This window comes from Streptomyces sp. NPDC029466, assembly GCF_055574515.1.
Genome location: NZ_JBVHZH010000012.1, coordinates 57,672 through 114,432, shown reverse-complemented (window position 1 = coordinate 114,432; position 56,761 = coordinate 57,672). Strand labels below are relative to the sequence as shown.

The 56,761-nt window shown below is 71.7% G+C and carries 51 protein-coding genes and 2 riboswitches (2 of these 53 only partly in view); of the genes, 16 read left to right on the top strand and 35 right to left on the bottom strand.

Features of this window, described 5'->3' with window-relative positions:
- From ACZ4XD_RS12705 to ACZ4XD_RS12695, 3 genes are all read left to right on the top strand, one after another.
- On the top strand, positions 1-408 hold the 3' end of the coding sequence (locus tag ACZ4XD_RS12705) for an argininosuccinate synthase-related protein (RefSeq protein ID WP_468041288.1). The gene continues 801 nt to the left of window position 1, outside the view; only the last 408 of its 1,209 coding nucleotides appear in the window; its start codon lies beyond the left edge, outside the window; it ends in the stop codon at positions 406-408.
- A gap of 35 nt (positions 409-443) precedes the next feature.
- The gene (locus ACZ4XD_RS12700) at positions 444-1,169 is read left to right on the top strand and encodes a 2OG-Fe dioxygenase family protein (protein ID WP_468041283.1); all 726 of its coding nucleotides are present in this window, start codon (positions 444-446) and stop codon (positions 1,167-1,169) included.
- 87 nt (positions 1,170-1,256) lie between these two features.
- Positions 1,257-2,222 carry a DMT family transporter gene (locus ACZ4XD_RS12695; protein ID WP_468041279.1) on the top strand — a complete coding sequence of 322 codons (966 nt, stop codon included), beginning with the start codon at positions 1,257-1,259 and terminating at the stop codon, positions 2,220-2,222.
- A gap of 14 nt (positions 2,223-2,236) precedes the next feature.
- Here ACZ4XD_RS12695 and ACZ4XD_RS12690 read toward each other — a convergent pair whose 3' ends face one another.
- Together ACZ4XD_RS12690 and ACZ4XD_RS12685 are read right to left on the bottom strand one after the other, a co-directional pair.
- Entirely contained in the window at positions 2,237-3,247 is a 1,011-nt protein-coding gene (locus ACZ4XD_RS12690; RefSeq protein ID WP_468041275.1) for a helix-turn-helix transcriptional regulator, read from the bottom strand.
- A gap of 172 nt (positions 3,248-3,419) precedes the next feature.
- The gene (locus ACZ4XD_RS12685; RefSeq protein ID WP_468041272.1) at positions 3,420-3,833 is read right to left on the bottom strand and encodes an ATP-binding protein; all 414 of its coding nucleotides are present in this window, start codon (positions 3,831-3,833) and stop codon (positions 3,420-3,422) included.
- Positions 3,834-3,945: 112 nt separating this feature from the next.
- On the opposite strand from ACZ4XD_RS12685, the gene ACZ4XD_RS12680 reads away from it, so the two are divergent.
- Genes ACZ4XD_RS12680 through ACZ4XD_RS12665 form a run of 4 tightly spaced genes read left to right on the top strand, consistent with a single transcriptional unit; the run spans position 3,946 to position 6,423 of the window.
- On the top strand, positions 3,946-4,770 hold the full coding sequence (locus ACZ4XD_RS12680) for a helix-turn-helix domain-containing protein (RefSeq protein WP_468041269.1): 825 nt from the start codon (positions 3,946-3,948) through the stop codon (positions 4,768-4,770).
- Positions 4,767-5,090, top strand: a complete 324-nt coding sequence (locus ACZ4XD_RS12675) for a DUF397 domain-containing protein (protein WP_468041267.1) — start codon at positions 4,767-4,769, stop codon at positions 5,088-5,090. Before ACZ4XD_RS12680 ends, ACZ4XD_RS12675 begins: the two co-directional genes overlap by 4 nt.
- Before the next feature lie 17 nt (positions 5,091-5,107).
- A complete protein-coding gene (locus ACZ4XD_RS12670) occupies positions 5,108-6,112 on the top strand; it encodes an aldo/keto reductase (RefSeq protein WP_468041376.1) in 1,005 nt (334 codons plus the stop codon).
- A gap of 53 nt (positions 6,113-6,165) precedes the next feature.
- Positions 6,166-6,423, top strand: a complete 258-nt coding sequence (locus ACZ4XD_RS12665) for a hypothetical protein (RefSeq protein ID WP_468041265.1) — start codon at positions 6,166-6,168, stop codon at positions 6,421-6,423.
- Positions 6,424-6,557: 134 nt separating this feature from the next.
- Here the strand turns inward: ACZ4XD_RS12665 and gatB are convergent, their stop codons facing one another.
- The 15 genes from gatB to mnmA form a co-directional block, all read right to left on the bottom strand.
- A complete protein-coding gene (gene gatB / locus ACZ4XD_RS12660) occupies positions 6,558-8,066 on the bottom strand; it encodes an Asp-tRNA(Asn)/Glu-tRNA(Gln) amidotransferase subunit GatB (RefSeq protein WP_468041263.1) in 1,509 nt (502 codons plus the stop codon).
- A 16-nt stretch (positions 8,067-8,082) separates the two neighbouring features.
- A complete protein-coding gene (locus ACZ4XD_RS12655; protein WP_033266953.1) occupies positions 8,083-8,316 on the bottom strand; it encodes a hypothetical protein in 234 nt (77 codons plus the stop codon).
- Positions 8,317-8,321: 5 nt separating this feature from the next.
- Positions 8,322-9,815, bottom strand: a complete 1,494-nt coding sequence (gene gatA, locus ACZ4XD_RS12650) for an Asp-tRNA(Asn)/Glu-tRNA(Gln) amidotransferase subunit GatA (RefSeq protein ID WP_468041261.1) — start codon at positions 9,813-9,815, stop codon at positions 8,322-8,324.
- A gap of 5 nt (positions 9,816-9,820) precedes the next feature.
- On the bottom strand, positions 9,821-10,117 hold the full coding sequence (gene gatC, locus ACZ4XD_RS12645; protein ID WP_006602950.1) for an Asp-tRNA(Asn)/Glu-tRNA(Gln) amidotransferase subunit GatC: 297 nt from the start codon (positions 10,115-10,117) through the stop codon (positions 9,821-9,823).
- 196 nt (positions 10,118-10,313) lie between these two features.
- Complete coding sequence (locus ACZ4XD_RS12640) at positions 10,314-10,517, bottom strand: hypothetical protein (protein ID WP_468041258.1); 204 nt, start codon at positions 10,515-10,517, stop codon at positions 10,314-10,316.
- Positions 10,518-10,561: 44 nt separating this feature from the next.
- Positions 10,562-12,670, bottom strand: a complete 2,109-nt coding sequence (locus tag ACZ4XD_RS12635; RefSeq protein ID WP_468041256.1) for a putative bifunctional diguanylate cyclase/phosphodiesterase — start codon at positions 12,668-12,670, stop codon at positions 10,562-10,564.
- A gap of 156 nt (positions 12,671-12,826) precedes the next feature.
- On the bottom strand, positions 12,827-15,040 hold the full coding sequence (ligA, locus tag ACZ4XD_RS12630) for an NAD-dependent DNA ligase LigA (protein WP_468041253.1): 2,214 nt from the start codon (positions 15,038-15,040) through the stop codon (positions 12,827-12,829).
- A 31-nt stretch (positions 15,041-15,071) separates the two neighbouring features.
- Entirely contained in the window at positions 15,072-16,085 is a 1,014-nt protein-coding gene (locus ACZ4XD_RS12625; protein ID WP_078885566.1) for a methionine synthase, read from the bottom strand.
- Between the two features lie 215 nt (positions 16,086-16,300).
- The gene (locus tag ACZ4XD_RS12620) at positions 16,301-17,791 is read right to left on the bottom strand and encodes an MFS transporter (protein ID WP_468041250.1); all 1,491 of its coding nucleotides are present in this window, start codon (positions 17,789-17,791) and stop codon (positions 16,301-16,303) included.
- Between the two features lie 149 nt (positions 17,792-17,940).
- Positions 17,941-18,318 (bottom strand): MarR family winged helix-turn-helix transcriptional regulator, encoded by a 378-nt coding sequence (locus ACZ4XD_RS12615; protein WP_468041375.1) that lies wholly within the window; start codon positions 18,316-18,318, stop codon positions 17,941-17,943.
- A 147-nt stretch (positions 18,319-18,465) separates the two neighbouring features.
- Positions 18,466-19,155 (bottom strand): SDR family oxidoreductase, encoded by a 690-nt coding sequence (locus ACZ4XD_RS12610; protein ID WP_468041248.1) that lies wholly within the window; start codon positions 19,153-19,155, stop codon positions 18,466-18,468.
- Between the two features lie 47 nt (positions 19,156-19,202).
- Positions 19,203-19,745 carry an LOG family protein gene (locus ACZ4XD_RS12605; RefSeq protein ID WP_468041246.1) on the bottom strand — a complete coding sequence of 181 codons (543 nt, stop codon included), beginning with the start codon at positions 19,743-19,745 and terminating at the stop codon, positions 19,203-19,205.
- 380 nt (positions 19,746-20,125) lie between these two features.
- Positions 20,126-21,502 carry an NADP-specific glutamate dehydrogenase gene (gene gdhA / locus ACZ4XD_RS12600; RefSeq protein ID WP_468041244.1) on the bottom strand — a complete coding sequence of 459 codons (1,377 nt, stop codon included), beginning with the start codon at positions 21,500-21,502 and terminating at the stop codon, positions 20,126-20,128.
- A gap of 430 nt (positions 21,503-21,932) precedes the next feature.
- Positions 21,933-22,619 carry a VC0807 family protein gene (locus ACZ4XD_RS12595; RefSeq protein WP_468041374.1) on the bottom strand — a complete coding sequence of 229 codons (687 nt, stop codon included), beginning with the start codon at positions 22,617-22,619 and terminating at the stop codon, positions 21,933-21,935.
- A gap of 281 nt (positions 22,620-22,900) precedes the next feature.
- A complete protein-coding gene (gene mnmA, locus ACZ4XD_RS12590) occupies positions 22,901-24,031 on the bottom strand; it encodes a tRNA 2-thiouridine(34) synthase MnmA (RefSeq protein WP_468041242.1) in 1,131 nt (376 codons plus the stop codon).
- Between the two features lie 45 nt (positions 24,032-24,076).
- Here mnmA and ACZ4XD_RS12585 point away from each other — a divergent pair, with 45 nt between their 5' ends.
- On the top strand, positions 24,077-24,805 hold the full coding sequence (locus ACZ4XD_RS12585) for an N-acetylmuramoyl-L-alanine amidase (RefSeq protein ID WP_468041240.1): 729 nt from the start codon (positions 24,077-24,079) through the stop codon (positions 24,803-24,805).
- Positions 24,806-24,856: 51 nt separating this feature from the next.
- On the opposite strand, the gene ACZ4XD_RS12580 is transcribed toward ACZ4XD_RS12585, so the two are convergent.
- Positions 24,857-26,026 (bottom strand): cysteine desulfurase family protein, encoded by a 1,170-nt coding sequence (locus ACZ4XD_RS12580; protein ID WP_386684330.1) that lies wholly within the window; start codon positions 26,024-26,026, stop codon positions 24,857-24,859.
- A gap of 173 nt (positions 26,027-26,199) precedes the next feature.
- Here ACZ4XD_RS12580 and ACZ4XD_RS12575 point away from each other — a divergent pair, with 173 nt between their 5' ends.
- Complete coding sequence (locus ACZ4XD_RS12575; protein WP_468041237.1) at positions 26,200-27,054, top strand: alpha/beta fold hydrolase; 855 nt, start codon at positions 26,200-26,202, stop codon at positions 27,052-27,054.
- Positions 27,055-27,085: 31 nt separating this feature from the next.
- On the opposite strand, the gene ACZ4XD_RS12570 is transcribed toward ACZ4XD_RS12575, so the two are convergent.
- Complete coding sequence (locus tag ACZ4XD_RS12570) at positions 27,086-27,493, bottom strand: VOC family protein (RefSeq protein ID WP_468041235.1); 408 nt, start codon at positions 27,491-27,493, stop codon at positions 27,086-27,088.
- A 92-nt stretch (positions 27,494-27,585) separates the two neighbouring features.
- On the opposite strand from ACZ4XD_RS12570, the gene ACZ4XD_RS12565 reads away from it, so the two are divergent.
- Positions 27,586-28,575 carry a helix-turn-helix transcriptional regulator gene (locus ACZ4XD_RS12565; RefSeq protein ID WP_468041232.1) on the top strand — a complete coding sequence of 330 codons (990 nt, stop codon included), beginning with the start codon at positions 27,586-27,588 and terminating at the stop codon, positions 28,573-28,575.
- 89 nt (positions 28,576-28,664) lie between these two features.
- On the opposite strand, the gene ACZ4XD_RS12560 is transcribed toward ACZ4XD_RS12565, so the two are convergent.
- The 5 genes from ACZ4XD_RS12560 to ACZ4XD_RS12540 all read right to left on the bottom strand — a co-directional run bounded on the left by ACZ4XD_RS12560 (position 28,665) and on the right by ACZ4XD_RS12540 (position 38,126).
- Positions 28,665-33,464 carry an SAV_2336 N-terminal domain-related protein gene (locus ACZ4XD_RS12560; protein WP_468041230.1) on the bottom strand — a complete coding sequence of 1,600 codons (4,800 nt, stop codon included), beginning with the start codon at positions 33,462-33,464 and terminating at the stop codon, positions 28,665-28,667.
- On the bottom strand, positions 33,461-34,474 hold the full coding sequence (locus ACZ4XD_RS12555) for an AAA family ATPase (RefSeq protein ID WP_468041226.1): 1,014 nt from the start codon (positions 34,472-34,474) through the stop codon (positions 33,461-33,463). Before ACZ4XD_RS12555 ends, ACZ4XD_RS12560 begins: the two co-directional genes overlap by 4 nt.
- A 42-nt stretch (positions 34,475-34,516) precedes the next feature.
- Positions 34,517-36,694: a VMAP-C domain-containing protein gene (locus ACZ4XD_RS12550; RefSeq protein WP_468041224.1), complete on the bottom strand. Its 2,178-nt coding sequence runs from the start codon at positions 36,692-36,694 to the stop codon at positions 34,517-34,519.
- Entirely contained in the window at positions 36,691-37,155 is a 465-nt protein-coding gene (locus tag ACZ4XD_RS12545; protein ID WP_468041222.1) for a CU044_2847 family protein, read from the bottom strand. Before ACZ4XD_RS12545 ends, ACZ4XD_RS12550 begins: the two co-directional genes overlap by 4 nt.
- 122 nt (positions 37,156-37,277) lie before the next feature.
- Positions 37,278-38,126 carry a thioesterase family protein gene (locus ACZ4XD_RS12540; RefSeq protein ID WP_468041219.1) on the bottom strand — a complete coding sequence of 283 codons (849 nt, stop codon included), beginning with the start codon at positions 38,124-38,126 and terminating at the stop codon, positions 37,278-37,280.
- Between the two features lie 96 nt (positions 38,127-38,222).
- Between ACZ4XD_RS12540 and ACZ4XD_RS12535 the strand changes: the two genes are divergently transcribed.
- Complete coding sequence (locus ACZ4XD_RS12535; RefSeq protein ID WP_468041217.1) at positions 38,223-38,858, top strand: trimeric intracellular cation channel family protein; 636 nt, start codon at positions 38,223-38,225, stop codon at positions 38,856-38,858.
- A gap of 14 nt (positions 38,859-38,872) precedes the next feature.
- Here ACZ4XD_RS12535 and ACZ4XD_RS12530 read toward each other — a convergent pair whose 3' ends face one another.
- From ACZ4XD_RS12530 to ACZ4XD_RS12490, 9 genes are all read right to left on the bottom strand, one after another.
- The gene (locus tag ACZ4XD_RS12530) at positions 38,873-40,279 is read right to left on the bottom strand and encodes a M1 family metallopeptidase (RefSeq protein WP_468041215.1); all 1,407 of its coding nucleotides are present in this window, start codon (positions 40,277-40,279) and stop codon (positions 38,873-38,875) included.
- A 98-nt stretch (positions 40,280-40,377) separates the two neighbouring features.
- On the bottom strand, positions 40,378-41,499 hold the full coding sequence (locus tag ACZ4XD_RS12525; RefSeq protein ID WP_468041213.1) for an ABC transporter ATP-binding protein: 1,122 nt from the start codon (positions 41,497-41,499) through the stop codon (positions 40,378-40,380).
- Entirely contained in the window at positions 41,496-42,650 is a 1,155-nt protein-coding gene (locus ACZ4XD_RS12520) for an ABC transporter ATP-binding protein (RefSeq protein ID WP_468041211.1), read from the bottom strand. Before ACZ4XD_RS12520 ends, ACZ4XD_RS12525 begins: the two co-directional genes overlap by 4 nt.
- The gene (locus ACZ4XD_RS12515) at positions 42,647-43,657 is read right to left on the bottom strand and encodes an ABC transporter permease (RefSeq protein WP_468041209.1); all 1,011 of its coding nucleotides are present in this window, start codon (positions 43,655-43,657) and stop codon (positions 42,647-42,649) included. Before ACZ4XD_RS12515 ends, ACZ4XD_RS12520 begins: the two co-directional genes overlap by 4 nt.
- 78 nt (positions 43,658-43,735) lie before the next feature.
- Positions 43,736-45,487 (bottom strand): ABC transporter substrate-binding protein, encoded by a 1,752-nt coding sequence (locus tag ACZ4XD_RS12510; RefSeq protein WP_468041207.1) that lies wholly within the window; start codon positions 45,485-45,487, stop codon positions 43,736-43,738.
- 126 nt (positions 45,488-45,613) lie between these two features.
- A complete protein-coding gene (locus tag ACZ4XD_RS12505; protein ID WP_468041205.1) occupies positions 45,614-46,612 on the bottom strand; it encodes an ABC transporter permease in 999 nt (332 codons plus the stop codon).
- Positions 46,613-46,996: 384 nt separating this feature from the next.
- Positions 46,997-47,788: an enhanced serine sensitivity protein SseB C-terminal domain-containing protein gene (locus ACZ4XD_RS12500; protein WP_468041203.1), complete on the bottom strand. Its 792-nt coding sequence runs from the start codon at positions 47,786-47,788 to the stop codon at positions 46,997-46,999.
- Between the two features lie 73 nt (positions 47,789-47,861).
- A complete protein-coding gene (locus ACZ4XD_RS12495) occupies positions 47,862-48,668 on the bottom strand; it encodes an enhanced serine sensitivity protein SseB (protein ID WP_468041201.1) in 807 nt (268 codons plus the stop codon).
- 90 nt (positions 48,669-48,758) lie between these two features.
- Positions 48,759-49,445, bottom strand: coding sequence for an AAA family ATPase (locus tag ACZ4XD_RS12490; RefSeq protein WP_468041199.1), 687 nt, complete (start codon positions 49,443-49,445; stop codon positions 48,759-48,761).
- Positions 49,446-49,704: 259 nt separating this feature from the next.
- Positions 49,705-49,800, top strand: a riboswitch (glycine riboswitch).
- A riboswitch (glycine riboswitch) is annotated at positions 49,801-49,919 on the top strand.
- A 33-nt stretch (positions 49,920-49,952) separates the two neighbouring features.
- On the opposite strand from ACZ4XD_RS12490, the gene gcvT reads away from it, so the two are divergent.
- From gcvT to ACZ4XD_RS12470, 4 genes are all read left to right on the top strand, one after another.
- Positions 49,953-51,080 (top strand): glycine cleavage system aminomethyltransferase GcvT, encoded by a 1,128-nt coding sequence (gcvT, locus tag ACZ4XD_RS12485; RefSeq protein WP_468041197.1) that lies wholly within the window; start codon positions 49,953-49,955, stop codon positions 51,078-51,080.
- A gap of 124 nt (positions 51,081-51,204) precedes the next feature.
- On the top strand, positions 51,205-51,582 hold the full coding sequence (gene gcvH, locus ACZ4XD_RS12480; protein WP_042149008.1) for a glycine cleavage system protein GcvH: 378 nt from the start codon (positions 51,205-51,207) through the stop codon (positions 51,580-51,582).
- Positions 51,583-51,708: 126 nt separating this feature from the next.
- Positions 51,709-52,968, top strand: a complete 1,260-nt coding sequence (gene glyA, locus ACZ4XD_RS12475) for a serine hydroxymethyltransferase (RefSeq protein WP_042149005.1) — start codon at positions 51,709-51,711, stop codon at positions 52,966-52,968.
- A 469-nt stretch (positions 52,969-53,437) separates the two neighbouring features.
- The gene (locus ACZ4XD_RS12470) at positions 53,438-54,823 is read left to right on the top strand and encodes an L-serine ammonia-lyase (protein ID WP_468041194.1); all 1,386 of its coding nucleotides are present in this window, start codon (positions 53,438-53,440) and stop codon (positions 54,821-54,823) included.
- A 159-nt stretch (positions 54,824-54,982) separates the two neighbouring features.
- Here ACZ4XD_RS12470 and ACZ4XD_RS12465 read toward each other — a convergent pair whose 3' ends face one another.
- Together ACZ4XD_RS12465 and ACZ4XD_RS12460 are read right to left on the bottom strand one after the other, a co-directional pair.
- Positions 54,983-55,282: a hypothetical protein gene (locus ACZ4XD_RS12465; protein ID WP_468041192.1), complete on the bottom strand. Its 300-nt coding sequence runs from the start codon at positions 55,280-55,282 to the stop codon at positions 54,983-54,985.
- A gap of 219 nt (positions 55,283-55,501) precedes the next feature.
- Positions 55,502-56,221 (bottom strand): phosphatase PAP2 family protein, encoded by a 720-nt coding sequence (locus ACZ4XD_RS12460; protein WP_468041190.1) that lies wholly within the window; start codon positions 56,219-56,221, stop codon positions 55,502-55,504.
- A 299-nt stretch (positions 56,222-56,520) separates the two neighbouring features.
- Here ACZ4XD_RS12460 and ACZ4XD_RS12455 point away from each other — a divergent pair, with 299 nt between their 5' ends.
- Positions 56,521-56,761, top strand: the 5' portion of a protein-coding gene (locus ACZ4XD_RS12455) for a BlaI/MecI/CopY family transcriptional regulator (RefSeq protein WP_468041188.1). It continues 158 nt past the right edge of the window; 241 of the gene's 399 nt are visible here — the first part of the coding sequence; the start codon lies at positions 56,521-56,523; the stop codon falls past the right edge of the window.

The following is a 56,761-nucleotide window of genomic DNA, read 5'->3' as shown; positions in this document are numbered from 1 at the left end:
TATTCCGGTCTTGAGCACCTGGACCACGGGGAAAAGGTGCTCGAAATACGGGAGATGCCGGCCGCGTCGCTGCTCCTGCGGTCCTACCGCCACATCGAGAGCGCCTGCCTCGGCGCGGAGCTGATCCGGGAGAAGCAGCAGCTGGAGCAGATCTGGGTCCGCGAGGCACTGGAAGGGCGCTGGTTCGGTGAACTGCGCCTCGCCGCACAGCACTTCATCGATGCCTGCGCGGCCCCCACGAGCGGCTCGGTGACCTGGGAGCTGCGGCTGGGTGGCGCGGAGACCCGCGCCATCACCGCGGCCCGCCCCCGCTATCTGCGCGACCGCGAGGCGTGGGAGGACCGCGCCATCGCCCTGGAGTCCGCCGCGCACCGTGCGGCGCCGGCCCCCGCCCCCGTTCTCGTCTGACACCCGCCCGAGCACGCCACAGGAGTACCCGCACGGTGAACACCCTCACTTCCGCCGCCCTCGCCCCCGCCGTCCGCGCGCTGACCGGCCCCGGCGGCCACCTCATACCGGCCCCGGAGCTGTCCGCGCTGCTGAACGCCGGCGCGGCCGACTGGGCCCGCTTCGGCGCCCATTGGGACGCCCTCACGCTGGATACGCACATGGCCGACGGCGGTACGTATCGCTTCCGCCGCTACGGCCAGTTCGATGTGGAGACCTCGACGGGCACCCTCACGGCGCTGCCGCACGCGCCGTACCTCCAGGAGAGCACCATCAATCCGCTCAACGGCGGCGTCGAGCGGCACTTCGACCCGCTGACGGAGGAGTTCACCGCGGACCCGCTGCTGCGTTCCCTGCTGCTGACCATGGCCGCGCTGTTCACCGCGGCCGACGGCACCGCCGCCTGGAACATCAAACTGCACCCGTACCGGATCACCGCGGGCCACGAGCAGACCGGGCAGCCCGCGCCCGAGGGGCGGCACCGCGACGGGGTCACGTTCATCACCTCGCTGATGATCCGTAGGCTCAATGTCGAAGGCGGCGAGAGCGCCGTCTTCGCCGACTCCGGCGAGGAACTGCTCACCACCACGCTCACCCACCCCGGCGACCTGCTGCTCGGGGACGACCGCCGCACCCTGCACTCCGTCACCCCGGTGCGCCCGGTGGACGCGACGGCGCCCGCGCACCGCGACGTACTGGTGGTCGCCTTCACCGCCCGCTGACCGGCCGCACCGACGGGCCCCGGCACCCCGCCCCCGCGGCGTGCCGGGGCCGGCCTGACTCCCCCGCGAACCAAGGACCTCACCACCATGACCACCGTGACCACCCGTACCGCGCGCCAGGGCAACCGGCCCCTCTGGCTCATCGATGTTCCCGTCGTCCTGGTGGCCGTGGTCTGGGGTTCCAGCTACCTGGCCGCCAAGGAGCTGGCCACCGGGACCACCGTCATCGCCCTGCTCCTGCTGCGATTCGTGCTGGCCACGCCGGTGATGGCGGTGGTCGCGGGCCGCGGGATCACCCGGCTGAGCGGCCGGGAGTTCGCCGCGGGCGCGGTCCTCGGCATGCTGCTGTCAGGTGTGCTGGTGCTGGAGACCTTCGGAGTGGTGCACACCTCGGCGACCAACGCCGGCCTCCTCATCAGCCTGACCATGATCTTCACCCCGCTCGCGGAGGCCGTGGCCACCCGTACCCGCCCCACCGGGGCATTCATCGGCGCAGCCACGCTGTCCGTGACCGGAGTGGCCCTGCTGACCCAGGGGTCCGGGTTCACCGCCCCGTCGTCCGGCGACCTCCTGATGCTGCTCGCGGCCGTCGCCCGCACCGTGCACGTGATGGCCATGAGCCGGATGAAGGCGGTCCGTTCGACCGACTCAGGGGCGCTGACCGTCGTCCAGTTCGCCGCCGCCGTCGTCGTCTTCGCCCTCGCCGCGCCCTTCGCCGCCGTCTCCCCGGTGGACGCCGCGGCCGCCTACTCCCCCCAGCAGTGGGCCGCGCTCCTCTATCTGGCGCTGATGTGCACGCTCTTCGCCTTCTTCGTCCAGATGTGGGCGGTGCGCCGGACCTCGCCGTCCCGGGTGAGCCTGCTGCTGGGCACCGAGCCGCTGTGGGCCGCCGTCATCGGTGTCGCCATCGGCGGGGACCGGCCCGGCGCGCTCGGCGTGGCCGGGGCGGCTCTGGTGCTCATCGGTACGACCTGGGGCCGGCAGGCCACGGCGCCGCCGGCCACCGCGGAGGAGGACCGGCCGGCGGCACCGCAGCCGGCCGGGGCGGCCTGACCCGGCAACCGCGGCTAAACCCGGGACAGCACTCCCCGTTCGACGGCCATCATGCCCGCCTGGAACCTGCTCTCCGCCCCCAGCTTGGTCAGCAGCGGAGTGATGGTCCGGCGCAGCGTACGGTCGGACACCCCGAGGTTGCGGGCGATGGCCCGGTCCTTCAGTCCGGCGGCGAACATCCGGAGAACCATCTGCTCCCGGTCGGTCAACGCCGCCTCGTGCGAGCCCCGTTGCGCGGCATCGGGACCGGCGTCGGTCAGCCGCTCCGCATACACCCAGCAGTGCTCGAAGACCTGCCGCAGCAAACGGCACATCGCGGCACCGTGGATCTCCAGCGCCGTCACCTCCCCGCCTTCCGCACCCAGGGTGACAAGTGCCCGCTCCTCATCGACCAGGGTGAGCCGGAACGGCAAGGTCATCGCGAGCCGCACCTCGGCACCCGCGCGCCGCAGCCCGCACAGATGCGCATGGCCGGCCGCGTTCTCCGGGGTCGAGTGCAGATGGACGGCGCGCACGGAGACTCCCCGCGCCAGGACCTGGACACCGCGCCGTCCGGCCTCGTCCCAGCACTCCGGCGCGGCCGGGTCGTACGGGCACAGCGCGAGGACCTCCCGGCGCGCCGCAGCCGCCATGGCGTCCATGCTCTCCGCGATCCGCTGCGCTCCCACCCGCACCTCCATCCGGGCCGCGGACCGCCCGGCACCCGGGGGAGGGACCGGCAGGCTGTCGGCCAGCGCGCTGAAGGCGGCGCGCAGCGAACGCAGTCCGACGAGCCGGTCCGCCATCGTCTGCTCGGCGGTGTCCAGCAGCAGGGCGAACGCGGTCTCCGGAGACACCGGAACGGGCAACGCCCCGTCGCGGGACGGCCGCACCAGCCCCATGGCGGCCAGATATCGCAAGGTCTCCTGGAACTTCCGGCTCGTCATGCCGAGCTGCTCCGCCGCCCGTGCGGGCGGGCAATCACCGTGCACCAGAAGTAAGTTGAAGACCTCGTCGGCTCGGTCGGGACCGGAACGCGAACGCATGACACCTCCATGAAGAGTGCGTGTCACGGCGTCATTGGCGTGGGCGCGGACGGAACGGTCCGCCCCGCCGGAGAGCGGACCCAGGACCGAGTTTCAGGATCGTAGGCGGCCGTCATATCCACTGTCCACGCCCGGTCTCTCATCGTGGACGTCCCGGACCGCCGCCCACCGCTCACCACACCGGCCACCACTCACACCACACGATCTTGCCCGGAGCGCGCTCCCCCACCCCCCACTTGTCCGCGAGCGCGGACACCAGCAACAGCCCCCGCCCGCACTCCTCTTCCGCCGCACCGTCCCGCACCGGAACCCGCGGCTCCCCGCCCCCGCTGTCGTGCACCTCGACCCGCAGCAGCCCGTCCTCACCCAGCAACAGCCGCAGCCGGTACTCACGGCCCGGCGGAACACCGTGCCGCAGGGCATTGGTGGCCAGCTCACTGACACACAGCAGCACCTCGTCCGCCCGGCGTTCCAGGTCCCATTCAACGAGCGTGTTACGGGCGAACTCCCTGGCCAGCGGCACGGATCGGCGCTCCCGCCGGTAGCGCACCGTACGGGCACAGAGCGTCTGGATCTCCTTTTGCATGGCACCACTGTCACAGTGCGTAACTATGCTGGACCACAGTGTCAGGTCGTACAGATCCGCTGTACGACTTCTGGCTGTGTCATGCCGTCACAGGGAGGGGAAGGCAGACCGCATGCAATCGGCGAACAAACCGAAGAAAATCACGTCCTGGCATGTCATCGGCGCCCAGCTGAGTCATTTCCGCCGGGCCGCCCGCATCACCCAGCCCGCACTGGCCGAGCGGGTGGGACTCCACGAGGACACCATCGGCTCCATCGAGCAGGGCCGCCGGCCACTGAAACTCGACCTGGCCGAGACCTTGGACGAACTCCTCGACACCAAGGGTGTGTTGGCGGTCGCGGTGTCGAAGGTCCCCGAGCGGGAGAAGCTGCCCGCGTTCGTACAGGACCTGGTGGAGCATGAGGAGGCGGCGCTGACATTTCTGTCGTACGAAAACCAGGTGGTGCCCGGCCTGTTGCAGACCGAGCCGTACGCGCGGGCAGCGTTCGACTCCCTCTACCCACCGCTGGACGAGGAACGAGCCGAGGTGTGGCTCTCGGGACGCATCAGCCGACAGAAGCTGCTGGAGCGCAAGAAGCCGCTACCCATGCTCAACTTCATCCTGGAAGAGGTGGTGCTCCACCGGCCGATCGGCGGCCCGGAGATCCTTCGCGCCCAGCTCCGCCACCTCCGCTCGTGCGCCGAACTCCCCTTCCTGGGGCTCCAGATCATGCCGACGGCCCGGCGCACCCACGCCTCCCTGGATGGCCCTCTGCTCCTGCTGGAGACACCCGACCACGAGCACCTCGCCTACATCGAAGCCCAGCGGATCAGCTTCCTGGTCGATGACCCGGATGAGGTCAGTGCGTACCAACAGAAATATGGGATGCTGCGATCGCAGGCCCTCACCCCCGAGGAGACGAAGAGCCTGCTGGACGACTTGCTAGGAGAGTCATGACCAGCACAGCAGCCCAGCACTTCTCTCACGGACTGAACTGGTTCAAGTCCAGCTACAGCGGCAGCGAAGGCGGCAACTGCCTGGAAGTAGCTTACGAATGGCGGAAGTCGAGCCACAGCGGCAGCGCGGGCGGCAACTGCATCGAGGTCGCCTACGACTGGCACAAGTCCAGCCACAGCAGCGATGAGGGCGGCGACTGCCTCGAAGTCGCCGCCTGCCCCGCCGCCATCCACATCCGCGACTCCAAGAACCCCGGCGGCCCCATACTCACCCTGAGCACCGCCGCCTGGTCCGCGTTCCTCGCCGACGTCACCAACTGACGGGCGCAGATATGACCATGAAGCCCCGGCAGCTCGGAACGAACGGCCCCGCCGTCTCCCCCCTCGGCCTCGGCTGCATGGGGATGTCGACCTCGTACGGCGTCCCGGACGACGCCGAATCGCTCCGTACGCTCGACCGCGCCGTCGAGCTCGGCGTCACCCTGCTCGACACCGCGGACGCCTACGGGCGCGGCGCCAACGAGGAGTTCCTCGGCCGCTGGCTGCACAGCCGTACGGCATCGCTGCGGGACGGACTCGTCCTCGCGACCAAGTTCGGGCTGCGGCACGACGCCGCCACGGGTCGGGTGAACGCGGTCGATTCCTCAGCCGCCTGGGTGCGCGAGGCCTGCCACGCCTCGCTGCGCCGCCTCGGCACGGACCGTATCGACCTCTACTACCTGCACCGCCGCGACCCGGCCGTCCCCATCGAGGAGACGGTCGGCGCGATGGCGGAGCTCGTCGCCGACGGTGCCGTACGCCACCTCGGCCTCAGCGAGATCAGCCCACAGACGCTGCGGCGGGCGCACGCCGTCCACCCCATCAGCGCCGTACAGCTGGAGTACTCCCTCTTCACCCGCGAGGTCGTGGAGGGCGAGATGCTGGCGACCTGCCGGGAGCTGGGCATCGGCATCGTGGCGTACTCGCCGCTCGGGCGCGGCATGCTGACCGGCGCGCTCGCCGCACGGGACGAGCTGACCGCCGAGGACAGCCGGCGCCGGTGGCCGCGGTTCGCCGAGGAGAACATCGACCGCAATCTGCGCCTCGTCCGGGCCGTGCGGGCCGCGGCCGAGTCCTTCGGCTGCACCCCGGCCCAGGCCGTCCTCGCCTGGCTGCTCGGCCAGGGCGAGGACATCGTGCCGATCCCCGGCACCAAGCGCCGTACGTACCTGGAGGAGAACGCGACGGCGGCCGGGACCGAGCTGAGCACGGAGCAGCTGACCCTGCTCCGGGCGGCCGTGCCCGACGACGCCGTGGCGGGGGAACGCTATCCGCTCGCCGCCCTGGAGCGGCTGGGCCACTGAGCGGGTCCGGGGGCGCCGTCCGGTGCGATCTACCCGGGGGAGGGTCTGGAACAGTGTTGATCAGGGACGACTACCCACGCCGCATCGCGCTGGGGACCAGCGGGATTGCGCTGCTGGTCACGGTGGCGAACGTCATCGGCATCGCCAAAGGGGCGGCCCGCGTAGAGCTCATCGGGACGGCCCTGGTGCTGGTCTGTTGCGCCGTGCTCGCGGTGGTGGGGTGGCGCAAGGAGAGGGCATGGATGACGTTGACCGCCGGCGCCTCGCTGCTGGTCGCGGTCTTCGGCGGTGGCTGGCTCTTCGCGGGGTGAACGCCCGGCGGGGCGCCGCAGGGTGACGGCAGACGGCCGTTCTCGCCTGCCGTCAGCAGAAAGCGGCCGCCCTCCCCGAGGAGTACATCCCCGGGAAGGACGGCCGCTCACCGTCGTGCACAAGAAGCGGCGCCTCAGCCCTCGACGCCCAGCTTCTCCAGGATCAGCTCGCGGACGCGGGCCGCGTCCGCCTGGCCCCGGGTGGCCTTCATGACCGCGCCGACCAGGGCGCCGGCCGCGGCCACCTTGCCGCCGCGGATCTTGTCGGCGATGGCGGCGTTGGCGGCGATCGCCTCGTCGACGGCGGTGCCCAGGGCGCCCTCGTCGGAGACGACCTTGAGGCCGCGCTTCTCGACGACGGTGTCCGGGTCGCCCTCGCCGGCCAGCACACCCTCGATGGTCTGTCGGGCCAGCTTGTCGTTGAGGGAACCGTCGGCGACCAGCGCGGTGACCCGGGCGACCTGCTCGGGGGTGATCGGCAGGGCGGCCAGGTCGATGCCGTCCTCATTGGCGCGCCGGGCCAGCTCGCCCATCCACCACTTACGGGCCGAGGCGGAGTCCGCGCCGGCGTCGACGGTGGCGGTGATCAGGTCGACCGCGCCCGCGTTGAGGATCGACTGCATGTCGTGCTCGCTGATCCCCCACTCCTCGCGGAGGCGGTTGCGGCGGACTCGCGGCAGCTCGGGGAGCGCGGCCCGCAGTTCCTCGACCCACTCACGGGAGGGGGCCACCGGCACCAGGTCCGGCTCGGGGAAGTAGCGGTAGTCCTCGGCCTCTTCCTTGATGCGGCCGGGCGTCGTGGAGCCGTCCTCCTCGTGGAAGTGCCGGGTCTCCTGGACGATCGTGCCGCCGGAGGACAGCACCGCGGCGTGCCGCTGGATCTCGAAGCGGGCCGCCCGCTCCACGGAGCGCAGGGAGTTGACGTTCTTGGTCTCCGAACGCGTACCGAACTTCTCGGTGCCGTTGGGGCGCAGCGAGAGGTTCACGTCGCAGCGCATCTGGCCCTGCTCCATCCGGGCCTCGGAGACGCCCAGCGCCTTGATGAGCTCGCGCAGCTCGGCGACGTACGCCTTGGCGACCTCGGGGGCCCGCTCGCCCGCGCCCTCGATGGGCTTGGTGACGATCTCGATGAGCGGGATGCCGGCGCGGTTGTAGTCCAGGAGCGAGTGCCGGGCGCCGTGGATACGGCCGGTGGCACCGCCGATGTGGGTGGACTTGCCGGTGTCCTCCTCCATGTGGGCGCGCTCGATGTGCACCCGGAAGATCTCCCCGTCCTCCAGCTGTACGTCGAGGTAGCCGTCGAAGGCGATCGGCTCGTCGTACTGGGAGGTCTGGAAGTTCTTCGGCATGTCCGGATAGAAGTAGTTCTTCCGGGCGAAGCGGCACCATTCGGCGATGGAGCAGTTCAGCGCCAGGCCGATCTTGATCGCGGACTCGACGCCGGTCGCGTTGACGACCGGCAGCGAGCCGGGCATGCCCAGGCAGGTGGGGCAGGTCTGCGAGTTGGCGTCCGCGCCGAGGGCGGTGGAACAGCCGCAGAACATCTTGGTGTTGGTGCCGAGCTCGACATGGACCTCCAGGCCCATGACGGGGTCGTACGTCGCGAGGGCGTCCTCGTACGACACCAGGTCAGTGACAGTCACGGTGAAACTTTCCCTCTCAGCCCAGCAGGACGTCGTCGTCGCCCAGGCGCTTCAGTTCGCGGTAGAGGATCGCCAGGCCGGTGACGATCGCCGCGGCCGAAACGGCGGCGTCGATCAGGCGGAGCGTGTCGTTCTCCTTGCGGGCCAGCTTGGCCTGCTTGGCGACGCTGATGGCGCCGAACGCGGTGCTGCCGATCGACAGGTACAGACCGGACTTGGACTTCTTGAAGTTCTTGGCCTTCTTGGTCATGGCGGTCACAGTGCAGGTGCCTCCTCAAGCAGCGGGTGGCCCCACTGGGCGGTGAACGCGGCCTCGACCGCGGCACCGACCTTGTAGAGCCGGTCGTCGGCCATGGCAGGAGCGATGATCTGAAGGCCCACCGGCAGCCCGTCCTCGGGAGCCAGACCGCAGGGCAGCGACATGGCCGCGTTGCCTGCCAGGTTGGTGGGGATCGTGCACAGGTCGGCGAGGTACATCGCCATCGGGTCGTCGGCGCGCTCGCCGATCGGGAAGGCGGTGGTCGGCGTGGTCGGCGAAACGATCACGTCGACCTGTTCGAAGGCCTTCTCGAAGTCGCGGGTGATCAGCGTCCGCACCTTCTGGGCGGAGCCGTAGTACGCGTCGTAGTAGCCGGAGCTGAGCGCGTACGTACCGAGCATGATCCGGCGCTTGACCTCGGGGCCGAAGCCGGCCTCACGGGTCAGGGCGGTGACGTCCTCGGCGGACTTGGTGCCGTCGTCGCCGACCCGCAGGCCGTAGCGCATGGCGTCGAAGCGGGCCAGGTTGGAGGAGCACTCCGAGGGCGCGATGAGGTAGTACGCGGACAGCGCGAGGTCGAAGGACGGGCAGTCCAGCTCGACGATCTCGGCGCCCAGCTCCTTCATCAGCGCGACCGACTCGTCGAAGCGCTGGATGACACCGGCCTGGTAGCCCTCGCCGCGGAACTGCTTGACGACGCCGACGCGCATGCCCGCGACGCTGCCGTTGCGGGCCGCCTCGACGACCGGCGGGACCGGCGCGTCGATGGAGGTGGAGTCCAGCGGGTCGTGCCCGGCGATGACCTCGTGGAGCAGCGCGGCGTCCAGGACCGTACGGGCGCAGGGGCCGCCCTGGTCCAGGGAGCTGGAGAAGGCCACCATGCCGTAGCGGGAGACGCCGCCGTAGGTGGGCTTGACGCCGACCGTGCCGGTGACGGACGCGGGCTGGCGGATGGAGCCGCCGGTGTCCGTGCCGATGGCGAGCGGGGCCTCGTAGGAGGCGAGGGCGGCGCTGGAGCCACCGCCGGAGCCGCCAGGGATCTTGGTGAGGTCCCAGGGGTTGCCGGTCGGCCCGTAGGCGCTGTTCTCCGTCGACGACCCCATGGCGAACTCGTCCATGTTGGTCTTGCCGAGGATGACGACGTCGGCGGCCTTGAGCTTCTTGGTCAGCGTCGCGTCGTACGGCGGCAGCCAGCCTTCGAGGATCTTCGAGCCGACGGTCGTGGGCATGCCCTCCGTCGTGAAGATGTCCTTGAGCGCGAGCGGAACACCGGCCAGCGGGCCGAGCTTCTCGCCGCGGGCCTTCTTCTCGTCCACGGCGCGGGCCTGGGCGAGCGCGCCCTCGCGGTCGACGTGCAGGAAGGCGTGCACCTTCTCGTCGACGGCCTCGATACGGGCCAGGTGGGCCTCGGTCACCTCGACCGCGGTGACCTCGCCGGCGGCGATCTTCGCCGCGATCTCGGCGGCGGTGAGCTTGATCAGGTCTGCCATGTCGGTCACTCCTCCCCCAGGATCTGCGGCACCTTGAAACGCTGCTGCTCCTGGGCCGGGGCGCCGGAGAGCGCCTGCTCGGGGGTCAGCGACGGACGGACCTCGTCCGGCCGCATGACGTTGGTCAGGGGCAGCGGGTGGGAGGTCGGCGGTACGTCTTGATCGGCGACCTCGGAGACGCGGGCGACCGCGCCGATGATGTCGTCGAGCTGTCCGGCGAAGTGGTCGAGCTCTTCGGCCTTCAGCTCCAGACGTGCCAGCCGGGCGAGGTGGGCGACCTCCTCGCGCGTGATGCCAGGCATGCAGCGATCCTCTGCTGGTTCTCGGAGTGTTCTTGGCTGTATATGCGGGCCCAATCCTATTCGCATTCCCCTTGCGCACCTGCATGGGAATTGCGCAGGGCTTTTCCACCGGGTACCGGGGCCGCCGACGGCCCGGCGTGCGACGGCCGGTGGCCCGTCGCGCGGCGGCGCCGGTGGCCCGTCGTGCGGCGGCCGGTCAGCGGTCGCCGGACGACGGGCCGCCGGGGGGATCGTCAGCCGGGGAGTCGATCGCCTCAGGTGCCTGGCCGGGAGGATCACCGGCCCTGGCATCGGTGGCCTCGGGCACGCCGGCGTCGCGCTCGGCGCCGCCGGAATCGGTGGACTTCTCACCGTGATGCGGCGCCGCGGCCGGTGCCGCAGCCTCCGGGAGGGCTTCCACGGGGTGTTCTTCGGAGCGGGGACAAGGGACGGCCGGTGGCCGGGTCAGTTCAGGACCTGTCCCGAAGGGCGCTCGGCGGCCTTCTCCGCCGCCAGGGCGGCCGTCTCCGATTCGCGCTGCCAGCCGCGCTCACCGCGAGCTCTCAGCCAGGCCGTGGTTTCGTCCGGTGGCATCGCCGCGGCCACCAGCCAGCCCTGTACGGCGTCGCAGCCGAGGTCACGCAGCCGCTCCCAGGTCTCGTCGTCCTCGACGCCCTCCGCGACGACCAGGAGGCCGAGGGAGTGCGCGAGGTCGAGAGTGCAGCGGACGATCTCCGCGTCCTCGGTGTCGACGGCCAGCCGGGCCACGAACGAGCGGTCGATCTTGAGCTCGCTGACCGGGAGGCGCCTGAGGTGGACCAGGGAGGAGTAGCCGGTCCCGAAGTCGTCGAGGGACATCTTGACGCCGTGCGCGGTGAGCCCGGCGAGGGTGTCGGCGGCCCGCTGCGGGTCCTCCAGGAGGACATGCTCGGTTATCTCCAGCTGGAGGGCGCCGGGCGGGACGCGGTGCCGGGCGAGCCGCGCGGCGACGGCGCCGGCGAAGCCCGGGGAGTGCACATCGCGCGGGGAGACGTTGACGGCGACCGGCACCTCCAGGCCCATCGCGCGCCAGCGCGCCACCTGGGCGAGCGCGGTCTCCAGGACGTACTCGGTCAGCCGGGGCATCAGCCCGGAGGACTCGGCGATGGCGATGAACTCGTCCGGTGGCACCCGGCCGCGGTCCGGGTGCACCCAGCGGACCAGCGCCTCCAGCCCGGCGACATGCCCGTCGAAGCCGACCTTGGGCTGGTAGTGCAGCTCGACATCGCCGGCGTCCAGGGCGCGGCGCAGATCGCCCAACAGGCCGAGCCGGTCGGGGGTGTTGCCGTCCCGCTTGGCCTCGTAGAGCTCGACACCGCTGCGGTCGCGCTTGGCCTGGTACATCGCCACATCGGCGCGGCGCAGCAGCCCCTCGGCGTCGAGCGCGTGATCGGGGAAGACGGCGACCCCCGCGCTGGCTTCGAGCACGAGGGTCAGCCCGTCGAGGTCCAGCGGGGAGCCCAGGGCGGCGACGAGATTGCGGGCCGCCCGCTGGGAGCTGGTGAGGGAGTCGGTGGTGGGCAGCAGGACGGCGAACTCGTCACCGCCGAGCCGGGCGGCCTCGGCACCGCGCGGGAGGGCGTGCCGTAGGCGGTCGGCGATCTGGAGCAGCAGGCGGTCGCCGGCGAGGTGGCCGAGGGTGTCGTTGACGGAGCGGAAGCGGTCCAGGTCGATGAGGACCAGCGCCGAGCGGGCGCCGACGCGCTCGGCGTCGTCCAGGGCGGTCCAGGTGCGCTCCAGCAGCCACTGGCGGTTGGGCAGGCCGGTGAGCGGGTCGCGCAGCTGCTCCTCGGCGCGGGCGCGGGCTATCCAGAGCGTGGAGTCCAGCGCGATCAGCGGGACCGCGAACAGCGGCAGCAGCAGGGGTGCGTGGACGGCGCAGACGACGATCAGCGGGGAGATGCCGAGGAGTGCGATGCCGACGAGTGCCTGCCGGACCACGGCCGTTCGGGGGATGGCGGGCAGCTGGCCGGTGCGGGGGGTGAGGCTGACCCAGAGCAGGCCGCGGCTGACCAGGAGGTAGCCGGCGGCGGTGACGACGACTTCGGGGAGGACGGAGAGGTTCCAGGACGACGGGGCCCAGGGGTGGCGGACGCTGGAGGCGATACCGAAGGCGGCGAGGCCGAGCGCCGCGGTGCCGAGGCCGAGGATGTCCACGGCGCCGTGCACCACGGCCTGTCGCCAGCGGTGCCGCCGGGCGGCACCCACCAGCACGACCACGGAGAGGCTGACGAGGACGGCGGGCACCCAGCCGTAGAGCAGCAGGACGGCGAGGGCGAGGGCGGCGCCGGAGCCCGTGCCGCCCCACCAGCGGTCCCGGCCGAGGGCTACCAGATGGCCGACGATGATGCCCGTGAGGATCGCCAGCGACCAGCCCACGGACTGGCCGGGGAACAGAGCGTCACCTTCGCCGAGGGTCACGATGACGCCCGTGGCGAGCGCGAGGCCCGCCACGGTGACGATGGTCGCGGGCAGCGCGGGCACGACGAGCCGCCGGAGCCGCGACGCCGGAGCGGCGCTGTCGGTCGGTTTCATTCCGATCCCTCTCACAGCCGGCTGTGCCCGCGCCACGGCAGGCGCACTCCTCAACAGTAGGCCGCGGAAGGCCGCGACGGGCAGCCATCCACGACGGTTGCCCGAATGCGACCCGGCGTCGCGGATCAATCTGGTATGCGCCGATGAGGTGACACCTCACTCCTCCTCAGGTGGAGTGACAGCTACGTCTCGCGCTGCGTCAGGACCCTGCTCCAGCAGCACCGCGAAGCCATCATCGTCCAACACGGGGACCTTCAACTGCATGGCCTTGTCGTACTTCGAACCAGGGTTGTCGCCCACCACTACGAATCCGGTCTTCTTCGAAACGGAACCGGTCACCTTCGCTCCGAGGTTCTGGAGGGCCTCTTTCGCGCCATCTCTGGTGTGTGACTGAAGTGTGCCCGTTACCACGACGGTGACGCCTTCGAGCGGCCGCGGGCCCTCTTCACCCGTTTGCTCCTCCTCCATTCGGACGCCCGCGGCCCGCCAGCTCTCGATGATCTGCTGGTGCCAGTCCACGGCGAACCACTGCTTCAGCGAGGCGGCGATGGTGGCCCCGACACCGTCGACGGCGGCCAGCTCCGTCTCGTCCGCCTCCCGGATCCGGTCGATCGAGCGGAACTCCCGCGCCAGCGCCTCGGCCGCCACCGGGCCCACATGCCGGATCGACAGCCCGGTGATGATCCGGGCCAGCGGACGCTGCTTGGCCGCCTGGATGTTCTCCAGCATGGCCAGGGCGTTCTTCTTCGGCTCGCCCTTCTGGTTGGCGAAGAAGGTGACGACCTTCTCCTCGCCGGTCTTCGGGTCGCGCTTGGGCAGGCCGGAATCGGGGTCGAGGACATACGACTTGATGGGCAGCAGCTGCTCGATGGAAAGGCCGAAAAGATCGCCTTCGTCCTTCAGCGGCGGCTCCGCGGGCTCCAGCGGCTGGCTGAGTGCCGTCGCCGCGACATAGCCGAAGTTCTCGATGTCCAGACACTTGCGGCCGGCGAGGTAGAACAGCCGCTCACGGATCTGGGCGGGGCAGGCGCGGGCGTTGGGGCACCGCAGGTCGATATCGCCTTCCTTGGCGGGCTGGAGCGCCGTCCCGCACTCGGGGCACTCGGCCGGCATCACGAACTCCCGCTCGCTGCCGTCCCGCAGATCGACGACCGGGCCGAGGATCTCCGGGATGACGTCACCGGCCTTGCGGATGACGACGGTGTCGCCGATGAACACGCCCTTGGCCTTGACCACGTCCTGGTTGTGCAGGGTGGCGAACTCCACCTCGGAGCCGGCCACGGTCACCGGCTCGACCACGGCATACGGCGTGACCCGGCCCGTACGGCCGACGCCGACGCGGATGTCGACCAGCTTGGTATTGACCTCCTCCGGCGGGTACTTCCAGGCGATCGCCCAGCGCGGCGCCCGCGAGGTCGAGCCCAGCCGCCCCTGGAGCCGGATCTCGTCCAGCTTGACGACGACGCCGTCGATCTCGTGCTCGACGGCCGTACGGCGGGTCTCGGCGTCGCCGTAATGCCCGATGAACTCCCGCACGGCCGCAAGGGAATCGACGACCCTGTTGTGCGTGGCCGTCGGCAGGCCCCACTCCTTGAGCAGGTCGTAAGCCTCCGACAGCCGGTCGATCTCCAGGCCGTCGCGGGCACCGAGGCCATGGACGACCATGTGCAGCGGGCGGCTGGCGGTGATCTTGGGGTCCTTCTGGCGCAGCGAACCGGCCGCGGCGTTACGGGGGTTGGCGAACGGCGGCTTGCCCTCGGCCACCAGCCGCTCGTTGAGCGCGAGGAACTTCTCCATCGGGAAGAACACCTCCCCGCGCACCTCGACCAGGTCCGGGATCGTGTCGCCCTTCAGGCGGTGCGGGATCTCGGCGATCGTACGGACGTTGGGGGTGATGTCCTCGCCCGTACGGCCGTCGCCGCGGGTGGCGGCGCGGGTCAGCCGGCCCTTCTCGTAGGTGAGGTTGACGGCCAGACCGTCGACCTTCAGCTCGCACAGGAAGTGGTACTTGGCGCTCTTGGGGTCGCCGCCCAGCTCACCGGCGATCCGCTCGGCCCAGCCCGCCAACTCCTCGTCGTCGAAGGCGTTGTCGAGCGAGAGCATCCGCTGGCGGTGCTCGACCTCGGTGAACTCCGTGGCATAGGCCCCGGCGACCTTCTGGGTCGGGGAATCGGGGGTGCGCAGCTCGGGGTGCTCGTCCTCCAGGGCCTCCAGGGAGCGCAGCAGCTTGTCGAACTCCGCGTCACTGATGACCGGGGCGTCCTTCACGTAATACCGGAAGCGATGCTCCTCGATCTGCTCAGCGAGCTGCGCGTGCTTCTCCCGCGCCGCTGCGGGCACCTTGGATTCCGCTGCGTGTTCGCCAGCCACCGTCTTGTCCTCCCGTGGTCCTTGAGTGCGGTCACTCAGGGTTGTCTGCGAGTGATCTCGCCGCCCGGACGCAGTGGGCGAGAGCAGAGCGGGCATAAGCGGGCGAAGCGCCCGCCAGACCGCACGACGGAGTGATCACCACGGACTCGCTGAGAGTCCCCGGCGCCAGCCCCAGCCTGCGCCACAGCGTCCTGACACCCATGACGCTACCGGCAGGGTCTGACAATCGGCTGTCCACGCCCGGCACCACGCCTGCGAACAGCGTGGTCCCGCCCTCGACGGCCTCCCCGATCGCCTCCTCCTCACGCTCGGTGAGCAGTGAGAAATCGAACGAGACGCCGGTGACGCCGGCCCGCCGCAGCAGCCCGAAGGGCACCTCGGGCGCGCACGAATGCACGACCACGGGGCCGCCCTCCGCCGCCCCGACGAGATCACGCAGCGCGCCCTCGACGACCGCGCGGTCCACCGCCCGGTGCGTGCGGTAGCCGCTCGCCGTCTTCACCCGGCCCTGGAGCACCGCCGTCAACGAGGGCTCGTCGAGCTGGAGCACGACCCGCGCGCCCGGGACCCGCCGCCGTACGTCCGCGAGATGGCCGCGCAGCCCCTCCGCCAGGGACGCCGCGAGATCCCGGCAGGCCCCGGGGTCGCCGACGGCCGCCTCGCCGTTGCGCAGCTCCAGGGAGGCGGCCAGGGTCCACGGGCCGACCGCGGAGACCTTCAGCGGGCCCTCGTAACCCTGGGTGAACTCCTCCAGGGCGTCGAGATCCTCACCGAGCCAGGAGTGGGCCCGCCGGGTGTCCCGGCCCGGCCGGTCGCTGATCCGCCAGCCGCTGGGCTCCACATGGCCGTAGACCTCGACCAGCATCCCGAGGGTCCGGCCGATCATGTCGGCGCCGGGCCCCCGGGCCGGGAGCTCCGGCAGATACGGGAAGGTCTCCAGCGATCCGGTGACGGTCTTGGCCGCCTCCCGCGCGTCACCGCCCGGCATCGATCCGATCCCGGTCGCCGCGCCCGCGGTCCACTTCTGCGTACTGTTCTCGCTCACCCAGGAAGGGTATGCGCCGGTGTGCGGAGCCGGGTGCGCCAGGTGTGCGCGCACGGAATGGCTCCCGATGCGGCGGCCCGCCCCGTCCGGATGCGTATGACGGACACGCTCCAAGTGCGTACTCCGCGCCCCACCCGTTCGGGTACGTGCTGCAGTCCCGGCCGTGGACGCGGCTCATGTCCGGGTGCGTATGGCCGTGCGGCCGTGGACGCCGCTCACGCCCGGGTGCGTATGCCCGTCCGGCCGACCACGACCGCGAGTGCCAGCGCGACCGCCGTCAGGGCGAAGGCACAGGCCGCGCCCTGGTAGCCGCCGCCCGCCCCCGTCAGCACCGCGCCCATTCCGGCGATCCCCACCAGGGAGCCGATCTGGCGGTTGGCGTTGAGGGTCGCACTGCCGATATCGGCGTGCTCCCGGCCGGCGGCCGCCATCAGGACGCCGGTCATCGCCGAGGAGCTGACCCCGCTGCCGAGGTTGGCGACCGCGAGCACCACCGCGAGGACCCAGTACGGCAGGCCGGGCGTGAGGATCAGGAACAGCAGGACGTAACCCGCGGTGGAGAGCGCCAGAGAGGCGGTGAGCGCGGTCCGGTCGCCGGTCCGCGGCCCGAACCGGGAATAGAGCATGTTGCCGAACGGGAGGACCAGAACGGCCGGGAGCATCTGCAGCCCCGCCGTCACCGGACCCGCCCCGCGCGCGCCCTGCAGGAAGAGGCCGAGGACGAACAGCGCCCCATAGAAGGCGAAGTTGAAGAGGAAGCCCACCACATTGGCCGCGCTGAAACTGCGGTCGGCGAAGAGCGAGACCGGCAGGACCGGGGTGCGGGCGGCCCGTTCACGGACGAGGAAGCCGGCCAGCGCGACCGCCGCGACCGCGAACGCCCCCAGGACGTACGGCGCGGACCAACCCCTGCCGGGCCCCTCGATGAGTGCGTAACTCAACGCCCCGAGGGCCAGCAGCCCCAGGACGTGGCCACTACCGCCGAGCGCCGAACGGCGGGCCGGGACCGCCGCGATCACCCGCCGGGTCAGCAGCAGGCCGGCCAGACCGACGGGCAGGTTGACGAGGAAGATGCTGCGCCAGCCGAGCGTGCCGACCAGTACGCCGCCGAGGGTCGGCGCCAGCCCCACGGAGGTGGAGACGACCGCCGACCAGATGCCGAGGATCTTCGCCCGGCGCGCCGGTTCGGGGAACGCGTGCATCAGCAGCGACAGCGAGCTGGGCATGAAGAGCGCCGCGCCCGCCCCCTGGATGAAGCGTGCCGCCACCAGGACGGCACCGTTCGGGGCGACGGCGCCCAGGGACGCGGCGGTGAACACGGCGAGCCCGATGAGATAGATCCGTCGGGCACCGAACCGCTTCGCCAGCGAGCCGGCGAGCAGCAGCAGCGCGGCGAAGGCGAGGACATAGCCGTCGACGACCCAGGTGAGGCCGGACATGGTCAGTCCGAGCCGGGCCCGCAGATCGTTCGCGGCGACGTTCATGATGCCGGTGTCCAGGCTCGCCATCACGAACCCGAGGGCCAGGACGAGGAGTTGGACACCGTCGCGGGACCGGTGGGGTGGTGGGGTCCGGTGCCGGGCTTGGTTTTGTGGCCGGGCTTGGACTCGTGGCCGGGCTTGACCTTGTGGCCGGGCCGGGGTGGCCGTCCCGGCCTCGCCTGCCGGGGCCTGCGGCGCGTGCGGCGCGATCTTCTCTCTGATCATGGATTTAGTTAAAGCTGTAGCTATCCCTGCCGACAATAGTTACAGCTATAACTTTGCTGAACGCATACGAAAACGCCGGGGCCCGGGATGTGTCGGTGTCGGTGCACATCCCGGGCCCCGGCGGCAGCGCCATAAGTCCCCGCGAGCGGTCAGTCGCCCCGCCCCAGCGCCCTCAGCAGCTCCTCGCGCAACGCGGCCCGCTCCTCGTGCGAAAGATGATCGAGCGGCGAGGCGGTCCCCATCCGCCGCAGCAGATCGAGCCGCAACTCCCGTCCCGCCTCGGTGAGTACGAGCTGCTTGGCGCGCCCGTCCAGAGGATGCGGCCGGCGCACGACCATGCCCTGCTTCTCCAGCTTGGAGATGACGTAGGTGACATTCGGCGGCTCACAGCACAGCACCGCGGCCAGCTCCCGCGCCGTCTTCGGCTCGCCGAGCTCCTCCAGCGCCTTGGCCTGCGTCGGCGTCAGATCGAGCTCGGCGACCCGGCTGCGCTGATGGGCGTCGAGCCGGCGGCTCAGCTCCGTCACCAGCCCCCGGATCTCCCGGAACCCGCACCCCGCCGCCGCGGTCGCCTTCGCTTCAATGGTCACTCATGCAGCGTACGTCGCCGTGGCGGAAAGCAGCGGTGCGCGGACCAAAGCTGTGGACAACCGCCGGCGGGGCGGCCCCGGACCTCAGCGGCCGGGCCGCACCGACACATCGTTGATCTCCGCGTCGCGCGGCAGATCGATGGCCGTGAGGATGGCCGTCGCGACCGACTCCGGGTCGATCCAGCGGGCCGGGTCGTACTCCTTGCCCTCCTGCCGGTGGGTGCTCTCCTGCATCGGCGTGGCCGTGCGCCCCGGATAGACCGACGTGACCCGGACGCCGTTGTCGTGCTCCTCCGCCCGCAGCGAGTCGGCCAGCGCCTTCAGACCGTGCTTGGTCGCCGCGTACGCACCCCACTCGGCACGCGCGCTCAGCCCGGCCCCGGAGTTCACGAAGACGACATGCCCCTGGGCGGCACGTACCAGCGGCAGCAGCAGCCGGGTGAGCTCGGCGGGCGCGACCAGGTTGGCGGCCAGCTGCCGCTGCCAGGACTTGGCCGGCAGATCGGCGACCGCGCCCAGCTCGATCACGCCCGCGCTGTGCACCAGGGAGTCGATCCGGTCCGGCAGCGGCTGCTGCCCGAAGGCCCAGGACAGCTTCTCGGGGTTGGCGAGATCACCGACGAGCGTACGGGCGCCGGGGAACTGCGCGGCCAGCTCCTTCGCCCGGACCGCGTTGCGCGCCAGCAGCCACAGGTCCTCCCCGCGGTCCGCGAGCCGCCGTGCGACCGCCGCTCCGATGCCCGACCCTGCGCCCGTGATCAAGTGCGTACCCATGGGCCCGATCCTAACGAGCGGGTGGTCGGACGCGGGGGCCCGGCGGCTCAGCCCTGGATACCCGCCTTCTCCTCCAGGTAGGCCAGCGTGCCGACGCCGTCCTCCGCGAAGAAGACCAGGTCGGTGAGCGGAAGTGGCAGAAAGCCCTCCGCCTCCATCCGCTGGAACTGCTGCTTCAACCCGTCGTAGAAACCAGCGGTGTTGAGCAGCACCACCGGCTTGGTGTGCATCCCGTGCTTGCGCAGCTCCAGGATCTCGGTGGCCTCGTCCAGGGTGCCGGTACCGCCGACCATGATGACGACGGCGTCGGCGCGCACCAGCATCTGCGCCTTCCGCTCGGCGAGATCCTTCGTGACGACCATCTCATCGGCGTCTTCGCGCGCCTTGTGCGCCAGGAACTCCACGGAAACGCCGATCAGCTTGCCGCCGGCCTCCTGCACCCCGTCGGCCATGACCTTCATCAGGCCGGTGTCCGAACCGCCCCAGACCAACGCATGCCCACCCCGGCCGATCAGCTCGGCGAACTCACGGGCAGCGGTGACATAGCGGCCGTCGAGATCGGCGGCGGAACAGAAAACGCAGATATTCATGCGGTCACTTTACGAGCGGGTGGGGTGGGGGCTGGGGCGGAAGGGCGGGGCGGAAGCTCTGGGCAAAGGCCCCGGAGGGCTCTCCCCCGCCCCCTCCCCCTCCTCCCCCTTCGGGGGGAGGGGGCGGGGGTGGGTTCGGGGGTGGGGGGGAGCCGCACCGCGAACGCAGCAGGCGCGACGCCGGGCCGTCACCCGGCCGAACCCAGCAGCCGGCCGAACCGAGCAGGCCGGAGACTGCTCCCGTCACCGCCGCCCGACCCCGACCCGGGCTCGCCCCGGCACGGACCCCGACCCCGGCCCCAGCACGCACCCCTTCCCGTACTCCACCCCGGACCAGCTCGACCCCGCCCCAGTTCACCCCCGGCTCAGATCAACCCGGCTCAGATCAACCCCTGATCCAGCATCGCCTCCGCGACCCGTTCGAAGCCGGCGATGTTGGCGCCCGCGACATAGTCGCCCGGCTGTCCGAAGCGCTCCGCGGTCTCGTAACAGCGGTGGTGGATCCCGCGCATGATGGCCGCGAGCTCGCCCTCCGTGCGTTCGAAGGCCCAGGCCTCCCGCGAGGAGTTCTGCCGCATCTCCAGCGCGCTGGTCGCCACCCCGCCCGCGTTGGCGGCCTTGCCGGGACCGAAGGCCACACCGGCCGACTTGAGGAGCGTCACCGCCTCCGGCGTGGTCGGCATGTTGGCGCCCTCGGAGACCGCCTTGACGCCGTTGCGGATCAGGATCCGGGCGGCGTCCGCGTCCAGCTCGTTCTGGGTCGCCGACGGCAGCGCCACATCGCACGCGACATCCCACACCCGCCCACCGGGCACGTATGTGGCGGACACCCCGCGCCGCTCGGCGTACGCACTGATCCGGCCGCGCTCGACCTCCTTGATCTGCCGCAGCAGGGGCAGGTCGATGCCCTTCTCGTCGACGACATAGCCGCCGGAGTCCGAGCAGGTCAGCACGTTGGCACCGAGCGCCTGAGCCTTCTCGATGGTGTAGATCGCGACGTTTCCGGACCCGGAGACCACCACCTGCTGCCCGTCCAGCTCCTCGCCGCGCTGCTTGAGCATCTGCTCGGTGAAGAGCACATTGCCGTAACCGGTGGCCTCCGTACGGGCCTTGGAGCCGCCCCAGGACAGGCCCTTTCCGGTGAGCACACCGGCCTCCCAGCGGTTGGTGATCCGCCGGTACTGGCCGAAGAGAAAGCCGATTTCGCGGCCGCCGACGCCGATATCGCCGGCCGGTACGTCCGTGTGCTCGCCGAGATGACGGTGCAGCTCCGTCATGAACGACTGGCAGAATCGCATGACTTCGGCGTCCGACTTGCCGTGCGGATCGAAATCGCTGCCGCCCTTACCGCCACCGATGCTGAGCCCGGTAAGGGAATTCTTGAAGATTTGTTCGAAGCCGAGGAACTTGACGATCCCCAGATTCACGGACGAGTGGAAACGCAGACCGCCCTTGTACGGGCCGAGCGCACTGTTGAATTCCACCCGGAAACCGCGGTTGACATGAATCGCCCCGGAATCGTCCTGCCAGGGGACCCGGAACATGATCTGCCGCTCCGGCTCGCAGATCCGCTCCAGGATCTTCGCCTCGGCGAACTCCGGGCGGGCCGCCAGCACCGGGGCCAGCGTCTCCAGCACCTCAAGTGCCGCCTGATGGAACTCGGGCTCCCCGGGATTTCGCCGGACCAGCTCGGCGTACAGGGATGCCGGCCCGGCGGAATGAACGCCGGGCTTGACCTGAGATTGAACAGTCGACATGACTTCCGTTCCCTTTCGTGGCCGCGGAAAGGCCGCCTGCGGTCCGGACCCTGACGAGTCCTCACAAGGTCTACAACTCCTTGTCAGTCCTTATCGTCACCATTTCTTGCCCCGACAGCGCTGACGTCCCGTCGCTTTCCCGACCCTATTTGGCGGCACCCCGCCGATCGACTGTGGGATATACGACACGTCGTTCACGTACGCAATCGCCCGAGTCCCCCGGCCCGCCCTCCCCCGCCGCATGCCCGCAGGTCAGCGCACCGGTGACGGCTTCCGCGCACCGGCCGCCCGCACCGCCCGCTGTGCGGGAGCTCACAGTTGACCAGCGGTCTTGGCCCGCCCCACGCGCCCCACCAGCGGGTCCGCGCCGCGCGCCCCACCCGCCCGGCTCCCCTCACCGCCGGCCATGGCGCGCCCCGCCGCCCGCTCCTCAGCCCGCGACCCCGGCCGCTGCCCCGGCCGCCGCGACGGACGCGCCCCTCCCCGCGTCCGCCCCGCCCAGGTCAGCCGTGCCCAGATCAGCGGCGCGCTCGGCCTCGGCCGCGACCTCGGCGCCGACCATCTTCTCCATCGGCTCGGCGCAGCCGCCCCCGGCGATGACCATGGCCGCCAGGATGGCCACGACCGTCAGCACCGTGCCCAGCCAGACCATGGTGTCCACCGGCACGGTGTAGGCGCCGATGACCTTGAGCACGCACTCGGTCAGCAGGGCCGTCCCCCATATCGCCGAGAACCGCCGCTCGGCCCGCCGGAACCGCTCCGAGCCGGCCGTCAGCCGGTCCCAGGCGGCGTTGCCGGCCGCGCTCCCCTTGGTGACCCACGGCTTGAGCCCCGCCGTCATCAGCGGCCGCTTGCTCCGCACGGAAAGCAGGATCACGATCCCGACCACGCTGCTCACCCCGCTGTCCTTGGCCATCATCAGCCGTGGATCACCGGCCACCGCGCTCAGCGCCAGACCCACCACATTGACGATCAGCATCAGCAGCGCCAGGCCGTTCACCCTGCGGCTCCTGACCAGCCCCCACACCGTCCGCAGCGCCGGCACCACACTGCTCCAGCCCAGTGCGGCCACCGTGCTGAAGCCGAAGCCCTCGCTGAGGAGGTAGTACGAGGCCATCGGGATCCCCGCGTCCACGATCAGCGGCACGAAGCTCGCCAGCGGATTGCCGCGCTCCCCCTCGGCTGCGGACTCGGCCACGGACTGCTTCCTGCGCACGGCGTACTCCCCCATGGTGCGGTGAACTGCTGCTTTCCTGCGGTGCCTTCAGCTTCGGGCACAGCCGTGGCCGGCAACAGTTGCAGCTGTCCTGGGATCGCCATGACATTTGTCAGATCGGTCAGATCGGCGCGACGCACCGTGGTGCGCCGCGCCTCCCCGGAGCACCTCCGGGAGGGCGGCTACGCCTCCGCGCGCGCCGCCCGCTCCGTGGTGGCGATGGTGGCCGAGCCGACCACACGGGTGCCGTCGTAGAGCACGATCGCCTGGCCGGGGGCCACTCCGCGGACGGGCTCGGTGAAGGACACCTGGAGCTCGGCATCGCCGATCAGCTCGGCGGTCACCTCGGTCTCGCCGCCGTGGGCGCGGAGCTGGGCCGTGTACGTCGCGGGGCCGGACGTCGGGGGGCGGCCGCACCAGCGGGGGCGGATCGCGGTCAGCGCCATGACGTCGAGCGAGGCGGCGGGGCCGACGGTGACGGTGTTGTCGACCGGGGAGATGTCGAGGACATAGCGCGGCTTGCCGTCGGGGGCCGGGTGGCCGATGCGCAGGCCCTTGCGCTGGCCGATGGTGAAGCCGTACGCGCCCTCGTGCGTACCGAGGCGGTTGCCGGACTCGTCGACGATGTCGCCGGGGGCCGTGCCGAGCCGCTTGGCCAGGAAGCCCTGGGTGTCGCCGTCGGCGATGAAGCAGATGTCGTGACTGTCCGGCTTCTTGGCGACGAACAGACCGCGGCGGGCGGCCTCTTCGCGGATCTCCGCCTTGGTGGTGAGGGTGTCGCCGAGCGGGAACATGGCGTGCGCGAGCTGGCGGTCGTCGAGGACACCGAGGACGTACGACTGGTCCTTGGCCATGTCGGAGGCGCGGTGCAGCTCGCGGGTGCCGTCCTCGCGCAGCACGACCGTGGCGTAGTGGCCGGTGCAGACGGCGTCGAAGCCCAGGGCCAGCGCCTTGTCCAGGAGCGCGGCGAACTTGATCTTCTCGTTGCAGCGCAGGCAGGGGTTCGGGGTGCGCCCGGCCTCGTACTCCGCGATGAAGTCGTCGACGACGTCCTCGCGGAAGCGTTCGGCGAGGTCCCAGACGTAGAAGGGGATACCGATGACGTCGGCGGCCCGGCGGGCGTCGTGGGAATCCTCGATCGTGCAGCAGCCGCGGGCGCCGGTGCGGAACGACTTGGGGTTCTCGGAGAGCGCGAGATGCACGCCGGTCACGTCATGGCCGGCCTCGGCGGCGCGGGCGGCGGCAACGGCGGAGTCGACGCCGCCGGACATGGCGGCGAGGACACGGAGGCGGCGGGGGGCGTCATCAGTCATAGCCAGTCCAGAGTAGACGGAACCGCCGACAGGGCCGAAAGCGTTATGCAGCGCATGGGGAAGAGGGACGGGGAGGAGGCCGGCGGCCAGGCGGCGCCGGCCGGGATCACGCGGCGACGGGCCTTGTGGATCGGGGGCGGCGGGGCGGTGGCCGCCGGTGCCGCGGCGATCGCCGGGCGCGAGGGGCTGGCCCACTTGTGGTGGCGGCTGCCGGGGAACGAGAAGCCGCGCACGCCCGGCGCGGTCGACCACCGGGGCGCGCAGTGGGTCGCGGCGTCCCCGGCGAACTACCGGCGGGCCGACCGGCCGGCGGATTACGGGATCGACCGGGTGGTCATCCATGTCGTCCAGGGCAGCTACGCGACCGCCCTGGACGTCTTCCGGGACCCGGAACACGAGGCCGGCGCGCACTACGTCGTCCGCAAGGACGGGCACATCGCGCAGATGATCCGCGAGCTGGATGTGGCCTTCCACGCGGGCAACCGCGGCTACAACGAGCGGAGCATCGGGATCGAGCACGAGGGGTTCGTGGACCGGCCGGAGTCGTTCACGGCTGCCATGTACGCGTCGTCGGCGCGGCTGACGGCCGGGATATGCCGGCGGTACGGCTTCCCCGCCGACCGGGAGCACCTCGTCGGGCATGTGGAGGTACCGGGAACCGATCACACCGACCCGGGGCCGCACTGGGACTGGGACCGCTATCTGCGGCTCGTACGGGCCGAGCTGCGCAAGCCCGTACGTGCGCGGGAAAGCCCGCCCGTACGGAAGACCTGAGCCGCGCGCCGGGCAACGGGCGCGGGGGCCCGCCGACGTACCGCACGAGCCTCAGCTCAGCCCCGCGCTCCGCGCCCGCTCCACGACCGGGCCGATGGCCTCGGCCAGTGCCGCCACGTCCTCCGCGGTGGAGGTGTGCCCCAGGGAGAACCGCAGGGTGCCGCGGGCGAGGTCCGGGGACATGCCGGTGGCCAGCAGGACATGGCTGGGCTGGGCGACGCCGGCGGTGCAGGCGGAGCCCGTGGAGCAGGCGATGCCCTGGGCGTCCAGGAGGAGCAGGAGGGAATCGCCCTCGCAGCCGGGGAAGGAGAAGTGCGCGTTGGCGGGGAGCCGTCCGGCGGGGTCCGGGTCGCCGCCGAGGACGGCGTCCGGCGCGGCGGCCCGCACGGCCTTGACCAGGTCGTCGCGGAGTGCGCCGATGTCGCGGGCGAAGTCCTCGCGGTGCGCGACGGCGTACCGGCCGGCGGCGGCGAAGGCGGCGATGGCCGGGGTGTCGAGGGTGCCGGAGCGGACGTGCCGTTCCTGGCCGCCGCCGTGCAGCACGGGCACCGGGGCGTACTCACGGCCCAGCAGCAGCGCGCCGATGCCGTACGGTCCGCCGATCTTGTGGCTGGAGACCGTCATCGCGGCGAGCCCGGAGGCGGCGAAGTCGACCTCCAGCTGGCCGACGGCCTGCACCGCGTCGGCATGCAGCGGAATGTCGAACTCCGCGGCGACCTCGGCCAGTTCGCGCACCGGCTGGACGGTGCCGATCTCGTTGTTGGCCCACATGACGGTGGCGAGCGCGACATCGGCGGGGTTGCGGGCGATGGCCGTACGCAGCGCCTCGGCGTGCACCCGCCCGTAGCTGTCGACCGGCAGCCACTCGACGCGGGCGCCTTCCTGCTCGGCGAGCCACTCCACGGCGTCGAGCACCGCATGGTGCTCCACGGGACTGGCGAGCAGGCGGGTACGGGCCGGGTCGGCGGCCCGGCGGGCCCAGTACAGGCCCTTGACCGCGAGGTTGTCGGCCTCGGTGCCGCCCGCGGTGAAGACGATCTCGCTCGGGCGGGCGCCGAGGGAGACGGCGAGGGATTCGCGCGCCTCCTCGACGGTACGCCGGGCCCGCCGGCCGGCGGCGTGCAGCGAGGACGCATTGCCGGTGACGGTCAGCTGGGCGGTCATCGCCTGCACCGCCTCCGGGAGCATCGGGGTGGTGGCGGCGTGGTCGAGGTAAACCATGGTGCGCACGATTCTACGAGCCGCCGCGGCGGGCTCGGGGGCGCATGCGCAGCGCGCGGGTGCGCTGTACGCCGGAATGCCGGGGCGGCCCACCGTCCGCCCCCCCGAGCGGCCCGCGGGACGGCCGGTCCGCACCCTCGACACCCCGGTAAGGAGTCACTAGCCTGACGGTCATGACACCGTGGCTTCTGGACAGGACGTTCCGCACTGCGTCAGGCGCCGAGGTCCGCTGGGCCGCCCTCGGCGAAGGGCAGCCGGACGCCCCGGCGGTGGTCCTGCTGCACGGGACGCCCTTCTCCTCGTACGTCTGGCGGGGTGTGGCACGGGCCCTGGCCGCACGGCACCGGGTGTTCGTCTGGGACATGCCGGGCTACGGCGTCTCCGAGCAGCGGGCCGGCCAGGATGTCTCGCTCGCCGCCCAGGCCCGGGTCTTCGCCGAGCTGCTCGCCCACTGGGACCTGGCCACGGAGGCAGCCCGTCCGGCCGTGGTGGCACACGACTTCGGCGGCTGCGTAGCACTGCGGGCGCATCTGCTGCACGGTGCGCGCTACGCACGGCTGGCACTCGTCGACCCGGTGGCGCTGGCCCCCTGGGGCTCGCCCACCTACCGGCTGCTGGCCGCACACCCCGGCGTGTTCGGACAGCTGCCACCGGACCTCCACCGCGCCCTGGTGCGCGAGTACGTCTCCTCCGCGAGCCACCCCGGCCTGCACCCGGCCGTCCTCGACCGGCTGGTCGAGCCCTGGTGCACGGACGAGGGGCGGCCGGCGTTCTACCGGCAGATCGCGCAGAACGACCAGCGCTTCACGGACGAGATCCAGGACCGCTACGGCGAACTCGCCCTCCCGACGCTGATCTGCTGGGGCACCGAGGACACCTGGATCCCGCCCACGAAGGGACACGACCTGGCCGCCCGCATCCCCGGCGCCCGCCTCCACCTCATCGAAGGCGCGGGCCATCTGGTCCAGGAGGACGCACCGGCCGAACTCACGGCAGTACTGGGGGAGTTCCTGACGGTCGGTGGGTGAGGCCGGGGCTTTGCCCCTTGGGTGTGACGCCTCAGGACGTCCGTGCCCCGAACTTCTCGATGGCCGCCGCGGTGACAGGGGTGAAGAAGTTGACGAGGTTGCCGTCGGGGTCTCGGAACAGCAGTGACCGGTTGCCCCAGGGCATCGTGGTGGGCTCGGTGACGACGTCGGTGACGAAGCCGGACAGGTTCTGGTACAGGCGGTCCACGTCGTCGACGAGGAACTCGGTGATCACGCTGCGGTTCTCCGCCGGGCGGGCGGAGCCCGGAGCGAACAGCGGGACGGTACGGGTGCCGGCGATCGCGAGGGTGGCGTGCGGGGTCCTGAGTTCGGCGAAGTCCTCGGTGGCCCACCTCGCCTGCAGTCCGGTGGCGCGCTCGTAGAACGCGACGAGGCGGGCGACATCGCCGGTGATGATGCGGATCGAGACGAAGTCCATGGTGATCTCCTTGGCTGCCGGAGTGACGGGGCTTCGCAGGTTAGGAGGAATAGGGGACAGAATCGGTCCGGTATGCGCCGTAACCTGTGGCCATGCCTCGACCCACCGGCCGCGTGCTGACACTCCTGGAACTGCTTCAGTCGGGCGGCACCCGGACGGTGGCCGAACTCGCCGACCGGCTCGGCGTCGAGGGACGCACCGTGCGGCGGTACGTGAACCAACTGATCGACCTGGACATACCCGTGGAGTCGGTGCGCGGCCGGTACGGCGGGTATCGACTGGCCCCCGGTTACCGCTTGCCTCCCCTGATGCTCAGCGACGACGAGGCGCTGGCCGTATTGCTCGGCCTGATCGCCGGCCGCCGAACAGGGCTGCGCACGACGGAGCACACAGCGAGCGAGACGGCGACGGCCAAGATCCGGCGGGTGTTGCCCAAGCACCTCGCCCGCCGGCTCGACACGCTCCTGGAGTCCCTCGCCTTCACCGACCAGCCCGGCGAGTTCGCCACCCCGGACGCGGGGATCCTGCTCACCCTCGCCGATGCGGTACGCCACCGCCGACCGGTCTCCCTCAGATACACCGATGGCCACGGCCGGCGCAGCGAACGCACCCTGCACGCGTACGGGATCGTCGCGCATGCGGGCCGGTGGTACGTCACGGGCACGGACGCCGGCATCGACGAGGACCGCACCTTCCGGCTCGATCGCCTCACGGACGCGCGGACCCTGCCCGGCTCGTTCGAGGTGCCCGACGGTCCCGGCCCGGCCCAGCGCGTGCTGTCAGGGTTCGCCACGGCGGAGTACCGGCACGAGGTGACCTTGCGGATCCACGGGACGGCGGAGCAGATCCGCGCCCACCTTCCCGCCACCGTCGCGCGCCTGGAGGAGTACGAGCCGACGGCAGACATGGCCCCGCCCCCCGAGCGCTGGCTACGCGTCGAACTACGGGCGGAGCGACTCGATTGGCTGCCTCCGGCCCTCGCCTCGATCGACCGGCCATTCGTCATCGAACGCCCCGCTGAACTGCGCGACCTCGTCGTCGCCCTCGCCGGTCGTCTTACGTCTTGCGCTCTTCGAGGGTGATGACTTCCTGCGCTCTTCGAGGGTGACGGGGCGGGGGCAAGGCGAGCAGAGGGCACACCAGCGGTCAGATTTCCGCCGGCCCCTCCTGCCTACGGAGCCATCCGCCTCCCCAGCTCCCGAACCACCTCCGCCGCCTCAACTACGGCAGCCGACGGCGTCGGCAGGGCCTCCGGGGCGGTCAGGGATTCCAGGGTGGTGCGGAGGCGGCGGAGGTCGGTGCGCGGGGGGCGGGGGGTGTGGGTGAAGTCGGTGAGGGTGGTGGTGAGTTCGGTGTCGAGGGCGTCGAGGGATTCGAGCAATTCGAGGGTGTGGAGGGGGGTGGGCGGGGTGGAGGGGTGGTTGTCCGGATTGTCGGCCGGGGGCTGGAGGTGTAGGTGGTCGGTCAGGGTGCGGAGGGCCGCGGTCAGGTCGCGGAGGGTGGTGCCGGTGCGCGCGAGGGCGGCGGTGCGGGAGGGGGCGGGGCGGCGGGCTGCGGCCGGCGGGGCTTCCTCCTTGTCGCGTAGCAGCGTGCGGAGGGTGTCGGCACCTGGGGCGCGGAACTCCTCGTGGATGGCGAGGGCTTCGCGCCAGTGGGCCTGGGCGCTGTGTTTGCGGCCCAGGGCGGTCTCGGCGTGGCCCAGTGTGGTCAGGGCGTCGGCGCGCCAGCGCTCGCCGCCCGGCACCAGCAGCCGTTTTGCCGCGTCCTCGGCGGCGGTCACCGCTTCGCCGGGGCGGATCAGGGCGACCATCGCCTCGGCCGTCCGGCAGCGGGTGCGCCCCGCCCACAGACGCTGGTGGTCCTGCTCGAAGAGGGGCAGTGCCTGGAAGAGTTCGCGGAGCGCCTCGGCGTGCCGGCCGGCCGCCGACAGTGCTTCGGAGAGTGCGTAGCGGCCGTGGGCGAGGCGGGCGGAGCCGTCGGCGCGCCGGCGGTGGACGCCCACGCTCCGTTCGGCGAACAGCACGGCTTCGTCACTGTTGCCGGTCGCCGCCCACAGCCGGGCCAGCGCGGCGAGCGTATCGGCCTCGGCCAGCTGGTCGTTGCGGTGGCGGCACCGTTCCCAGGCCGCGGTGAGCTGCCGTTCCGCGAGGCCGTGCCGGCCTTGGTGGAGGGCGATGAGGCCGCGCGCATACGGGGCGCGGAACCGCGTGAGGGGATCGCCGGAGCGGTCGGCCAGTTGCTCCGCGCGCCGTGCCTCGGGCTCGGCCTCGGCGCACTTGCCCAGCGTGAGGTATGCCTCGGCCAGCGCGACCCGGGCCCGGCCTTCCGCCCGTGCGTCACCGTCCCGGGCCGCCCGCGCCGCCACCGTATGGGCGGCCGGCTCGTACGCGGCGGAGAGCACGCCGGAGTCCGCCGTCACCTGGGCGAGCAGCAGGAGATCGGCGGCCTGACGGACGATCCCCGGGGTGCGGAGCGCGGCGCGGCGGAGGAGGGCGAGCAGCCCGGGGGTCTCCTCGGCCCAGAGGGTCAGGGCGTGGTCCCGGTCCTTCGTGGCGGGCCGGGGGCCGTCGGAGGGGACGCGGGCGAGGTCGTGGAGCATCCGGTCGCCCGGGCAGCGGAGGGCGTGCACCTGCCGGCCCATGGCCAGATACCAGGTCAGCAGCCGGACCAGGGCCTCGTCGCGGGCCGCCTCCGTCAGCTCCTGATCGGCGGACCGGGAGGCGAGGCGCCGCAGTTGGCCCGTATAGCGATAGCGGCCGGTGCCCGTCCTGTGGAGCGCGCCGGCCGAACGCAGCTCCTCCAGGAGGGAGTTGCTCCGCTCTGCCGTGAGATCGAGCAGGGCGGCCGCGGCGCCGGACGAGAGGCCGGCGGACGAGGCCCCGGCGGTGTCCGCCACGGCGAGGAGGCGGAAGGCCCGCCGCGCCGCCGGGGAGAGCTGCGCGTCGAGCCACCGGAGGGCCGCGGGGCCGGGGTCGGTGAACAGCTCCCGCGCCTCGGCGGGGGTCAGCGCGGCCAGTTCGAGGGCCTCGGCGGGCGGGAGCAGCGAGGGGCGCCCGCGGCCGGTGACCAGGACGGCGCCACCCCGGCCTCCGGGCTCGCCGGTGCGGCCGGGGAGCAGGGGCGCCAGGAAGGCCGCCGCGTCGGCCCCCGCCGTCCCGTCGGCATCAGGGGCATCGTCCAGCACGAGGAGAACGCGGCGTTCGGCCAGCAGCGAGCGGTAGAGGGCCGCCCGCCCGTCGCGCCACGGGGGGATGCGGTCGTCCGGCACGCCCAGGGCGCGCAGCAGCGCTTCGAGGGCGCCGGTCGGTGTGACCCGCTCCTCTGCCGCCGCGGCGCTGCCGCGCAGATCCAGGAACAGCTGTCCGTCCGGGAAGTGGTCCGCCACCTCGTGGGCGACGCGCAGCGCGAGCGCCGTCTTGCCCGCCCCTGCCGGCCCGTGGAGGAAGCGGCAGGGCGGGGCGTCGCTCGTGCCCCGCGTCAGTCCGGCGGCCAGCCGGGAGAGCTGCTCGGTGCGCCCGGCGAACGGCTCCGGTGCGGGCGGCAGGGCCACCGCGTCGGCCCGTGGGCCGGCCGGATCGGGTGCGGGCTCCTCGGCGAGGGGGCGGAGGTGCCCGTTCGCGAGGTCGCTGCGCCAGCGCTCCAGCCGGGCCCGCTGGGCCGCGGCGAACGGCCCCGGCAGCCCGGCGAGTGAGGCACCGTCCCACAACGCCAGTGCCTCATCGCACAGTTGACGGGCCGCGGCCGGGTCCTCGGCGCGGCGGGCCCGGTCGATCAGCTGCTCGGCCCGGTCGAGATCGAGGTCGAGGACGGCTGCGCTGCCGTCGGGGCGGCGCAGGGCATAGCCCCCGTCCTGCTCCCTGACCAGGAGGTCCGCAGCAGGATCCAGGCCGGGATCCACGCCGGTACCCGCCCCGCCGTCGGCGCCGAGCGCCGCGTTCAGCCGGCTGGCGCGGGCGTACAGCGACGAGAGGGCGTTACGGGGCGGCCGGGCGCCCCAGAGGCCGGGGATCAGCTCGGTCGCGGTGGCGGAGTGCCCCGGGCGCAGCAACAGGGCGGCCAGCAGCGCCCGCTCCTCCGGACCGCCCAGTGCGAGCGGCGTCGCCCCGCGCCAGGCGCGGACGGGGCCGAGGACGCCGAAGCGCGGCGGCGGTGGAGGCGGGGGCGCGGCGCGGCGCTGGGCGGGCACCGGGTGGTCGGTCAGCTCGGGCACCACACCCCCCATCCGCTCCAGCACCGGACTGGCCAGCACCGCGAAGGCCCGCGCCGACGCCTGTAGCCGCAACTCCCCCTCCTCGTCCCCCATCAGGACCGGGAAGTCCGGCAGCCGCCCCATGTACGGCTCCAGCGACCGGCCTACCGCCTCGACGACCTCCACGGCCTGTTCGGCGCCGAGCCCGCTGAACAGCAGCTCCCGTACGCCGGGGCGGAAGTCGTAGACGGGCTGGACGAGTTGGCCCGGCGGCGGCGCGCCCAGGGCACGGTCCAGGGTGTGGGCGGCGGCCGCGTCCCGTGCCTGGTCGGTGCGCTCCAGGAGGCCGCCGAGCAGGATCTCCGCGACATGGGTGGGCCCGGCGTCCCGCATCGTGGCGGCGCGCACCAGCTGCATCAGCGGTGTGGTCAGCGGACGGATGGCCGAGAGGCGGACGGCGAGACGGTACGCCTCGGGCGAGAACGCCCCCCGGAAATGGGACAGCAACTCCTCGGCCGTGCCCTGGGGTTCGGCGGGCCGGGCGGACGCCGGGGGCGCCTCGTCCAGCAGCACCGTTTCGATCAGATGGGGCACTCCGGGGCGGGTGAGCAGCCCGGCCCACTGCTCCAGCGCGGAGGCGGTCGGGTGCAATACGGGCAGCGCGAGGAGGCCGTCCGCCTCCGGATCGCGCTCGCCGCTCAGCGCATCGCAGACGAGGAGCCGGCCGAGGGGGTCGAACTCGCCCGGTGCGGCCAGGAGCCGGGGGCGGGCGTCCAGGGCGGTGCCCCGCCACAGCCGCCGGGGCAGCGGGTTCAGTACGGCCAGCGGGCCGCGGCGGCCCCATGCGGCGAGGGCGCGTACAGCCTGCGGGCTGCGCCACCCCGGGCTCGTCCCGTCGGTCAGCAGGAAGGTCACCGCCGCGCCCGCGGACCGCCGGCGACCCGCCGGGCCGCTCGGATTCCGCGGATCGACGGGCAGGACATGGACGGAACGGAAGACCGTGCTCCGGGCGAGGAGCGCGCGCAGCTCGGACGCGAGCGGGCCCCACACCTGCATGGAGGGCGAGCAGTCCACCAGCAGCACGGCCGACCAGCACCGCTCCTGGTCCGGGCGGGAGATGACATCGAGGAAACCGGTCTCGGCGGCGAGCCGGACGGTGGCCTCGATATCGGTGACGGTGCGGTGCGGGTGGTCCCGGGACCTGCGCAACGGCCGCAGCGCCCGGCCCAGTTGCTGGGCGTCGGGCAGCGCCCGCCCGCCGGGGACCCGCGCGGTACGGGCCCGGTCCGCGCCCGGCTCCCCGCCCTGGCTCCCCATGGCATACAGCGCGCGCCGTGGCGGGAGGGCCCGGGTCGGGGGGTCGGTGGGGTCGGTGAGGTCGGTGGGGTCGGCATGATCTGCGTGATCTGCATGATCTGCGTGATCTGCGTGATCTACGTGATCTGCGTGATCGGTGCGGGCGGTGCCGTCGGTGGGCTCGGCCGCATCGGACGCGCCCCCCACCTCTTCCCCATGCGGCCCGTCGTTCGGCCGACCGTCCGTCTCGTCGGCCTCACCGATCCCGTCAGCCCCCTCGACCCCGCCCCCGCTCGCGCCCCCGCTGCCCGTCCCGCCCACACGCTCCACCGAGTCCCCCGACTCCTCCGTGTCCCCCGTATCCCCCGGCGTTCCGGCCGCCGTACGCCCCTCCATCGCCTGTGACAGCCACAGCACATCGAGGAGTTCGGTGGCCCCGAGGTCGTAGCCGGCCGCCGACATCGCCTGTCGCAGTCGGTCGATCATGGCGACATGGACTCGTCGAGGCGGTGCAGCACGGCGGCGAGGAGCTCTTCCTTGGTGAGGTCGGCGCCGCTGATGCGCAGATGGACGGCGGCCAGCAGCTGATCGGTGGCCAGGGTCTGGGTCTTCGCGCGCTGGTGGAAGACCTCGATGAGGTCCTCAGCGGCGGCGACCGCCCGCTCCCCCAGGTTGTGTTCGATGATCTTCCGCAGCCGGTCGCCGGTCGGCTCCGGCAGATCCAGCCGTACGCAGCGGCGCAGGAAGGCGGGCGGGAAGTCCCGTTCGCCGTTGCTGGTCATGACGACGATCGGGAAGTGGGTGCAGCGGACCACGCCGCGGTGGACCGCGACTCGCTCCCGGCTTCCGCTCAGCAGGACCTGGACCTCCTGTTGGTGCTCGGGCAGCCGGGCCAGCTCCGGGATCTCGAACTCGCCCTCCTCCAGTACGACCAGCAGGTCGTTGGGCAGGTCGATATCGGCCTTGTCGAGTTCGTCGACGAGCAGGACCCGGGGGCGGCCGGCCGCCAGGGCGCTGCCGAGCGGGCCGAGGCGCAGATACTGGCCGATGTCGCCGGCCCCGGTGGCGCGCCGGACCCGGGGGCGGCGCGCGGAGCCGCGCGGGGCCTCGCGCTCGCGGCGCAGCGAGGCCTCCCGGAGGCGGCCCACCGCGTCGTAGCGGTAGAGGGCGTCCTGGAGCGTGGAGCGGCTGTTGACCGACCAGCGCAGGACGTCACCGAGCCCGAGTTCCTCGGCGACCGCGCGGGCCAGCGAGCTCTTGCCGGCGCCGGGACGGCCGGTGACCAGCAGCGGACGGTGCAGATGCAGGGCGGCGTTGATGACGGAGATCTCGTTGCGCTCCAGGAGATACGGCGCCCGGGGCGCCTCCCCGCGGCCGGCGGGCAGGTGGCGCCAGGGCGGCGGGGCCGGCAGCTCGGCGGGGCCGCGGAACACCCACCAGTCCTCCGGCGCCGCCCCCGGGTCGTCGTGTGGGCCTGCTGCGCTCTGTCCGGTCACCGCACCTTCTCCTCGTTCATTGCTGCATCCACGCTCCGGCACTCAGGGCTGCGTCAGCACCCAGGCGTCCGGGGCGAGTTGTGGGGGCCGATGGTCGGGCGCGTCGTAGAGCAGGGACAGCCGGCGGCCGTGGTGGGTGTCGCGGTCCGGCTCGGCCATCGCCCTGGCCCGTTCCAGGCGCACCGCTTCGGGGACTTCGGCGTGGTCGGTGCCGTCGACCAGGGCCAGCAGGTCCTGGGCGATGTGCTCGCCGTGTTCGGCGCGGTGCCACAGCACGGTGTGCACGCCCGCCTGGACGCACTGCCGCAACAGCGTGCCGTGGTGGTGCGGTTCGCAGCACACGATGACCGTACCGGCGTCGCGGTGTACTTCCAGTTGTGCGCGGGCGACCTTGCGGTCGGTGTGCCGGTGGTCGAGGACCAGGCGTTTGGCGTGCGGCAGGGCGGCGGTGCGCTGTTTCCAGCCGGCGTAGCTCTCCCGGGAGCGCTCCGTGGTGCGCACCACCACCCGCCGGGTGATCCCGGGCGCGAACGGCCCGTCCTCGTCGCTGTCGGGCGATTCCCAGGAGTCGACGTCCAGACCGAGCCAGGCGGACGGCAGGAAGTACTCCACCAGGGCGGTCTCCGGGTCCTCCCGGACCTCGGTGCGCAGCACCCGGCGGATGTCGTCGACCACCTGCTCACTGCCCGCCTCGGCATCGCGGACCAGCGCGAGCCGGTGCGGCTGGCGGTCGGCGCAGGTCCAGATCTGGTACGTGAAGCGGCGTCCGGTCGCGGTGGGCAGCAGCTCCACCTGGACGCGGGGGGCCAGGGCCGCCGGGGTGCCGGTGGCCGGCCGGACGGGGACCGGGGTGCGGACCGGGGCCGCGGCGGCCGTGACATCGGCGCGGAACTGGCAGACCGCCGCTTCGTCGACCCCGGACCGGGCGGCGACCCGCTCGACCCAGGCGTCGAGGTCCTCGGCCGGGTACGCCCCGGCCGCGCGTTCGTCGACGCTGATCCGCACCACGCCCTGAAGCAGCGGGGGCACCGGCGCCCCGGTGGTGGAGCTGAAGCCCTCCAGGGCGTCCATCGCGTCGGCCAGGCCGGTGACGGCGGGCAGCTCGGGGGCGTGCGGCAGGACGCGTTCCAGGAGGTCGCGGGGGTCGGTACGGGTGCAGTGCGTCAACAGGCCGGAGAGGTCGCGGCGTTGGCGGGTGGTCAGGTATTCGGCGGGGCGGACCGTACGGGCGGCGCGGCGCAGGCGCTCCCAGTCCTCGCGGGCACCGTAGAGGCCGGGCCGGGCGTGCGGGTCATACGGGTCGGCGACCGGCGGCTCATGGTCCCGTACCAGGTCGAGGAGTTCGGGGATGCCCCGGCGGACGCCGGCCGCCAGGCCGACCAGCCGTTCCAGGTCGGCGGCGGGTCCGGCGGAGGTCCTGCCGAGCCGGGCGGCGAGCCGCTCCTCACAGGCGAGCACCGCCTCGCGGCCCTTCAGTACCCGCTCCAGCGCGGTGAGCAGCTGCTGGACCCCGCGCCGGGCGGTGGGCACGGCCGAGGGCGGCAGGGTGGGGAGTTCGGCCTCGATGGCGGGGACGCTGATGGCGTACATCGTCGTCGGCCGGGCCCCGGGGGCGGCCCCTTCCGGGGCCCGGTGCACGGCCGCCACCAGGCCGACGACGGCCTGCCGCTCGCGGTCCCACAGCGGCCCGCCGCTGAAGCCCTCGGTGACCTGCGCGCCGCCGAGCACGTCCAGCGCGATCCAGGGCGGGGCGGAGACCCGGGGCACGGCGCGCACCGTGGGCAGCGGATTGCCGCTGGCCCATAAGGCGATGGTCTCGTTGGCGTAGTTGTGCTGGAGGAACGGGGCCGGTTCGGCGCCCTCGGGTGCGGCGCCGGTCAGCTCCAGGACGGCGAGATCGCCGTGGTACGGCACCCGGCCGGGCTCGACGGGCGCGCTCCCGGCCGCCGAGGCCCGCGGCGGCACCCACATCTCCCGTAAGACCCGGGCGGTCAGGTCGCGTCCGGCCGCGACATGGGGCAGCCGGAGGGTGACGGTGTCGCCGGGGCCGGGGGTCTGCTGGGCGAAACGGTCCCTGCCCAGCGCGCTGTTGACGACATGGGCGCAGGTCAGGACGAGGCGTTCGGCGACCAGCACCCCGGCGCCGATGGCGTGCTCGCCGTGGCGTACGGAGGCGAAGGACTGCTGGAGCGGGGTGTCCGGGCCCGCGCCTGCGATCACGGGGCCGTCCCGCCGGGTTCCCCCGCGCTCCGGCCGAGGTTCCAGGTGGCCGAGACCTTGAAGCTCGCGTCTCCCTTTCCGGCGAACACCCCGAGGCTCAGATCTGAGCCGAGGGTGACACCGAACTCCACGGTGACCTCGTCGGGCCGGTGGCTGCCGGCGGCGATCGAGCGGTGGATCTGGCCGAGGACGCCGCCGAGCGGCCGCAGGGCCTCTTCGAGGGCCTCCCCGCCGCGGGTCAGCGCCCGGCCCATCCGGCTCTCCACGCTGACCGGCTGGGCGGAGCCGAACTCCTCGGGCAGCTCCAGCTCGCCGTCGGTGCCGGACTGCTGCCGTCCGTCGCCGGACGGCGGTTGTGCGCCGGAGTGTTCGTGAGTGCCCGGACGGCCGGTGGCGGCCGGCTCCTCGGCCCGCAGCCACACGACGGTCGCCTCATCGATTCTGAGAGCCACATCCCCCATGCCGGTCAGTCTGACATGAGCCGCCGGGCCACCGCCCGCACTTTCCCACCCTTTTTCCGCCACCGCACCCACAGTCACCTGCGAAAAGGGCACGGAAAGGGCAGGGAAGGGGCATCGCCGCGCTAGCCCTGGAGCACCGCGCGCGCCAACTGCCGGGACTGGGCGACGAGTCGGTCCTCAGAGTCCCAGACCTCGGCGTCCTCCTCCAGGAAGCCGCCGGCGAGGTTGCGGGTGGTGATGGCGACCCGCAGCGGGCCGGGGGCGGGGCGGCAGCGGATGTGGGCGGTCAGTTCGACGGTGGGGACCCAGCCGGACAGGCCCATCTCGAAGGCGGTGGGCGGCAGCGCGTCGACGGTCAGCAGGAGGGAGAGCGGGTCGGGTTCGCGGCCGTCGGCCAGGCCGAACCAGGCGCGCATCTCGCCCTTGCCGGAGGGGGCGCCGACGGCCCAGCCCGCGGTCGCCGGGTCCAGCCGGAGGGCGAGCCGCTCGGCGATGGCGGTGCTGCCGGGGATCGCGGGGCGGCCGCCGGGTGCACTGTCCGTACCCAGGCAGTGCTCGTACGGCGGGATGGCCGGGGGTTTGGCGGTGGTGCGGACGTCGTCGGGCAGCGCGCCGAGGTCGCCGTACGCGGCGAGCACCCGCAGCCGCTCGACCTCGCTGCCGTCCTCCGCGAACTGGACGAGGGTGGCGGTGCCGGTCGACATCGTGCGGCCGGTGCGGACCACTTCGGTGCGGATCACCGCGGGGCCGGGGACCGAGGCCGTGAGGTAGTGCGCGGTGACCGACATCGGGTCGGGGTGCGGGAGGGCGTCGCCCAGGGCGCGGCCCATGAGGGCGAGGAGGTAGCCGCCGTTGACCGCCTGGATGATCGTCCAGCCGGCGGAGAGGTGGGCGTCATAGACGCCGGGTGCGCGGCGGGTGACCGCCGTGTCGCGGTCGAACTCGCTGGTGCGGTGGGTCGCCAGAGCCATGGGTTGCACGCTACACGGGATGGTTACCGACCGGTAGTGTCAGTTTTTACGGCCTCGGGCGGAACCACTCCTTCCACGCCTGCGATGATGTGCGCCATGCTTCACGTCCTCTACCTGGCGGGTGTCGCGGCCTTCGCGGCGAGTGGGGTGCTGGCCGCCTATCGCGCCAACATGGACCCCTTCGGCGGGCTGGTGCTCGCCTTCGCCGCGTCCATCTCCGGCGGCACGCTGCGCGATCTCATCCTCGACCGGCAGCCGCTGTACTGGACGCACGACTGGGTACTGCTGACCGTGATCATCTGCGTCGGCGTGGGCACCATGATCTATCTGCGCTTCTGGCAGCTGCCGCACAAATCGCTGCTGGTGGTCGACGCGATTGGACTGTCCGTGGTCACGGTGATCGGGGCGCGCGCCGCGATCGGCGCGGGCGCCACCCCGCTCGCCGTGATCATCCTGGCGGTGCTGACCGGAGTCACCGGTGAGGTCGTCCGCGATGTGCTGTGCGGGGAGTTCCCGCCGCTGTTGCTGCGGGAGGACGTCTACGCGATCGCCGCGCTGGCCGGCGCCTGCTGCTACCTGCTGCTGGACCACCTCGGCACCGGAGCCACCCCCGCCGCCGCGATCTCGGCGGGGGTGGTCTTCGGACTGCGGATGGGGGCGGTCTACCTCGGGCTGCATCTGCCGCGGCCGCAGCAGCTGCGCCCCCGGGGCGGCGGGCCGGACGCCGGCTGACCGCAGCGCCCGGCCTACTCGGGCAGCGCCGGCTTGCTGTCCGTGGTCAGCCAGGCGTCGAAGAGGTCGTCCAGCTGCTGCCCGGAGATTTTCTCGGCGAGGGCGATGAACTGGGAGGTCTCCGCGTTGCCGTAGCGGTGGCGGGCGGTCCAGGCCGGCAGCAGCTCGAAGAACGCCTTGTCGCCGATCCGCTCCCGCAGCACCTGGAGCGTCATCGCGCCCCGGACGTAGACCGCGCCCGCGAACATGGTGTCCCGCTGCGGATCGGCGACCTTCACCTTCCAGAAGGCGTTGTCGGCCGGGATGCCGGCGTACTGCGCGCGGAGCGCGTCATGGGCGCTGCGGGTGCCGCGGTGCTCGGCCCACAGCCACTGCGCGTACGTGGCGAAGCCCTCGTTGAGCCAGATGTTCTGCCACCGCTTCACCGAGACCGAGTCGCCGAACCACTGGTGCGCCAGCTCATGGACGATGGTCGACTCGCTGCGCACCGCCGAGTAGACCGGCTTGGACTGCACCTCCAGGGAGAAGCCGGCCTGCGGCATGTCGTCGACGATCGCCCCGGTCACCTCGAAGGGGTACGGCCCGAAGACCTTCGACCAGTAGTCGGTGGCCTCCGCGGTGATGCCGTAGATGTCGACCTGGCCGGTGGGCAGGGTGGGGTCGGTGGCGACGTAGATGGGCGTGCCACCTGGCGTGGTACCCGTACGGACGTCGAACTTCCCGATGGTGGCGGTGGCGAGGTAGGTCGCCATCGGCCGGCTCTCGCGCCAGTGGGCGTACGAGCGGCCGTGCGCCTCCCGGGTGGCGACCAGCCGCCCGTTGGAGACCCCGGTCAGCCCCTTGGGGGCGTCGATGCGGATGTCGTAGGTCGCCTTGTCGCCCGGGTGGTCGCTGGAGGGGAACCAGGTCGAGGCGGCGTTCGGCTCGCAGGCGACGAAGACCCCGTCCTTGGTCTTCATCCAGCCGTAGTCGGAGCCGAAGACGATCGGGCCGCTCAGCGGCTTGGGGACGCCGTGGTAGGCGACGGTGACGGTGAACTTCGTGCCGTGGCGCAGCGGGAAGCCGGGACGGACGGTTATCTCGTCGCCGGATCTGCCGAAGTGGGCCCGACGTCCGTTCACCCGGACGCTGTCGACCGTCAGCTTCTGCAGATCGAGGTTGAAGGCGGAGAGGTTCTTGGTGGCACGGGCGGTGAGCGTGGTCCGGCCGTCGAGCCGGCCGCTGCCGGGCTGGTAGCTGACCCCGAGGTCGTAGTGCAGGGCATCGAAACCGCCGTTGCCCAGGGCGGGGAAGTACGGGTCACCGACGCCGGGGGCGCCGGGGGACGCGCCGGGAGCAGCGGCGATGGAGGCGGCCGAGGCCACGGCGGTGGCCAGGGCGAGCCAGCGGGAGGTGCGACGCGCAGAACGGGAGAGTGCCATGAGCCGTCCTTTCGGACACACGAACGGATGAAGAACAACCGCGCTGACTCTGCACCCTCCCGTGCCGCTTTGCCCGGGACTTTGCCAATTCCTCGGTGTTACTTACCAGTTGGCTCCTGGCCGGTCCCGCCGCCCCCGCCGGACGCACCGGCGGCCGGCGCCGGGTCGGGCGCGTTCTCGGGGTGGTGGCAGGCCACCTGGTGACCGGTCCGCAGCGCGACCAGCGGCGGCTCGGTGGTGGCACACACCTCGGTCGCCTTCCAGCAGCGGGTACGGAACCGGCAGCCGGACGGCGGGTTGATCGGCGAGGGCACATCGCCCGTGAGCAGGATCCGGTCGCGCTGGGTGCGCCGCTTGGGATCGGGCACCGGGACGGCGGACAGCAGCGCCTTGGTGTACGGGTGCATCGGCGACTCGTACAGGGCTTTGCGGTCGGCCAGTTCCACGATCTTGCCGAGGTACATCACCGCGATCCGGTCCGACACATGCCGGATGACCGAGAGGTCGTGGGCGATGATCACGTACGTCAGGCCCAGCTCCTCCTGGAGGTCGTCCATGAGGTTGACGACCTGGGCCTGGATCGACACGTCCAGCGCGGAGACCGGCTCGTCGGCGACCACCAGCTTGGGCTTGAGCGCCAGCGCCCGGGCGATGCCGATGCGCTGCCGCTGGCCGCCGGAGAACTCGTGCGGATAGCGGTTGTAGTGCTCCGGGCTCAGGCCCACCAGCTCCAGCAGCCGCTGCACCTCCTTCTTCACCCCGCCCTCGGGCTCGACGCCCTGGAGACGGAAGGGGGTGGAGACGATCCCGCCGATGGTGTGCCGCGGGTTCAGCGAGCCGTACGGATCCTGGAAGATCATCTGTACGTCCCGGCGCATCGGCCGCAGCCGGCCCGGGGACAGATGGGTGATGTCCTGGCCCTGGAACTCGATGGAGCCGCCGGTCGGTTCGTCGAGCCGGGTGATCAGCCGGCCCATCGTCGACTTGCCGCAGCCGGACTCGCCGACGACGCCGAGGGTCTCCCCGGGCCGTACGTCGAAGTCGATGCCGTCGACCGCCTGCACCGCGCCGACCTGCCGCTTGAGCAGGCCCTTGGTGATCGGGAAGTGCCGGACCAGACCGCGGACCTTCAGCAGCGGCGCGGCGTCGGCCGGGGCCTCCGTGGAGGCCCCCTTCTGGAGCGGGATCTTCTTGTTCTGGTCGTCAGTCGTCTCGGTCACAGCTTCGGCGCAATCTCTTCGGTCCAGATACGCTCCCGCTCCTCCTGCGACATATGGCAGGCGGAGGAGTGCCCTCCCCCGTCGGCTACGCCCCCATTGGCGGGGGTGCCCCCACTGCCGGCCTCGCGCAGCTCGGGGCGGACCGTACGGGTGAGGTTGTCCTTCGGCACATCCGCGTACGGGCAGCGGGGGTTGAAGGCACAGCCGGACGGGACGTTGATCAGGCTGGGCGGCGAGCCCTTGACCGGGATCAGCCGGTCCGTCTGGTCACGGTCGATGCGCGGCATGGACCCGAGCAGTCCCCAGGTGTAGGGGTGCCGGGGCTCGTAGAAGACCTTCTCGGCCGGGCCGCGCTCGACGCACCGTCCGCCGTACATCACCAGCAGATCGTCGGCGAGCTCGGCGACCACGCCGAGGTCGTGGGTGATGATGATGACCGCCGAGCCGAACTCCTTCTGCAGATCGCGGATCAGGTCCAGGATCTGCGCCTGGACGGTGACGTCCAGTGCGGTGGTCGGCTCGTCCGCGATCAGCAGCTCGGGGTTGTTCACCAGCGCCATCGCGATCATGGCGCGCTGGCGCATACCGCCGGAGAACTGGTGCGGATGGTCGTCGACCCGCTTGTCGGGCTGCGGGATGCCGACCCGGTCGAGCATCTCGACGGCCCGCTTGCGCGCGGTCTTCTTGTCCACGTCGTGGTGGACGCGGTAGGCCTCCATGATCTGGTTGCCGACCGAGTAGAAGGGGTGCAGCGCGGAGAGCGGATCCTGGAAGATCATCGCCATCTCGCGGCCGCGCAGCCGGCGCACCTCGTCCGGATCGGCGGAGACCAGCTCCTTGCCGTCCAGCCAGATCTCGCCGGACATGTCCACCTTGCTGCGCTGCTGGCGGGAGGCGCGGTGCAGGCCCATCACGGCGAGCGAGGTGACGGACTTGCCGGAGCCGGACTCGCCGACGATACCGAGCGTCCTGCCCTTCTCCAGGCTGAAGTTCAGGCCGTCGACGGACTTCACCAGCCCGTCGTCGGTGCGGAAGTGCACCTTGAGGTCCTTCACCTGGAGGAAGGCCGCCTTCCGCGGTGCTTCCCCGGTGGTGGCCGCGGCGGACCCGGCCGCCGCGGTCTCGGTCTTGTCCTCGGAGGAGTCGGTCACGAGAGCCTCACCCGCGGGTCGACGGCGGCGTACAGAACGTCCACCACCAGATTGCACAGGACGATGAAGAACGCGGCGAGCAAGGTGACGCCGAGAATGTTCGGCAGGTCGTTGGCGGTGATCGACTGGACCGCGAAGGCACCGACTCCCTGGAGGGAGAAGACCTGTTCGGTGATCAGCGCACCACCGAGCAGCAGGCCCAGGTCCATGCCGAAGACCGTGATGATCGGGGTGAGCGCGGCCCGCAGACCGTGCCGGACGACCACCTTGCGCTCCCGCAGGCCCTTGGCGCGGGCCGTACGGATGTAGTCCTCGCTCAGCGTCTCCAGCATGCCGGCCCGGGTGAGCCGGGCGTAGAGCGCGGAGTAGAGGAAGGACAGGGTGACCCAGGGCAGGACCAGGGTCCGGGCCCACAGGAACGGATCCTCCAGCAGCGGTACGTAGTCGCTGCGTTCGAAGATCGGCCACTGGTAGGTGAACAGGGCCAGCGCCAGCGCGCCGGTGAAGAACATCGGGAGGGAGACGCCGGCCAGTGCGACGCCCATCGCCATCCGGTCGAAGAGCGAGCCGGGGCGCAGCGCGGAGAGCACACCGGTGGCGACACCGGAGACGAGCCACAGCACGGCCGCACCGGCGGCCAGCGAGAGGGTCACCGGAAGCCGGGACTGGATCTCCGGCCAGACCTCGATATGCGTTTTGAAGGAGTAACCGAAGCACGGCACATGGCACTTGGCCGCTTCCGGACCGAATTTGTAGTCGACGCCGACGAAAATGCCCTTGAGGAAATCCCAGTACTGCTCGTACACGGGCTTGTCCAGGCCGAGATTCTTCTTCACCGCGGCGATGTCCGCGGGAGTGGGGGCCTTTCCGATGTACTGCTGGGCAAGCTGGTCGGTGCTCTGCCCGGCCAGCTTCGGCAACAGGAAGAAGATGCCGAAGGTGACCGCGCTGACGATCAGCAGCAGCACCACTGCGCTGATCAACCTGCGGATGATGTACGAGAACACGGGGATGCGGCGTCGGCGCCGCGGGCCGGCCGGAACCGGCCCGCGGACACCAATGCCTTCACCTGCCTTCCAGGGCTGCTACTTCTTGACGCCGATGTTGAGGTAGTCGTACTGACCGCTGAAGGCCGAGGTGGACACCAGGTTGGTGGCCTTGGGCGAGCGGTACATCAGGACCTTGAAGTAGGTGAGCGGAACGATCGCCGCCTGCTCCATCGTCTTCTTGTCGATCTCGGCGTACGCCTTCTCGCGGGCCGCCTTGTCGGTGTTGGCGATGGCGCTGTCGAGCAGCTTGTTGATCTCCGGGTCGTCCAGCTCCGACAGGTTGGTGTTACCGGACTGGCTGATCGCCTTGCCGTTGAGGATCTGCTGGAGGTAGCCGTAGCCGGTCGGGAAGTCCGAGCCCCACTGCATCATGATCAGGCCGACGTTGTTCTTCTTGTTGAACTTCGGCACACCGGCGTAGTCCGAGAAGTACTTGCTGGTCGGGTAGGACTGGATCTTGGCGGTGACACCGATCTTCTTGAGCGAGTCGATGACCGTGGTGGCCGCGTCGACCTCGTCCTGGCGGTCGTTGCGGGCCAGGATCGTGGTCGTGGCCTTACCGGCGCCGCACTTGTCCCAGTGCTTCTTGGCCTCGGTCAGATCCAGCTTGTCGCCGGCGTACTTCTGCGGGTACAGGTCGTACTTCTGGTAGCCGTCGATGTCGGTCGGCAGGACCGTGGAGGCCAGCTCACCGCGTATCGGACCGCCGAGCGAGGTCTGTACGGCCTTCTTGTCGATGGCGTACTGGACGGCCTTGCGGCACTCGATGTTGTCGAACGGCTTCACCTTGGTGTTGAGCGCCGTGTAGACCAGCCGCTGACCGAGCGTGTTGTCGGTGTTGGCCTTCTCCTTGGGGTCGGTCAGGAGCTGGGCCTGCGTCTGCCCGTCGACACCACGGCCGGCCAGGTCCACCAGGGTGTTACCGGACTTGAGGTCCTTGTCGATCGTCGACTGGGCGACCTTCAGATTCAGGACGATCTTGTCCGGCAGCTGCTTGCGCAGCGGGTCGGTCTTCGCGGACCACTGCGGGTTGCGGACCAGGGTGAGCTTCTTGCCCTCTTCGTAGCTCTCGAACTTGTACGAGCCGGTGGACAGCACGGACTTGGTGTAGTCGGCGCCCTTGTCCTTGGCCTGCGGGACCGGAGCGGTCTGCGGGGCGCTCACCAGGTAGTCGAACTCGGCGAACGGCTTCTTCAGGTGGAAGACGACCGTCTGCTCGTCCGGCGTCTCGATGGACTTCAGACCGGCCTTGCTCTTGTCCTTGTAGGGACCCTTGTAGCCGCCGTCGTTGTCCTTGAGGAACTGCTGGAAGTAGTTCGGGCCCAGCGAGAGGGTGTCGCGCGCGAAGTTGCTGCGCTCGACGGCGTACTTGACGTCCTGCGAGGTCACCGTGGAGCCGTCGTCGTACTTGACGCCCTTGCGGATCTTGTACGTCCAGGTCTTGCCGCCGTCGCTGGGCTTGCCCATCGACTCGGCGAGGTCCGGGACCAGCTCGTTGCCCTTGGGGCCGGGGCCCGGCTTGAAGGTGGTGAGCGGGCGTGCGTAGAGCCGGCTGAAGTTGTAGATGAAGGCGTAGTACGTGTTGCCCGGGTCGAACGACTCGGGGGCGTCGCTGATCGCGTAGGTGACCGTGCCGCCCTTCGCGTCCGAGGCGTTGACGATGCCCTTGGTGGCGGCGTTCGCCTCGCCCGAGCCTTCCGAGGAGCCCTTGCCCCCGCTGCAGCCGGCCAGCAAAAGGCCCGCACTGGTGATGGCCGCGACAGCCGCGACCGGAACTGACCTTCGCATTGGTCGGTGTCCCCTTCGTTCGTCGAGAAACGTCCGTACGTCGGTACGTGGGTACCTCGGTACGTCAGAACTGCAGAACTGCGAAAAACGCTGGTGAGACTTCTGAGCGGGTGCCAGGCACGGCCATCAGCGGCTGCGCGGATCCAGCGCGTCCCTCAGACCGTCACCGAGCAGGTTGAACGCCAGCACGGTGACGAAGATCGCGAGGCCGGGGACGATCATGTACTGAGGGTCGACCTCGTAGTACTTGACCGCCTGGTTGAGCATGCCGCCCCAGGACGCCTGGGGCGGTTGGATACCGACGCCCAGGAAGCTCAGCGCCGCCTCGAAGAGGATGTTGGAGGGGATCAGCAGCGTCGAGTAGACGATGATCGGACCCACCAGGTTGGGCAGCAGCTCACGGAAGAGGATGAACGGACCGCGTGCCCCCATGCCGCGGGCGGCGTCCACGAACTCCCGCTCGCGCAGCGACAGCGTCTGCGCGCGCACGATCCGCCCCATGTACGGCCAGTTGAAGAAGCCGATCACGAAGATCAGCACCGAGATGTGCAGCGGCAGGCCCTCCAGGCCGAAGGCGCCGCCCTGGAGCGAGGCGGAGATCGCGATGGCGAACAGCAGCAGCGGGAAGGCCAGGAAGACGTCCATCATCCGGCTGATGAAGGCGTCCACCCGCCCGCGGTAGAAGCCCGCGACCACACCGAGAACGGTGCCGATGGCGACCGACAGCAGGGTCGCGCCGAACGCCACGATCAGCGACACCCAGGAGCCCTCCAGGATCCGGGCGAGCAGATCGCGGCCGAACTTCGGGTCCACACCCAGGGGGTGGTCCCCGCTCATCCCGCCGAAGTCACCCTTGGGGAGCGTGGTGTTGGGGTCGATCAGCGACTGGTTGGGGTTGTTGGGGTCCAGCCCCAGCAGCGCCTGGATCGGGCGGGAGAGCGCGGCGAGGGCGATGAGCAGGATGACAACGATGGCACCGGCCACCGCGACCTTGTCCCGCCGGAAGCGCAGCCAGGCGATCTGACCGAGCGAGCGCCCCTCGATCCGCTTTCCTTCCACGCCTTTCAGCACCGCTTCCGGCTGCGCCTCAGCAGCTGCTCCGGTGGTCTCGATCGGTGCGGTCACGGTGCCTTTGACCCCTCTCGGCCGACAGTGGCCGGCCCCTGCCCCGCCGCGGTAGCGGCCTTCTTCACATCACTGGTGCAAGTCATGCAGGCATCGCGGAAGTTCGCGTTTTATGGAAATTCAAAAGGTGCGCGACGCCGTTCTCGGATGACGCTCGTACAAAGGCCCGACGGCCCTCTGCTGCCGGAGTCTTCATCCGATTCGCGATCAGTCACCAGCCCTGAAGGGGAAAGGATGCGTAACTGTGATGTGGTCCGCGACATTCCGTTATACGGACGAAAGTTCAGGCTGAGCGGTGTGTATACCCGTGAGAAGGGGGCTCAACTGCGGGGCGCTTGGGATGAATTCACCCCAAGCCCGGCGCCGGGACTGGCGCGCCGGGCGTCAGTACGGACGCGGGTAGCCGTAGCCGTAGGAGGGCGCGGGGGCCTGCGGCTGGACGTAGCCGTCACGGTCGAAGAAGGGGCGCGTGGAGGCCCGCATCCACATGCCGACGGGGTCGTACTCGTCGTTCATCGCGACCGTGGAGACGGGCAGACCGTCCGGAACCGCGCCGATCGACTGCTGGATCATCAACCGCACCGAATCCACCGCTGGTTGGCCGGTGTCGTACAGATCCAGACCGATCGCCAGATACGGGGCGCCCAGCGCGGGCTGCACCCACGCCCGGCGCAGCGACCGGACGGCGGGCGTCCGGTGCGCGTTCTGGGCCAGCAGCGCGTAGAACTGCGGGATGTCGATCACCGGCTCCGAGATCCGCAGCGGCCCGGCGGGCAGCCGGTCGAGGCCGCCGGCGATACGGCGCAGATCCAGCCAGGGGATGCCGACGCCGCCGCCGGGAGCATGCGGATTCAGCCACAGGCCCCAGCGGTCGGGGAAGAGCGCGGCGGCGATTTCGGTACCGGTGACCACCTCGTGGTCACGGTTCCAGCCGGACGCGGCGAGCTCGGGCGCCGAGGTCACACACGGCGCATAACCGAGGCCCTCGACCTCCATGTTTCCGTACTGCGCGTCGGGCATACCGGCCCGCCCCTGCCAGAGCAGCATCCAGACCTGGCCCGCGGCGAGCGATTGCAGCAGCGCCTCATAGGCGTCGTAACGTCCGGGCGAGACCTGCTGGAGCAGCTGCTCCAGCTGCCCGGCCGCCGCCGGCCCCTGATGCGCACCCGCGCTCACGTGGTCCGTCCCTTCTCTCCGCAGGGCACGTGAGGGTGCGCCCGCCTGTCATCCAACCAGCTTAGGGCTTGCCCTACGGGTGGTCCCGGGAGTAGAAGGGCCGCACCCGCTCCAGCATCCAGTCGGCGACCGGGTCGCCCTGGGCGAGGTCGAGCATCACGAGTTGTACGGGCCAGGGCAGCGGTACTGCGCCGAGCGCACGTCCGAGGGCTGACAGTACCGTCTCGCGGGCGGTGCCGTCGTGCAGCGCGGTGGCATCCGCCGCGACCTGAACACCGACGAACAGCGCGGGCGTGTCGCCCTCGACGCTTGCCAGGGCACGCCGGGCAGTCAGGACAATTCCGGCGCCGGAGAACTCCAGCCCGGCGGAGGCCAGGAAGTCCACCGGCTCGTCCTGCCAGTCCGGCTCGAAGAGCCGTACCCGGCCGCCGCTCGGCAGCCCCTCGAACTCCGGGTGCCCCGGCCGCCGCTCCCGGCACAGTTCGGCCACCGCGGGCGGCGGCAGCGGGACACCGACCGTGCCGTCGGGGTTGACCGCGATGCCGATCTGCGGCGGCAGACCGCGGGCGAACTCCCGGGCCGGGGCGACGGTGAAGGACATATGCGAGCCGATCACCCGCAGGAATTCCTGTTCGGAGCTGTAGACCGGGACGTAGTGCGCCCCGTCGAGCTCGACGGTGGGCAGATCGAGGCCGCGGGCGCCGGGACCCGCGCTCTCCGGGCCGCCGCCCTCGGGCAGCGGCACCCACAGCCGGCTACGGCCGAGGACCTCGACGATCCGGCCGCCGGCGCCCGGGTGTCCGACCGACGCGGACAGCACCTCTTCGAGCTCGTTCGCCGGCCATGCCAGCTGCGGTATCCCCTGCTCCGGAAATGTCATTCGTCCCACCCGTTCCAAACCGCGCCATCTGGCCAAAGACCCTAGACGAGAAGGCGCGCGATGTGGTGTGCGGGGGCGTGCCCGGGCGCATCAGTGGAAGGCGAGGGTCTCCAGCGCGCTCGCCGCCCGCCGGTCGAGGAGGACGGCGGAATGGAAGCCCTTCGGCAGCCGGGACGATTCCGCGGCGCCGACCAGCCGGCCCACCGCCCCGCGGTGCCGGGCGAAGGCGTACCCCGACACCCCGCGGCCCCGTGACTCCTGACCGGAAAGCGCCACCTCGGGCGCCACATCGAGCAGCACCAGATGCGCCCCGCGGCCGCCGCGCCGGGCCGCGCGCGCGATCCAGCGGCGCACCCACGCCAGCGTCCCGCAGTCGTGCACCACCACACTGGCGCCGGAGCGCAGCGCCCGACCCAGGGTCAGATAGTGGGCGGCCCGGACCAGCGGGCGGTAGAGCCCGTACGGCAGCCGGCGCAGCCTGCCGTGCTCCCAGCGCTCGCGGACGTCCTGGGAATCGATGCGGTGCACGACGGCGCCGTGCCCGTCCAGCGACGGCACGACCCGATGCATCAGGGTGCTCTTGCCGCTGCCCGGCAGGCCGGAGACCACCACCAGGTCGCCGGCCGGGAACCGCAGCTCGGTGGCGCCGGGCGGGCGCCGCTCGCCCCGCAGGTCCACGACCGCGGTGCGGCGTCCGGGCCGGATGACGGCCCGCCGCGCACGGCCGGGCCGGGACATGGCGGCGGACGGCGCCGTCGGCACGACGTCCGGGGGCACGACCCCTGAAGTCGCCCCGAATGCCGCTTCGCTGTGCACCGTGATCGCCCTCCCCGCCCGTTCTGGTCCGGTTCGCGTCCGTCCCCTACCCGCAGAGTGTCAAGAAAAGGTAATGCCCATCAAGGTGATTGTCCGATCTGCCCACGTCGTGGGCGGGGCGGCGGCGGGGGCTCCTTTATCCGGCGATCCCGTGCAATGATGTGGCCGCCACGTGCACATCACAGCTCACCTGTGCACCGCCAACTGCATACCGGCCGCTTGAACCCGCGCGGGAGAGTCCCCGGCCGCCACGGCGGGGCGCCGAAGGAGCAAGTCCTCCCTTGAATCTCTCAGGCCCCTATACCGCACGGGCGAGGCAGATCTGAAAAGCGAGCCGCTGCCCGGCTGACGGGGGCGGCTCCACCCAAGGTGCAAACCGGGTCCGTTCGCGGGATACCGGTGAACCTCTCAGGTTCCGATGACAGATGGGGAGAACGTCTTGTCACCCCTGCCTGGGAGCCCAGAACCATGACTGATGCCCCCCGCCGTACCGCGCTGGATGCCACCCATCGCGCGCTCGGCGCGACCATGACCGACTTCGCCGGCTGGGACATGCCGCTGCGCTACAGCAGCGAGCGGGACGAGCATGTCGCCGTCCGTACCCGCGCCGGACTCTTCGACCTCTCCCACATGGGTGAGATCACCGTCACCGGGCCGCAGGCCGCCGACCTGCTCGACTACGCGCTGGTCGGCAACATCGGCGGCGTCAAGACGGGCCGCGCCCGCTACACCATGATCTGCGAGGACAAGGGCGGCATCCTCGACGACCTGATCGTCTACCGCCTCGCCGACCAGGAGTACATGGTCGTCGCCAACGCCTCCAACGCCCAGGTGGTGCTGGACGCGCTCACCGCTCGGGCGGGCGGCTTCGACGCCGCGATCCGCGACGACCGGGACGCCTACGCACTGCTCGCGGTGCAGGGCCCGGAGTCCCCCGGCATCCTCAAGAAGCTGACGGACGCCGATCTGGACGGTCTGAAGTACTACGCGGGGCTGCCCGGCACGGTCGCCGGGGTGCAGGCGCTGATCGCCCGTACCGGCTACACCGGTGAGGACGGCTTCGAGCTGTTCGTCCGGCCGGCCGACGCGGTCGCCCTCTGGGAGGCGCTGACCGAGGCGGGCAAGGACGCCGGTCTGGTGCCCTGCGGGCTGTCCTGCCGGGACACCCTGCGCCTGGAGGCGGGCATGCCGCTCTACGGGCACGAGCTGACCACCGCGACGACGCCGTTCGACGCGGGCCTGGGCCGGGTCGTGAAGTTCGAGAAGACCACCAACGGCGGGGACTTCGTGGGCCGCGAGGCCCTGGCCGAGGCCGCCGAGCGCGCCGAGACCCGGCCGCCGCGCAAGCTGGTCGGGCTGATCGCCCAGGGCCGCCGGGTGCCGCGGGCCGGATACCCGGTCGTCACGGCCGACGGCACGGTCATCGGCGAGGTCACCTCCGGGGCCCCGTCCCCCACGCTCGGCAAGCCGATCGCCATCGCCTATGTCGACGCGGCCTACGCCACCGCGGGCACGGAGGGTGTCTGCGTGGACATCCGTGGAAGCCATGAGCCGTACGAGGTCACCGCGCTGCCGTTCTACAAGCGGCAGAAGTAACCGTTCCTCCACGGCAGGCGGCGGCGCGCGCCCGCGCGTCTCACCGCGCAAGACGTTCCCCCGGACTTCGTCCGGGTGGTGCCCCCCTTCACGATCACACCCTCGCGTACAGGAGAATCGAGCCATGAGCAACCCCCAGCAGCTGCGCTACAGCAAGGAGCACGAGTGGCTGTCGGGCGCCGAGGACGGCGTCTCGACGGTCGGCATCACCGAGCACGCGGCCAACGCGCTCGGCGACGTCGTCTACGTACAGCTCCCTGAGGTCGGCTCCACGGTCGCGGCGGGCGAGACCTGCGGTGAGCTGGAGTCGACGAAGTCGGTCAGCGACCTCTACTCGCCCGTCGACGGTGAGATCGCCGAGATCAACGAGGATGTCGTCAACGACCCCTCGCTGGTGAACTCCGCCCCGTTCGAGGGCGGTTGGCTGTTCAAGGTGAAGATCAGCGGCGAGCCGGGCGACCTGCTCTCGGCCGACGAGTACGCCGCCTTCATCCAGAGCTGAGCCCCCGGCTCTCCCCCGCTCCCGGGCCTGCCCGGACGGGAGCCCCGACCGCCACCGCCCGCGCGGAAGCTCCCCCGGACCCCGTCCGGTAAGGCCCCTCGCGCCCCTGACTCCCCAGGAACACTCATGTCGCTTCTCAACAGCTCCCTCCATGAGCTCGACCCCGACGTCGCCGCCGCCGTCGACGCCGAGCTCCACCGCCAGCAGTCCACCCTCGAAATGATCGCGTCGGAGAACTTCGCTCCGGTCGCCGTCATGGAGGCCCAGGGCTCCGTCCTCACCAACAAGTACGCCGAGGGCTACCCCGGCCGCCGCTACTACGGCGGCTGTGAGCACGTCGACGTGGTCGAGCAGATCGCCATCGACCGCATCAAGGCGCTCTTCGGTGCCGAGGCCGCCAACGTCCAGCCGCACTCGGGCGCCCAGGCCAACGCCGCGGCCATGTTCGCGCTGATCAAGCCGGGCGACACCATCCTGGGTCTCAACCTCGCCCACGGCGGGCACCTGACCCACGGCATGAAGATCAACTTCAGCGGCAAGCTCTACAACGTGGTGCCGTACCACGTCGACGAGAAGACCAACCTGGTCGACATGGAGGAGGTCGAGCGCCTCGCCAAGGAGCACCGCCCCAAGCTGATCGTGGCCGGCTGGTCCGCCTACCCCCGCCAGCTCGACTTCGCCGCCTTCCGCCGGATCGCGGACGAGGTCGGCGCCTACCTGATGGTCGACATGGCGCACTTCGCCGGTCTGGTGGCGGCGGGCCTGCACCCCTCCCCCGTGCCGCACGCCCACGTGGTCACCACCACCACCCACAAGACCCTCGGCGGCCCCCGCGGCGGTGTGATCCTCTCCACCCAGGAGCTCGCCAAGAAGATCAACTCCGCGGTCTTCCCGGGCCAGCAGGGCGGGCCCCTGGAGCACGTGATCGCCGCCAAGGCCGTCTCCTTCAAGGTCGCCGCCTCCGACGACTTCAAGGAGCGCCAGCAGCGCACCCTGGACGGCGCCCGCATCCTGGCCGAGCGCCTGGTGCAGGACGACGTCAAGCAGCACGGCGTCTCGGTCCTGTCCGGCGGCACCGACGTCCACCTCGTCCTGGTCGACCTGCGCGACTCCGAGCTGGACGGCCAGCAGGCCGAGGACCGCCTCCACGAGGTCGGCATCACGGTCAACCGCAACGCCATCCCGAACGACCCCCGCCCGCCGATGGTCACCTCCGGCCTGCGCATCGGCACCCCGGCCCTGGCCACCCGTGGCTTCCAGGCCGAGGACTTCCGCGAGGTCGCCGACATCATCGCCGAGGCCCTCAAGCCCAGCTACGACGCCGACGCCCTCAAGGCCCGGGTCACCGCGCTCGCGGACAAGTTCCCGCTCTACCCGTCGCTGTGACCCGTCACCTCCGCTGAACCCCCGCCCCGCCGCCATCCGGCGGGCGACGGGCCACGGAGCGTGAGCCCGGGGCCGACCGCCCCGGGCTCACGGCCACCGGCCCGGCTCCTCCCCTCCCGCAGGTCCCGGCGGTTCCCGGTGAGACCTGCGGCACACCGTGCCGGCCCGGCGGACGGCGACAGCCCCGCCACAGCACCGGTCCAGCGGGCCCCGGCCCGCACTCGCTTCCGGACGCCGGACCGCCGCCCACGCGGCCACCGGGCCCCCGACGGCCCGGCCCCCACACGGCCGGCCTCCGGTTCCGTATCCACCCCGACACCCACTGTTACCCCTGACGACGGGCGCCCGAGGGTTTCCGTCCGACGGCGCTGCGCCGCGTCCGCGTTACGCTCGACAAACGGCGCAGAAACACCCCCTCCTGCCCCATAGCTCCACCGTCCACCACGAGCAGACAAGGGAGTCCGCCCCCGTGGCCATCTCCGTCTTCGACCTCTTCTCCATCGGCATCGGCCCCTCCAGCTCCCACACCGTCGGCCCGATGCGCGCCGCCCGGATGTTCGTCGGACGCCTCAAGAAGGACGGCCTGCTCTCCCAGACGGTCCGCGTCCGCGCCGAGCTCTTCGGCTCGCTCGGCGCCACCGGCCACGGCCACGGCACCCCCAAGGCCGTCCTCCTCGGCCTCGAAGGCCACTCCCCCCGCACCGTCGATGTCGAATCCGCCGACGACGAGGTCGAGCGCATCCGCACCACCAAGCGGCTGCGCCTGCTGGGCGCCGAAATAGGCAGCGCCCACGAGATCGACTTCGATGAATCGACCGAGCTGATCCTGCACCGCCGCCGCGCGCTGCCCTACCACGCGAACGGCATGACGCTCTTCGCCTACGACGCCGCGGACGCCCCCCTGCTGGAGAAGACGTACTACTCGGTGGGCGGCGGCTTCGTCGTCGACGAGGACGCCGTCGCCGGCGAGAACCCGATCGTGCCCGACGACACCGTCCTGACCCACCCCTTCCGCACCGGCGACGAGCTGCTGCGGCTGGCCCAGGACACCGGTCTGTCGATCTCCGCCCTCATGCTGGAGAACGAGAAGGCCTGGCGCACCGAGGACGAGATCCGCGCCGGGCTGCTGGAGATCTGGCAGGTCATGCAGTCCTGTGTGACCCGCGGTACGAGCCGCGAGGGCATCCTGCCCGGCGGGCTGAAGGTCCGCCGCCGCGCCGCCCACTCCGCCCGCCAGCTGCGCTCGGAAGGCGACGCCACCGCCCGCGCGATGGAGTGGACCACGCTCTACGCGATGGCCGTGAACGAGGAGAACGCGGCCGGCGGCCGGGTGGTCACCGCCCCCACCAACGGCGCGGCCGGCATCATCCCCGCCGTTCTGCACTACTACATCAACTTCGTGCCCGGCGCCGACGAGGAGGGTGTCGTCCGCTTCCTGCTCGCGGCCGGCGCCATCGGCATGCTCTTCAAGGAGAACGCCTCCATCTCCGGCGCCGAGGTCGGCTGCCAGGGCGAGGTCGGCTCGGCCTGCTCGATGGCCGCCGGCGGCCTCGCCGAGGTCCTCGGCGGGTCCCCCGAGCAGGTGGAGAACGCCGCCGAGATCGGCATGGAGCACAACCTCGGCCTGACCTGCGACCCCGTCGGCGGCCTCGTCCAGATCCCGTGCATCGAGCGCAACGGCATGGCCGCCGTCAAGGCCGTCACCGCCGCCCGGATGGCGCTGCGCGGCGACGGCCGCCACCACGTGTCCCTCGACAAGGTCATCAAGACCATGAAGGACACCGGCGCCGACATGAGCGTCAAGTACAAGGAGACGGCGCGGGGCGGGCTGGCGGTCAACATCATCGAGTGCTGAGAGGGTGCCGGGCCCGGCCGCGCGTCGTCGACGACCGTGTCCTGGCCCGGCACCCGGGATCGGGGCGCCGTGCGGAAGCGGACACGGCGCCCCGAGGCGTATCAGGTGACCGGGAGCGGGGTGGCCGGGGCCGGCGGCGGCCAGGGCGGTGACCCGGGGCTATCTGCCGATCTCCCAGGCGAAGGGCGGGAGTTCGCGGGCCCGGGAGTAGACCTCCAGGGCCTGCGGCGCGGGGACGAAGGGGTGGACCCGGGCGCCTTCGAGGCCGGCCAGCAGGCGGGCGCAGTGGTGGACACAGCCGGCGGACTCCCGGCCGTGGCGGTCGACGATGGTGGCCGCGTCCCGCGGTCCCTCGCACGGCGTGGGGTCCTTGGCGGCGGCGGCCGGGCAGCGCCCGTGGGACGCGGCGGGCGCACCGGCGGTGCGCCACGGCGGTGGGGTGTCGAGTGGCTGGTTCATCGGTGCGTTCCCCCTGGTGGTGCGGTGGTACGTGCCGTGAGCGGCGCCGTGGCCGGATCGCTTCGCCGTCCCGGCGCCCAGGACAGTGCTGCTCGGCGCGGGACCTCTCCATGCCGCCTTGGCGAAGACCTGGTCCGATCGTCAGCTCTTCATGGGAATGGGTGCCGTGGGGCGGCCGGGCGCCGGGCCGTGGAGGCGCGGCGGCGCGTACCGGCCCGGTCAGGCGCGGTCCGGGCCGCGGAGCGCGAACGGCTCCAGAAGCAGCGCGAGAGCGAGCAGTCCGGCCGCCAGGAACCAGCCGCCGAGGACATCGCCGGGCCAGTGGACGCCCAGGTAGACGCGGGTGAGGCCGACTCCGGCGGCCCAGAGGGCGAGCACCACGCACCAGGTGCGGGCCACGGCGGGGCGGGCGCGCCGGGCGATGCCCCAGGCCAGGATTCCGGCCGCCAGCGCCGAGGTGGTGGCGTGGCCGGAGGGGAACGCGTATCCGGAGGCGGGACCGGTCCAGTCGGCGGCCGGCGGGCGGGGGCGGGCGAGCAGCTCCATCAGGCCGTAGCGGATCGCCTGGCCGGCGGCGAGGACGACGACGGCACAGCACACCGCGCGCAGCCGCCCGCGCGCCCGCCGGCCGGCCAGCAGACCGGCGAGCACCGCCATCAGATACGGGACCGGGCCACTGCCGGTGGCGGTCAGCGCGCCGGCCATGGAGCGCGCGGGCTCCCCGCGGTGCGCGGCGGACCAGCGGACGGCGGCCTGTTCGGCGGCGAGCGGGACGCCGTGCCGTACGGAGACCGCCACGGCCGTGGCGGCGAAGAGCGCCGCGCAGGCCGCGGCGACGGTGAGGAGGGCGGCGGTATCGCGGCGCGGGGGCGGCGCCGGCCGTGGCGCTTCGGCCGCCGGCCCCGGTCCCGATTCCGGTCCCGGCCCCGAGGCGGTCACCGCGCGGCCACCGAGGGGTGCGGGCGGGTGGTCCGGAGGCCGGTTGCGGCATACGGGGCGACGGCGGTGCCGAGCGCTTGGGACCGCGTGGACAGGGAGCCGGCTTCGCCCCCGTTCACGGTCTGGGCAGCCCTTCTCACCTGCGGAAAGGCGGCGGCTACGGCCATGTCGGCGGCCCCTCGGACAATGGGTTGCGGGCCTGCCGTGCGACCGGCCCGACCGACTACCGTCACATCGACGGTCTACGGCACTGTAACGGTCTACGGCACTGTGGACGACGAACAGGTGGAGGGCGTGCCATGGCGGAGACAGCACCTGTGCGGCGGCGCCCGTCCGGCGAACTGGAGGCGAGCGTGCTCGCGGCGCTCTGGGCGGCCGAGGGCCCGCTGAGCCCCGCCGAGGTGCAGAGCGCCCTGGGCGGACGGCTCGCGCGCACCACCGTCACCACGATCCTCACCCGGCTGCATGACAAGGGGGCGGTGTCCCGCTCCCGGGCCGGCCGGGGCTTCGCGTACTCGCCCCTACAGGACTCCGCGGGGC

Excerpts from the sequence above, each read along its gene's own strand:
- ACZ4XD_RS12685 (WP_468041272.1), bottom strand. The coding sequence starts at position 3,833 with ATGCAAAAGGAGATCCAGACGCTCTGTGCCCGTACGGTGCGCTACCGG.
- ACZ4XD_RS12610 (WP_468041248.1), bottom strand. The coding sequence starts at position 19,155 with ATGGGTACGCACTTGATCACGGGCGCAGGGTCGGGCATCGGAGCGGCG.
- ACZ4XD_RS12565 (WP_468041232.1), top strand. The coding sequence starts at position 27,586 with ATGCCTCGACCCACCGGCCGCGTGCTGACACTCCTGGAACTGCTTCAG.
- ACZ4XD_RS12680 (WP_468041269.1), top strand. The coding sequence starts at position 3,946 with ATGCAATCGGCGAACAAACCGAAGAAAATCACGTCCTGGCATGTCATC.
- ACZ4XD_RS12545 (WP_468041222.1), bottom strand. The coding sequence starts at position 37,155 with ATGGGGGATGTGGCTCTCAGAATCGATGAGGCGACCGTCGTGTGGCTG.
- ACZ4XD_RS12575 (WP_468041237.1), top strand. The coding sequence starts at position 26,200 with ATGACACCGTGGCTTCTGGACAGGACGTTCCGCACTGCGTCAGGCGCC.
- ACZ4XD_RS12620 (WP_468041250.1), bottom strand. The coding sequence starts at position 17,791 with ATGATCAGAGAGAAGATCGCGCCGCACGCGCCGCAGGCCCCGGCAGGC.
- gcvH (WP_042149008.1), top strand. The coding sequence starts at position 51,205 with ATGAGCAACCCCCAGCAGCTGCGCTACAGCAAGGAGCACGAGTGGCTG.
- gdhA (WP_468041244.1), bottom strand. The coding sequence starts at position 21,502 with ATGTCGACTGTTCAATCTCAGGTCAAGCCCGGCGTTCATTCCGCCGGG.
- ACZ4XD_RS12585 (WP_468041240.1), top strand. The coding sequence starts at position 24,077 with ATGCAGCGCATGGGGAAGAGGGACGGGGAGGAGGCCGGCGGCCAGGCG.
- ACZ4XD_RS12690 (WP_468041275.1), bottom strand. The coding sequence starts at position 3,247 with ATGCGTTCGCGTTCCGGTCCCGACCGAGCCGACGAGGTCTTCAACTTA.
- gatA (WP_468041261.1), bottom strand. The coding sequence starts at position 9,815 with ATGGCAGACCTGATCAAGCTCACCGCCGCCGAGATCGCGGCGAAGATC.
- ACZ4XD_RS12595 (WP_468041374.1), bottom strand. The coding sequence starts at position 22,619 with ATGGCCTCGTACTACCTCCTCAGCGAGGGCTTCGGCTTCAGCACGGTG.
- ACZ4XD_RS12510 (WP_468041207.1), bottom strand. The coding sequence starts at position 45,487 with ATGCGAAGGTCAGTTCCGGTCGCGGCTGTCGCGGCCATCACCAGTGCG.
- ACZ4XD_RS12675 (WP_468041267.1), top strand. The coding sequence starts at position 4,767 with ATGACCAGCACAGCAGCCCAGCACTTCTCTCACGGACTGAACTGGTTC.
- glyA (WP_042149005.1), top strand. The coding sequence starts at position 51,709 with ATGTCGCTTCTCAACAGCTCCCTCCATGAGCTCGACCCCGACGTCGCC.
- ACZ4XD_RS12465 (WP_468041192.1), bottom strand. The coding sequence starts at position 55,282 with ATGAACCAGCCACTCGACACCCCACCGCCGTGGCGCACCGCCGGTGCG.
- ACZ4XD_RS12535 (WP_468041217.1), top strand. The coding sequence starts at position 38,223 with ATGCTTCACGTCCTCTACCTGGCGGGTGTCGCGGCCTTCGCGGCGAGT.
- ACZ4XD_RS12655 (WP_033266953.1), bottom strand. The coding sequence starts at position 8,316 with ATGACCAAGAAGGCCAAGAACTTCAAGAAGTCCAAGTCCGGTCTGTAC.
- ACZ4XD_RS12580 (WP_386684330.1), bottom strand. The coding sequence starts at position 26,026 with ATGGTTTACCTCGACCACGCCGCCACCACCCCGATGCTCCCGGAGGCG.
- ACZ4XD_RS12495 (WP_468041201.1), bottom strand. The coding sequence starts at position 48,668 with ATGACATTTCCGGAGCAGGGGATACCGCAGCTGGCATGGCCGGCGAAC.
- mnmA (WP_468041242.1), bottom strand. The coding sequence starts at position 24,031 with ATGACTGATGACGCCCCCCGCCGCCTCCGTGTCCTCGCCGCCATGTCC.
- ACZ4XD_RS12540 (WP_468041219.1), bottom strand. The coding sequence starts at position 38,126 with ATGGCTCTGGCGACCCACCGCACCAGCGAGTTCGACCGCGACACGGCG.
- ACZ4XD_RS12560 (WP_468041230.1), bottom strand. The coding sequence starts at position 33,464 with ATGATCGACCGACTGCGACAGGCGATGTCGGCGGCCGGCTACGACCTC.
- ACZ4XD_RS12605 (WP_468041246.1), bottom strand. The coding sequence starts at position 19,745 with ATGAATATCTGCGTTTTCTGTTCCGCCGCCGATCTCGACGGCCGCTAT.
- gcvT (WP_468041197.1), top strand. The coding sequence starts at position 49,953 with ATGACTGATGCCCCCCGCCGTACCGCGCTGGATGCCACCCATCGCGCG.
- ACZ4XD_RS12530 (WP_468041215.1), bottom strand. The coding sequence starts at position 40,279 with ATGGCACTCTCCCGTTCTGCGCGTCGCACCTCCCGCTGGCTCGCCCTG.
- ACZ4XD_RS12670 (WP_468041376.1), top strand. The coding sequence starts at position 5,108 with ATGAAGCCCCGGCAGCTCGGAACGAACGGCCCCGCCGTCTCCCCCCTC.
- ACZ4XD_RS12570 (WP_468041235.1), bottom strand. The coding sequence starts at position 27,493 with ATGGACTTCGTCTCGATCCGCATCATCACCGGCGATGTCGCCCGCCTC.
- gatC (WP_006602950.1), bottom strand. The coding sequence starts at position 10,117 with ATGCCTGGCATCACGCGCGAGGAGGTCGCCCACCTCGCCCGGCTGGCA.
- ACZ4XD_RS12695 (WP_468041279.1), top strand. The coding sequence starts at position 1,257 with ATGACCACCGTGACCACCCGTACCGCGCGCCAGGGCAACCGGCCCCTC.
- ACZ4XD_RS12635 (WP_468041256.1), bottom strand. The coding sequence starts at position 12,670 with ATGAAACCGACCGACAGCGCCGCTCCGGCGTCGCGGCTCCGGCGGCTC.